Raw genomic sequence first — 57,671 nt, 5'->3', positions numbered from 1 at the left:
CCCCATAGCTGTCCAATATAGGTGCCGAGCGGCACTCCAGTAACCGTGGCTACGGTCAGTCCAGAGAACATAATCGCTATCGCACTAGCCCTGCGGTTCTCGGGAACGAGATCGGCTGCGATCGTAGAGCCAATCGACATAAATACACCGTGCGAGAACGCAGAGATGACGCGGGCTGCCAGTAAAACGCCAACCCCGCTGGCAGTTGCAGCCAAGCTGTTTCCCGCTATAAAAACGACCATAATCCCAAATAATAATGTTTTTCGCGGAATATTAGCGGTTAACGATGTTAATATAGGAGCTCCGAAGGTAACTCCTAATGCATATAAAGTAACGGTTAATGCAGATGTTGCAACAGATATATTTAAGTCTTCAGAGATAAGAGGCAGCAGCCCCACACTGATGAACTCGGTTGTTCCAATCGCAAAGGCGCTAATGGCTAACGCAAGGAGTGCTAACGTACTTCTCTTTTTATCTAATGACATTTGTTTGACCCCTCTCGTGTAGTATTACCGGCCGGCAAATGTTATTATGGTTTATTTAAGTCGGAAAGAACAGTACGTACTTTTCAGTGATATAGGCACCAAAAAGTAATATATGGGTCATTATTTACTGTAAATCAGCTTGGGAGGACTCCATTATGATCAAGAAAAAATATAATATTTCAGTAGAAGCGACATTAGAGGTTATCGGGGGAAAGTGGAAGTGTGTCATCCTGTGTCATTTAACGCATGGCAAAAAACGGACAAGCGATTTAAAGCGTGTAATGCCTGCCATTACACAAAAGATGTTAACGCAGCAGCTGAGAGAATTAGAGCAAGACGGGATCGTTAACCGCAAGAGCTACAACCAGGTTCCTCCCAAAGTAGAATACGAGCTCAGCGGATATGGATGGAGTTTGAAGCCGATATTAGATTCGTTATGCGCTTGGGGGGAGAGCCACATTATTAAAGAATACGGTGATAAGTTTGCTGTGCTGGAAGATAATGTGCTGAATCAAACCTCGAATGAGAAGACAGCTGACGAGTTAGATGCTTTATAAAATAATTTAATGAAGTATCCATTACTGACAAATAGGCTGCCGTCATTGGATGACGGCAGCCTATTGTCAGTATATGAGCAAGCTTCACGCAGATTGGATTGTTTTACAGCTAGTTTCTTTGTTCGTACAGCTTGATGATTTCAATGATGGTATTTACAGCCTGAACCATATTGTCTGCGGAAACATATTCATAGCGGCCATGATAATTTTCCCCGCCTGTGAATATATTGGGTGTCGGCAATCCCATGTAAGACAGCTGCGAGCCGTCCGTTCCGCCCCGAATCGGTTCTATAATCGGCTGAATGCCGAGATTCTCAAGCGCTTGCTTGGCGATATCGACTACTTCTCTGACAGGCTCGATTTTTTCCTTCATGTTGAAGTATTGGTCGTTTATTTCGAGCTCAATCCGTTCTTCCCCGTATTTCGCCCTTAGCTCTTCCACAATGCGAGTAAGCTCTGATTTTCTTTCCTTAAATCGATCACGATCATGATCACGTATCAAATAACGCAGCTCAGCTTGCTCTACGTCGCCTGAAATGGAGGATAGATGGAAGAAGCCTTCATGGCCTTCCGTCTGTTCGGGAGTTTCGTCGGCAGGCAGCATTCCATGAAGCTCCATTGCTATTTTGGCGGCGTTAACCATTTTGCCTTTAGCGGTTCCAGGGTGAACGTTTTTGCCCTTGCACGTTACGCGGGCACCTGCGGCATTAAAGCTTTCGTATTGAAGCTCGCCAAGAGGACCGCCATCCATCGTGTAGGCATATGCAGCATCAAAGGCAGCCACATCAAACTTATGAGGGCCGCGACCGATCTCTTCATCCGGAGTGAAGGCAACTCTAATTCGGCCATGCTTCAGCTCGGGGTGATGAATAAGGTAAGCCATGGCTGTCATGATTTCGGCAATTCCGGCTTTATCATCAGCGCCAAGCAGAGTAGTGCCGTCTGTTGTAATTAAGGTATGGCCTTTGTAGCCGGATAGCTCTGGGAAATCACGCGGAGACAGAATAATACGTTGTGCTTCGTTCAAGACGATGTCTTGTCCGTCATATTGTTCAACGATTTGCGGCTTAACACCTGCTCCGGTAAAGTCGGTCGCTGTGTCGATATGAGCAAGAAAGCCGATCGAAGGAATCTCTTTGTCTGTATTGGCCGGAAGAGTAGCCATGACATAACCATTCGAATCCATCGTTACTTCCTGCATGCCGATGGTTTTCAATTCTTCCACGAGTATGCGGGCCAGCGTCAGCTGTCCCGGTGTGGACGGGCAGGTCTCACTGCTCTCATCGGACTGTGTTTCAACCTGTGCATAAGAGATGAATCTGGACATTAATTCGGTTTTCATTGTCTTTTATCAGCTCCAGTACAATTTGTTATATAGCAAATTATAATACAAATGTGGACGGCAGCAAAATTGTCGAGGCAACCTATCCTATAACGCGAATAAGCAGCGGGTCTCACTGCTGAGACCGCTGCTTATACATTCCGCTATTCTGCTTGTTAAACAAGAATACCGCCGCTTTTGCTATATTTCACAATGCCGTCAGCAGCTCGGTAGGCAAGAGCGCCAACCGTGCCCGTTGGATTGTATCCGCTGTTGTGGGCGAAAGCGGATGCGCCAACTACGAATACGTTCTCCACGTCCCACATTTGCAGGTACGAGTTCACCACTGAAGTATCGGGATCTGCTCCCATGATGGCACCACCCGTGTTATGGGTGGATTGGTATTGGGTAATTTCATACGGTCCTTGTTCGTTGTAGACGACGACTTGGTCCGCTCCCATCTCCTTGAGGATTTCACCACATTTGTCACCCATAAACTTCACCAAGTGCTTGTCTCGTTCTTCGAAATCAAATGTAATCCGCATGAGAGGATCGCCGAACGAGTCCTTGTAGGTTGTGTCCAGATCGAGGAAATGATGCTGGTACGGCATACAAGAGCCTTCTGCCCAAACCATTACGCTGCTGTTGTAATATTTAAGCGAAGCTTGCTTGAACGCTTTGCCCCAGCCAGGTGTATCGGGCGGAACCGTGTTGTTCGCGATTGGCCGATTGCCCGATTGTGAGTAGGCAATGTTTGCTCCATGAATGAAATTGTAATCTTTATGGTCGAAATTATCGCCGTTGAAATCATCGATGGTTACCGCCATAGAGCCAGCTCCGGAATAGAGGTTGAACTGTCTATTCTCAAAAAATCCAACCCCCGCAGCAGCCTCGACTTGGTAAGCATAGTTTTTGCCAACAACACCTTTTCCGGATGCTGGATCATAAGGCTTGCCTATATTGGACGTAAGCAGCAGCCGCACATTATTGAACACATAGCTGGTCAGGACCACGATATCAGCCGGTTGTTCAATTTCCTCACCAGTCGTAAGATCGACATACATGACGCCGGTTGCTTTATTACCTGTATGTAGAACTCGTCTGACATTGGAATGCGTTCGAATCTCGAACTTTCCGGTTTTCTTTGCTACCGGAATGACTGTCACGACGGGATCAGCCTTAGCTCCATATTCACAGCCGAACCGTTCGCAATAGCCGCAGTATTGGCAAGCAGCACGCTCAATTCCATCGGGATTGGTGTAGTCAGTCGACAAATTGGCCGAAGGCATAATATACGGGTGATAGTTCAGCTTTTTCGTTGCATCGACAAATAATTTCATTACTGGCGATGCCTTCATCGGCGGAGTTGGATAGTCACTGGAGCGTTTGCCTCCGAGAGGATTAGCTTCTCCGCTAATGCCAGCCATTTTCTCGAATTTGTCGAAATAAGGCTCTAGCTCGTCGTAGGTAATGCCCCAATCCTGAATGGTCATGCCGGCAGGGATTTTGTTCTTACCATAGCGCTCAATCGTCTTTGATTTAATCTCGAAATCGTAAGGCAAGAAACGGAACGTCATGCCGTTCCAGTGGACGCCTGCACCGCCAAGCCCGTCACCCAGCAAGAAAGAACCGTAGGAGCGCATGGGCAGCGCACGAATTTTCTCACTTGGACGAAATGTGATCGTTTCTTTGGACAGATCCTGAAACAGCTCATAACGACGCGCATACCGCAGTTCGTCATGCACCATATAGTAATCCTCGGTATTGCGCTCCTTGCCGCGCTCAAGACCGACGCAGTTAAGGCCGGCCTTCGTTAATTCAGAGGCGATAATGCCGCCTGCCCAGCCGACACCGACAATGACAACATCAACTTTAGGTAATTTTTTCGCCATCATAATCCCCCATCCTGCATTATTGTGTCATATGCTCCCGCAAGCTCATTGGCGGCAGTTTAACGAAATCTTCCTTCTCGATAATATCCGTATAAGCCATTTGGTTGCCCGGGAAGTTTTTCATTTTCCAGCCTGCCATTTTATCGTTCCCGCCATAGAGTGGATCCGCATATACGCCTTCCATTGTGCTGCTGAACAATATGTTGAAGAACCCGCTTGCTGAGATCGTTGTGAGCTTTACCTCGTCCTTCTCGAAGGCAGTCAATACAGCGTCCTGCTCTTCCGGGGCAAGCTTAGGGAAATTTTTCTGGTATTTCGCGTTGCTGTAATTTTGCATCTCACGCAAGGCGATATCGAAGATTTCCCTTCTCCTTAAATGTCCCTGGTAACCTTGTGTCGACTCACCTGTGAAAAAAGGCCCTTGCATATATTCTCGACCGTTCATGCCCCAATCGCTTGCCAGTTGGTGATCGATGAAATAAGCTACGCCCAGTTCCTGGGCTCCAGGTCCCTGCTCGTCTTTCGGAAATATTCGTTCTGTCGCGGCATCGACTATCATGAACTGCTCTTGGTTAAAGTACATAAGAGCTTGGTTGTAGTTCACGACCGCCGTGTCTTCGGTTTTGGACGGTATCAATTCTTTAGTAGCCGGGCGAATTAGATTTCCTACCACGCCTCCAACAATTAAACCGCCTACTGCATATCCAGTGTTTTTGATAAAATTACGGCGCGAACCTGAGGGCGGTTTCTGTTCGCTGCGGTCTTTTGGATCTAATTTGGAATCACTCATGATCATTAACCTCCTTTATACCTGTTTCATCAGATTTCATTCAAGGGAGTTGCCGCCAATTAGAGCATTCCCTAAAACCTCCATAAATAATTATGATCATTCCAGAAAATAATAAAGGCGGAAGAATTGAATCAAGTGAGGTGTTCGAATTGAGAAAAATGACGTTCAAAGCAGCGATTCCAGTTGTATGCGTAGTATTTCTAATCTCCGCTTGCTCAACTGCTCAATCGGATAGGTCTATGCAAACGAAATCAGTGCAACGGTCAGCGGCACATAAGAGTCACAGTCACATCAATAAAATTTCAGTCATTCCAAGCTATAACGGACCTAAACATGAAACTACGAATCAGTATGGCAGTACGTACAGCGGTATGGGCATGTCGGTATATAGCAGAATCGGCAGTTCAGGTCTAAGTGCCGACGGGGAATCAGGCAATATGGAAGCGGTGCTTAACGTTCAAGGCATTCATGGGGTGAAAGTGCTTATGCTTGGAGATACGGTTGTCGTGGGGGCAGAAAAGGGAGGCGCCTCGGGGATCGATCCATTGCAAAGCAAATTGCTTAGCCCGTACTCTGGCAAATCCGGCGTGAGCAATAAGAATACTAGCGGAAGCACGTCAGTTCGTACGGAGAAGGAAAAGGATCTTTATTTGAATCAAGCAAAGCAGCGTGTTCAGAAGCTGTTAGGCGGACAAGTTCGAGTGCTTACTGTCACCCATCCGGATGCTCTAGCTGCGATGGAAAGACATAAGAGAAAAGGGAATGTTACCATGACATCGGCCAATCGTGCACAAAGTGAGGACATTGCCCTCATTCTTAAACATGCGGAAGGCTCGAAATAATGCAGCATTGGTGGCAATGAGTTTGACTCAAAACAATCGCGGATGAAGGGCACCTAAGCAGGTGCCCTTTTGTTCAGGTTGGTGTTTTATGCGAATGTGAATGCGAATGTGAATGCGAATGCGAATATCATGTCGGTGTGGGTGTTGAACGAATAAGGCAGGTTGGTATTGTTTCTGGCAGACTACATACTTCTTCGTAGGAGAAATAGAGCTAATTTCTAGCTCTATTTCTCCAAAAATAAGCTAATTATATGGAATAGAGCTAGTTTCTAGCTCTATTCCGCTCATCTATCGTTGTATGAGCTTAAATCTTCCATCTTTATGAGAAATAGAGCTAACTTCTAGCTCTATTTCTCCAAAAACAAACTGAATATGTGGAATAGAGCTAGTTTCTAGCTCTATTTCGCTCAGCTATCGTCGCATGAGCTCAGACCTTCTACCTGTATTGGAAATAGAGCCGATTGTTAGATCAATTTCTCCTAAAACAAACTGAGCTTGCACAAAAAGGGCTGCCTCGTAATGTCATAAATGACCTTAGAGACAGCCCTTTCTTATGGCAATTACGATGGTGCATCGGAGTAGAACACTTTGGATTGAAGCACATCCAAAGCACGGTCGATTATTTCTAATTCTTCTTCGGATGCATCTTGTATCCGCTGCTGGAAACGTCCCTCTATGCGTTTAAAGGCCTCGTCCATCAACGCTTGCCCATCTTTGGAAAGTGAAATAAATTGCTTGCGATGATCCTCGGCGTCAGTAGTCTTATCGCATAAATTTTTGTCGCATAGTTTTTTTAGCTCGCGGCTCGTATTTGGCATGGACATATGCTGACATTCACTAATTTCACTAAGAGTAACAGGTTGACTAACGGCTACATACTCCAGAATACGGTATTGAACAGGAGTGATAGAATCCCATTTAATATCTCGTGTCATATCATGTGTAACCTGATGAACAGCAGTGGTAAAGGCCACAAATTTATGGAAAAATGCTTTCTTGTCCATGGAGATCACCTCTTAGTGATACGATAGCAAATTAATTATCATAAAACAATTATCATAAGATAATTATCATTTGACAACATAAAATCTTCGTGTTACGATTTTAGTTATCAAATGATAATTAAAGAGGTGGCGTGATGAAAACGCTAGTTATTTATACCCATCCTAATCATCAGAGCTTAAATTATGCATTTTTGCAAAAGGTCATTCAAGGGATTAGTGAGAATCCTAATGCGGCGGACATAAGAGTAGTGGATTTATATGAAGAGAAATTTAACCCGGTATTGGTTTTTAATGAACAAAAGCGCAGAAGGGATATGCACGCAGATCCCCAGCTTGCGAAATATCGAGAACAAATGACGTGGGCGGATAAAATTGTTTTTGTATACCCGATCTGGTGGGGACGGCCTCCGGCGATGCTTATGGGATTTATAGACCAAATGTTTGCATCAGGCTTTGCCTACAGGGATAATGGAGGACTTCTGCCTGAAGGATTATTAAAGGGGAAATCGGTTGTTTGTATTTCTACGATGAAGGGTCCGACACATTATCCTTTGTTCTGGTTGCATAATGCGCATAAAGTATTGATGAAGAAAGCTTTGTTTAGTTATGTGGGCATCAAAAAAGTAAAGTTTTTCGAATTTGGCCAAATGGAAAGCGCTAAGGGGAGGCACGCTGAGAAATTAGATCAAATCTATCGATATTTCAAAAGGATAGACCGTTAGAATATCCCATATTATACTAATACAAAAAGATTATTAGTTTATGGAGGCATCTATGAAACAAATCAAGGCATTTGGTCCTCAAGATCTCAGAATGGTAACAAGTGAAGTGCCGACATTAGCCGCTGAAGAGGTATTAATCGATATGAAAGCTTGCGGCATCTGCGGTTCTGATAAATGGTTTTGGTTCGTAGATGGACCTCATGATTACGTGGCAGGACATGAGGTCGCCGGCGAGGTCACTGCCGTCGGAGCGGGTGTTAGACATTTGCAGCCTGGTGATCGAGTCGCCGTAAATAATGTGAAGGGCTGCGGCACGTGCACAGTCTGTCTGGCCGGACAATTCGTTCGCTGCCCGAATGGCATTACGCATATGGGATTTGGGTTTTCGGAGAAGATTGCTGTTCCGGAAAGAAACTGCTTGAAGCTGGATAGTACCATAAACTGTGAGGTCGGAAGCCTGATTTTCGATAATTGGGGAACACCTTATTCAGCAATTAGCCGAACCTCAATGAAGAGTGGAGACTATGTTGTTGTTATAGGTTGTGGACCTATCGGGTTGGCGGCGGTCAGACTCGCAAAGCTGCGAGGAGCGATTGTAGCGGCAGTGGACCCGATACCAGCAAGGCTGGAAGCGGCACAAAGACAAGGAGCAGCCTTTGTATCCTCGCCTAATGAAGCGCTGGCTTCGGAGCTGATGCAATTTACAAAGCAGCAGGGCGCTGATATCGTCATAGAATGCTCGGGTAAATCCGATTCCTATAAGCTTGCTTTTAGCCTATTAGCCATTGGGAGCACATTAGTGTCTATTGGTGAAGGAGCAAGGTTTGAGCTTAATTCTAGTGATCTTATTCATAAACATATAACAGTAGTGGCATCTCTGTATTCTACGATGGAGGATGGCGAGCAGGTGCAGCGTTTGATCGTTAATGGCGACATTGATCCTATGGCTTTCGTCACACATAAGTTCAAGCTGGATGATGTTCCAACACAATTCGGTAAAGTAATTGAGTATGACAATGGATTATTGAAATCAATGGTGATCTGCTAGCCAATTCGTTTGAAGACGAAGATGTGTTAAGGCTGTCCACTTAAGGGGCAGCCTTAATCATATTAGGCATAGGCTCATGTGCTGCGGGATAGGTTCTGGCAGCCTTTTGGCGAATACTTTTCCTCTGGTACACATTACTTCGTACGAGTGCAAAGATAATGAGCAGCGTCCCGAAAAATTCATAATAGCTAATTTGGTAGCCTTGCAAAGCCATTAGCAAAAAGGTGGTAATAGGGACGAAATTAATAAACAATATGCCGTTAAGCGGTGATAATAATTTGATGCCTAAATTCCAGCTTAGCAGGGCAGCCAGTCCTGGCAATAAGACCATAAACGACATTTCATATTTAATGGAGAGTATGGTCTGCCATGTCGGAACGGGAAGCACGTGAAAGGCAGAAGCAAGGGCAACGATGATGAAGGAAACAGCACTTCCCAGCAAGCAGGTTAAAGTCGAATAACGAAGGATCGACCAATCCTTAAACTGACTTCCTCCCATGGAATAGACTACCCACCCCACAACCCCCGCAAAAATCAGAAGCAGCGGAAGAAGATGCTGTCCAGCCATTATGAAAAATGCCAATTTTCCGTTCGTGATAACGAGCAAAGCACCAACAAGCGCGATAGCTGCACTCGTGAGCATGTATTTTTTTGGAGCTGTTTTTTTTGTTATCCAGATTACCATAATAGATATCATTGGCATAAGAACTTCCATGATTGAGGCGGCGACTGTACCAGATTCGCCCATGAGCTGTTGACCGAGAAAGACGCACATATTATAGACCGTAAAGGCCATCGTGCCAAAAAACAATAAGGCTTTGCCCCTTCCTTCTAAGCGAAATGAGGCTCTCCCTTCTTTCATCCAAAGCAGCGCGCTGAGAATAACTCCTACGATTAAATAACGGATAAACGAGAAATAGAAAGGATCGATTTGTTGTAATGCAAGATGTGCAACGGGAAACATCGCTCCCCAGGACATACTTGCGATGAGGCACAATATGGAGCCGATAATGATTTGTTTCTTTAACATGTATGCTCTTCTCTCCCCAGCCTGATTCTGACAATGATTTCTTTAAATAATGATAGGTGGTTCGAAGGCTGTAGTAAAATGATTAAAAATAAAGTTTAATATCATTTATAATGATAGTATGGAGATGAACATATACAGATCGGAGAGCAGAGGAGAGGACAAGTTGGAATTTAAGGATTTGAAAATTTTTCAGTCTGTTGCCACTCACGGAAGTGTCAGCAAAGCAGCGCTGGAGCTGAACTATGTTCAATCTAACGTGACTGCCAGAATTAAGCTGCTGGAGAAAGAGCTTCAGACTCCATTATTTTACCGGCACAAGCGAGGAATGGTCCTAAACACGGAAGGCAAACGGTTGCTGGAGCATTCGAGAGAAATTTTGTCGAAGATGGAGGAAATGAAGAGCAGCTTTCAGAATAAATCCCACCCTTCCGGCGTCCTTGAGATCGGTATCGTAGAAACGGTGGTTGCTCTTCCCTTTATTTTATCCTCGTATCATAGCAAGTATCCGAATGTTGAAATTTCATTAAAAGCCGGAGTCACCGATCAATTGCTGCAAGAGGTCATTGATATGAAGCTGGATGGAGCATTCGTTACAGGACCCATCAGGCATCCCTTAATTGAACAGGTGGAAGTTATTCAAGAAAAGCTTGTGCTCGTTACCAAAGGAAATGCCTTCTCGATGGAGGATATCACAACAAAACCTCTCTTGCTGTACAATAAAGGCTGCGGCTACCGCGGGAGATTGGAAAGCTGGATGAAAGTGGAGGGAATTATCCCTAAGCAGATCATGGAGTTTGGAACGTTCGGGACAATTATAGGAAGCGTAGCTGCGGGAATAGGAATTACGATTCTTCCGGAGTCTTCCATCGCCCAGTTGGTAGCGAGCGGCACCGTGTTTGGCCATAGCGTTCCTGAACCTTATCGTGAGATCACGACAATCTTCATACGCCGGAAAGATTCGTATGTAACGAGCACGCTCCAATGTTTTATGGATGAGATTATTGCCCGGACGTACGAATAGTAGCGATTGAAATAACCCTTATCTATCACATTAGTATCCTCTAGGTAACTACAGCACAATATTGTGCCTACTTCCGAAAAGGAAATCAAGCATTTACAATAAGCTTGTATCAAAAATAATGATGGATAAGGGAGCGATAACCACATGGAACTTCAATTAGCACTCGATCTTGTCGATATTCCTGAAGCTAAGCGGGTAGTGGCAGAAGTAGCGGATTATATAGATATCGTTGAAATAGGAACACCGGTTGTTATTAATGAAGGGCTTAAGGCTGTTAAGGAAATCAAGGCTGCCTTCCCGAATTTGCGCGTACTCGCTGATTTGAAAATCATGGATGCTGGCGGATATGAGGTTATGAAGGCTTCCGAATCAGGAGCAGATATTATTACCGTTCTGGGGGTATCTGATGATTCGACCATTAAGGGTGCCGTGGATGAAGCTAAGAAGCATAACAAGAAAATTATGGTGGACATGATCAATGTGAAAGATATTGAAGGAAGAGCGAAAGAGATTGACGCTCTTGGCGTAGACTATATTTGCGTACACTCCGGTTACGACCACCAAGCGGCTGGAAAGAACTCATTTGAAGAGTTGTTGGCAATTAAACGCGTAGTGAAGCATGCCAAAACAGCTATTGCGGGCGGCATTAAGCTGAGCACGCTGCCAGAGGTTATCAAAGCTGAACCGGATCTTGTTATTGTAGGCGGAGGCATCACAAGCCAAGAGGATAAGAAGGCAACGGCAGCGGAAATGAAGAAACTGGTTAGTCAGGCCTAGTATCCGATGGAAACGACGAAATATACAGCTGAAATTGTGAAGGAACTGCAGCGCTCTGTATCCTTAATCTCAGAAGAAGAGACTAAGAAAATGGCGGATATGATTCTAGCGTCCCGTAAGGTCTTCCTTGCGGGAGCCGGAAGATCGGGCTTAGTGGGACGTGCCTTCGCCATGCGCCTTATGCAAATGGGGATTGCGGCTTATGTAGTTGGAGAAACGGTCACTCCTGGTATCGCCAAGGGGGATGTTCTCATCATCGGCTCAGGCTCTGGAGAAACGAAGAGCTTAATTACTATGGCTGAGAAAGCGAAAAGCATAGAAGCATCGCTTATTGCAGTTACGATTGCTCCAGAATCTTCGATTGGTATGCTGGCGGACCACACAGTCAAATTACCGGGATCACCGAAGGATAGAGCGAATGGCAGCTATGCAACCATTCAGCCGATGGCCTCTTTATTCGAACAGACGTTATTGATTTTTTATGATGCTGTTATTCTTTTGATGATGGAGAAACAGGGCTTAGATACGGTTGGGATGTACGGAAACCACGCCAATCTGGAGTAGGCTATTTCGCTCTGGTAAAATTTCAAATCGTTCTCACCACTTGGTGAGGACGGTTTTTCTATTTGTTCGGTTCATAAGGCAGCTATGGTATACTGCGGGAAAGGGGAGATCATAATGGCAAATCAGGTGAAAGAACGAATTAATCTTAAGGAAATTAATTGTCATAAGGAATTAACCCTAGCAGTCATAGGAGGAAAGTGGAAGCTGATTATTTTGTGGCATCTGGGTTTAGAAGGAACAAAACGGTTTGGCGAGCTAAAAAAACTGATCCCCAATATTACGCAAAAAATGCTAACCAATCAGCTTCGTGAGCTGGAAGAGGATCAATTGCTCTTGAGGAAGGTATATCCGGAGGTTCCGCCTAAAGTGGAGTATTCTCTTACCGAGTATGGACAAAGTCTGATGCCGGTATTGCGATCGATGTATGACTGGGGCGAGAATTATGGTAAGCATGTCGTATGGAAGGATTCTAAACCGCTTTGTGAATAAGTACGTCATGATGACCTTGAATATAGCAGGAGAACTGTTGATGGTTGGTGCGCTCGCACTCTCGCTGATTCTACCTGTATTTTGTTCCAAACCGAAACGATGATCGGCATGATCAGAGCTGAGAGGGCATCCCGTGGGGTGCCCTTTTAGTTTGAATTACATGCTTTACGGGATTGATTCGCTTTGCGCAGTAATCATTTGAATATGTTTTTGAAGATGGATGATCTCTTGTTGAATTTTTGAAAAAGCTTGGATTTCGGGGACGTGTTTCATGGATAGCGGATAACGATGCTCAATTGCTGCTGCCATCGTTTCGAAGACAAGCAGCAGCTGGGCAAGGCTTTCATCTGACAGAGTAGGGCGATCAGCGTATTTCTGGCAGGCTTCCAGTAAATATCCTAAATGCTCGATAGAGTCTATAGCTGGATTAAAGCTTTCTAGTGCTATTTTTCGGCTTGGCATTTCTCCAAGTGCCGTTGTGTATACAAGCCTTAAATTGTTTGAATGGGTCTTCATCGCGTTTCGTTCCAGAAACGGTTTGAAATCCAATCCGGTTCTATGCTTCGAAAACAACAAAAAAAGATATTGCTGCTGGCTTCGAATGGTTTGAACCATGAGATCGGAAAGCAAACCTGAAGCCTGTCTCCGACCTATCAATAATGTTCCAATGAGACCAATAACAGAACCTATAACCACATCTGTTATTCTTGCAGTAGTGAAGTAAGCAGCATGTTGTAACGGAGTTGTGCTTTCGGCAAGGAGCAAGGCATTAGGCGTAATAAATAATACGGCAATCGCATAATTCAGAACGATGGCCAGCTCTGTGAGGAAGGTTAATATGACGATAGCTATTACAATAACAATCCCCTCAGGATGAAGGAAAAGAATAATCGTTGCGATCAATATTCCGACGACTGTTCCTAATGAACGCTGAATCGCACGATGGAATGTGGAAATGATGGACGATCCCGACATGACTGCCGCACAGGATAAGGTAATCCAATAGGATCGGTTAAAGTCAAAGGAATAAGCGACAATAGCAGCAATAGAGAGGACTACTCCGTATCGTATAGCTGTAAGCAAAACAAGGGAGCTCCTATTAAAAGAATCATTAAAAATACGCTTCAGAGAAGGTTTTGAGATATTGATTTCATGATCAATCTCTCCTAGCGGTTCCTTAATAAGCTCCTCCACTGCAATATTACGTATAGCTGTTAACAGCTGTGGCGGAACCATCTCGTTCTTATCCAAAACACCTACAAAAATCTCATTCGCACGTTCATACAATAAAATTAGCTGTATATAGGGTTCTGAACTTCTCCAGGCTGCATACCCTGCTGAAAGCGTATCTTCGGTTGATTTGAACGTGGATACAAGTCTCCGCTTAGTCTCATCGGATCTATTCGTCCCCACTGAGTCTATATAGTGAGCAAGATCTTGATACGTTTTTTTTATCGCGATAATTTCTGGTCCATAGGGATTGCGGAGCCAGCCAACCATTCCAATTACCCAAGCCAATCCTCCGCCTAAAGAAACGAGCCCAGCACGAAAGGGAGCTAGCGAGGGATCAATAGCCATTCCAGTAGCCATCGCAAAACCTAACACAAAAAATATCGCTGCTGGCCCTGCAATTCGCAAAGCTCCAAAAATAAATGTAGCGATTGCTCCAATCAAGCCCACTACCAGTGCTGAAGCAATTGGGAAGGGGGCGAGCAACGTTCCTAGACCAACGGATATGGACATGCCAAGAAGAGCGAAGAAAAGCTTCTTTGCTCTCTGGGCATAAGGGATATTGAATACATAAAGGTAAGTGAAGCTGCCGATGCCAGCCATTAATCCGTATTCGAATTTTCCTGCTAGTAGTCCAACGAGGACGGGTATCCCGGAGCATATACCGGCACTAATCGCTTTTGTCCAAGGGAGGGGTCGTTTATTAATCGTAAAAGCATGATCGATCAACATAAGGGCTCCTTATCATCATAAATCAAATTTTCATTCTCATATATTGTCCATTATTATACTCAAATGGTTGCTTTCGCACTCCTTGTAGGGCACGAACTTTACAAAACCACAAGCGGTAGATTCGGGCTTGGGCTATACCTTATGTAGCTGCAGCAGTTGATGCTGGGCTAGTCAGTGGTGTTCTTAACAAAGTGGAATAATGAATACAAGCTTCAGCCCTATAAGAAAGCCTGCAGCCTTCGCCAATTTGGTGAAGTGCTGCAGGCTTTCTGCATATCGGAATCGTTATGATGCTTAGGCAAAATTTCTTGCAATTGTCTGCTTAATGCCTTCTTTGATTTGCTCCAGCTGCCGGAGATCAGTAGACTGAGCATAGATTTTCTCCCGTTCATCCTGCAGTGACTTGGCAAATGCAAGGTGCTCGATCGATTGCTTCATTTGTGCAGCGTAGCGGGCTTTGATGTCGGCGATGCTATCCGAATACAATTCATCGGTTCCGGGCTTGATACAAGAAATGTACATATCCACGATCTCATCATCGGAGCGATCAGGGAAATATTCATGCGGCGCCGTACTGTCAAATATAGCGAAGCCAAGCTCTCTTACGATGACCATATCCAAGCTGTTTGGATCGAAGCCGCAATGATAAATTTCGACATCGAGACCTCGTTCGATTGCAGCTGAAGCTATTTTTTTGAGCATAGTCGATTTACCGGAACCAGCGCGGCCTTTTACGAAATACCTTTTCAAGCCGTCTGTCAGATTCGGAACGAAATCAACTGCACCGAGCGGCGTCGCAGCACCTAGAAACCGGCGGTCAACCCGGCTTGGCTTCTGCAGCCTACTATCGCCATAGAGTGTATGGATATAGGACATAGTCAATTCATCGGCTGCTTTAAAATTCATGTTGTCGATATAGAGTGCTTCCCAATCGTCATGAATGCGCAGTGCTTTAGCGAAACTGGCGTAAGCACGCTCATACGCTTCCGCGATTTGAATAGTTAAGCGATCAATTTCCTGCTTATGCGCGCTTAAATTGTCGGAATAGGAGGCTTCACCCACATTAACGTATTGCAGGGTTGCTCCCGGCAATTGAGGCACAGTGAAACGTGGCCCTGTTCCATCGATGATCCCGAGCTTTATTGCAGGAACAATTAATCCATCGAGCGCATCATTATCGGAGGGGCAGTGGATTAACCAAATATCATAGCCGTCACCGGCCATATCGTCCGCGACAGCTTGAATCAACTGGGATCTCACGGCAATGGGTCCATCTTTCAAAATATAAAGGCGCTCCACTTCTTGCAAAGACGAATCGAATAGGCTGGTAAAACCAAGGGCTGTATTGCCGTTTGCATAGAAGTGTTTGATGATTCCAGTCATAACTGTCACACCTTTCTAGGCTAATGTCATGCTGCATATTCCATCGTATTATTTGGAGATCAAAAAGGTGCTTGCATTTATTTCCACAATATCAATGGTGTTTCAGGGAAAGGGAAGCCTGAATTTGGTACCTTTTCATTTCTTATTAGAGATGATACGCTGAATAGTAACTTAAAAAAAAGCGACTGTGCAGCTCACCAAGAAGGGACAAGCTATGAAAAAACGCATTCTAGATATTATTGTCATTATGATCGGATCCATATTCTTCTCCTTAGCCGTCAATCTGTTCATTATTCCCAGTGAGTTCGGCGAAGGCGGGGTAACAGGGGTAACTATTATTTTCTATTACCTATACCATTGGTCTCCCGGGCTTTTAAGCTTGATCCTCAACTCCCTATTATTAATCGTGGGCTATAAATTTTTGGATAAGACGACGACGGTTTATACGATTATTGCGGTATTGTTTAATTCACTGTTTTTGCACCTTACGGAAAACTGGCATATTGTATCGGATGATTTAATCATTAACGCAATATTCGGCGGTGTATTTGGCGGAGTGGGAATAGGCTTGATTATAAGAGTTGGCGGGACAACAGCAGGGTCAACTATTATGGCCAAAATCATGCATAAATACTTAGACTGGAATGTCAGCTATGCGCTCTTGTTAATTGATTTGGTTGTTGTTTTCGCGTCATCGTTCATTATTGGGATTCAAGGCTTAATGTTCACCATTGTTATGCTCTATATCGCAACCAAAGTGATGGATTTCATTATTGAAGGGGTCAACCCTAAGAAGGCGATTACGATTGTATCCAAGGAGCAGAATAAAATAGCGGAGCAAGTCAATGTGATCATGGACAGAGGCGTCACCGTCATCTATGGACGGGGTTACTATTCAAACTCGCCCAAAGAGCTGCTCTATATCGTCATTAGCAAACAGGAAGTAAGTATGCTTAAGAAAATTGTAAGATCGATAGACAAAGAAGCGTTTATTACCATCCACGATGTAAGGGATGTGTTTGGAGAAGGCTTCGTGGATATTTCGAAATAGTACGGAATGATGTTCGCTTATTGTTCCGAAATTATGCATATAACAGGGTTATTCCTTCAAGCGTCTGAACAACCGGCTTGAAGGGATAACCCTATTTATTTTTTGAATGCACTGTTTATATGGCTGGAAACACGGAATGACTGAAATTGTACATAAACTATACAATATGGTTGGATTATCAGGGATTTCCGGTATTAATGGATCGTTTATAGGAAATAACTTGCTAATTTCTTGTGGTATTTGTATAATTCAATGCAAAAGTTATACAAACTATGTACAATACAATTAGTTGGAAAAAGGGGATCATCTACATGATCGATGCGAAAACGGTACAATACGTGACGACTCAAGTTCTGGGACAAAGAGAGGTGCTCTCTGCACTCGAGCAATCGCTTGCTATGATTGAATTTGATATGAATGAGCGAGTGCTCTGGGCAAATGATCATTTCGCAAGAGCGATAGGCTATCAAGCAGCTGAGCTGCCTGGTATGCAGCATCGACAGTTCTGTAAGAAGGAATTTGTAAACAGCGTAGACTATGTTAACTTCTGGGATGGATTGCGCAGCGGGAAGGCCTTTCAGGATAAAATATTGAGGGTGACGAAAGATGGCCGTTCAGTGTGGCTTGAGGCCACATACATGCCCATTCGAGATGACGAGGGCCGCGTACACGCTTTTCTTAAAGTGGCTACGGATATTAGTGCCCGTGAGCAGGCGACGGCCAAATTGACTGAGGAATTGCTGCAAATGTCAGATGTGCTGCTGGAGCGAGCTAAGGAAGGCATTACCCGAAGCCAAGAAGTGGAATCTGCCATTAAGAGGATAGTGGAAGGATCCAGTGAAAATATGGTTGTTCTCCAGCAGCTTGAGCGTCAGACGGGACTGATTCGCGGCATAGTGAAAACGATTCGAGATGTCGCTTCGCAAACCAATCTCTTAGCTCTCAATGCGGCTATTGAAGCCGCTCATGCGGGAGAGCACGGCCGCGGCTTCAACGTTGTCGCTAGTGAAGTTCGCAAGCTGGCTGGACAGGTACAGGAAGCCACTAAGGAAGTAAACATGTACGTGGAGGGTATTGTCGCCCAAGTGCAGGAGATCGCTAAGGGAACCAAGCATTCACAAGTCGTCATAAGTGATAGCCAGATCCGTATTCAACAGGCGGTGGATGAGTTTATGGGTATCGGCGCAGCCGCACGGCAGCTGGATAAGCAGGCTAAGCAGCTGGGTATTATTTTGCAATAACCAGCTTGCTGCAGTCTGGATTCTCTTTGTAAAGATGAACGCTTATGAGCATTGATTAATAGGAGCCGGCCTCCCGAATAAATAACCCTGGAACAGCTGGAATCCGGAATCGCGAAGCCAAGTGAAATCTGCTTCTTCCTCTACTCCCTCAGCTAGCGGAACTGAATTGATTTGTAGAGCAGCATGAAGCAGCTTTAGGGCGACCTCCTGTTTTTCAGGGCATGAAGAAACTCCCTGTACGAATCCTTTATCCAGCTTCATATAATGAGGCTTTAATTCCTGGAGCAGCTCGATTGTGCTGAAGCCTTCCCCCACATCATCCAGTGCATACTGGAAGCCGCGCTGCTTATAATAGCCCAGAATATTTTTCAAATGCTCCAGATCATCAACCTTCTCGGTCTCCACAACTTCAAATACAAACATGGAAGGCTCGATACGGAGCTGCTGCGCCAACTGGATCGTCGATTGCAAGCAGTGCTGCGGTGAATAGATCGAGGTTGGGATGAAATTAATAAATATTTTTCCTGACAAGCCTGCTGAAGAATGAACAGCCGTCATTCTGCATAAACGATCAAGCGAATATAAGCGATTGCGCAGCTTCGCAGCTTCAAATACTTTCATTGGAGAGAGGAGACTCCCATCCTCCTGAATAAACCGTGCGAGCATCTCATGTGCATATACAGAACCACGCTCATCGACAATCGGCTGAGCATAGCAGATTATGCGCTGCTGCCGAATAATCTCATCTACCCATTGTGAAGATAGAGCTGCTTCCAGCTCGTGCAAGGGCCGCCAAGACTCATCCTGTAATCGGAATGTAAGCTGCTCGACATCCATATGATCTTTGCAGAAATCATCAAAATCCGCAATGCCAGACTCTTTTACGAACAACGTATCATCCGTAGAACTTACAAGCGTGCGTCTGGCATTTAAGAAGGGGATGATTTGCGGGAGAACCTGTAGATTTTGTTTGCCTGCCGCCTTTATTTCATAAATAAGCTCGGAAGTATTGCAATTAGAGCATTGAGTCATGAGGCCACATCCTATTTATGAGAATGAAATGTCTATAGGTTTTACTTTCGACATTTTCGAGGCTTATCCTGTGCGAGGAAATGAAATTATCTGCTTATGCAGCATATCTAATACATAAATACAATAAAAAATGGATTAGAGAACGGTTGAATAATATTGAAATTTTTCCTCCCGCCATGTTCGAATTATTGGAATCTTCTGTTAGAATGGATCTTATAATGGGATGTCAGATGGAATTGAAGCCAATGGGGTGAAGGAATGAATCAGACCATATCTATATTTAGAAGTGACAGCAAGCAGCCCGTTTATCATGCCGTTTACGATCAAGCGCTGATCGAATGGCCGATTCCCTACGAAACTCGATATGTAGAAACGAGCTATGGCGATACCCACATCATTATTTGTGGCGATTCACAATTGCCGCCTCTGCTGCTTATCCATGGTATGACTGCAACTTCTCATATGTGGAGTGTCAATATATCTGAGCTGAGCCGCAGCTTTTATGTACATTGTATTGATGTACCTGGTGATTTCGGTAAGAGTACAGTCCAGCAGCCGTTGTCGAATAAAGAGAGTGCGGCGCGGTGGCTGTCAGAACTTGCAGACGGGCTGCAATTCGACACATTCCATTTAATGGGTCATTCGATGGGCGGGTTTCTGTCATTGAATTTTGCGCTTGTTCACCCGTCACGCGTACGTTCATTGATCCTTTTGGCGCCTGCAGGCTCCTTTGCACCTTTGCATTGGATGTTTTTTCTGAAAGTGTTTCCAGCTGTACTTTTCCCGAAACGTTGGCTTATATTACTTGCGTTCAAATGGTTCATGTCGAAGCATAACCGTCTAAATCTTCTATCAGAATCCTATAAAGAGCTTCTTGTGGCTGGCTATCAATGCTGTGTCCCGCAGCTAAAGGTCGTCCCAAGCGTGTTTTCTAAGGAGGAATTATCCCGTCTCCATGTTCCTACATTATTTCTCGTTGGAGAGGATGAGGTCATTTACCGTTCCATTGAAAAGGCTAAGTCCCACGCTCATCACATACCTAATATAACCATAGTCACTTTATCTAGGGCAGGGCATCTCTTGAGCGTGGAGCAGAAAGAACGAGTTAATGGGCTTGTTATCGATTTCCTAAATCAGCAGGCGGGAAATACGGCTTAGTGTTAAATAATGAAACTATCAGCCGTTTTTCTTGCTGTTTATTGAGAAAAAAAATTAATTTCAATAACTGAAATTAATGCCCTTCCCTTTCGCGCTACGCGCGCTATAACTTCAAAAGTTGAAATTACCTCGAAATCATAACTGTTTTATATGAAGCGAGAAACGAGCGTTGCACTCTAATATGCCGGGTGAATGATGTGAGAAAATTAGCCAATCGACAAATGACAATCCTAAGCTTGCTAATATCCATTGTGATCAATGGATTAGTACCATTCCTTCTATATACGTCGCTCAAACATGTAATGCCAAGCCTTCCTGCTTTAATAATAGCAACGTTAGCGCCTCTCTTAGAAAATATATTCCTTCTATTAAAGCGAAAGACATTTGATATTTTTGGCTTAATGATGCTGGGGAGCATCGTGCTCAGTATAGCATTAGCTTCAATGGGCGGAGATGAGAAGCTGGTGCTCCTTCGCGAATCATTCGTAACCGTGGCTATTGGCTGCTGCTTTATCGTCTCACTCTTCTTGCGGCGTCCGCTCATTTATCATTTGTCGAAACGATTCTTAACCGGGATGAGTGCGGAACAGCTGGAAGAACGATGGGAAGTGCCTTATTTCCGATTTGGATTTCGCTTGATAACATTGGTATGGGGTGTTCTGCTGTTAGCGGAGGCTGCTGTCCGAGTGGTGCTGGTCTATCAGATTTCAGTAGAGCTGTTTCTCGTAATCTCCAGCAGTATGTTATACGGTACGATTGGCTGCGCTGCCATTTGGACGATGGGATACCGGCGGTATGCGAGGAAGAAGTACATACGCATTCATAACAAATAACCCAAACCAAAGATGGCTTGGGCTATTTGCTTTTCAAAGGGTTGAGCCAATGGCTATGAGCAGAATACATTTAGATGAAGGTACGATTAAATTTCTTCATGAGTTGGCCGAACATTTCACGCTCTTCGTCAGACCAATCCTGTAATAACTCAGTTAATTTTTTTCTTCTGAACTCCTTGTTTTCCAACAATTCCTTTGTTCCCAGTTCGGTAACCTGAAGGTAGTACGCTCTTCCATCGAGCGGGTCTGGGACGCGGACAACATACCCTTTCTGCTCCAGAGCTGCTGCTTGTCTGCTGACGGTTGAAATATCCAAATGGAATTCATCCGATAATGCTTTAATGCCGGCGGATTGGAGGTGAGTGATTTGCTGCAGAAGCAGGTAGGCAGACCGATCTAAATTGCCGATCTTTTGATAGGTTGTCATTGAAGTGATAAGGCGTAGCATGAGTGCCATTTCAAATTCAATCGTTTCTAATGCATGTTCATCCATATGGTTACTACCTCACTATTATCGTTATTTTCAAACTCTTTGTTAACATACCAATCATCAAGGTGTATGTACAATATAATCGGCTTAGATTCATTGACAAGCCTATGATTAGTTGTATAATACAATCATATATATAGTTTCATGATACAACTTGTTTGATGAGGATTCAAATATAAGGTAGGAGGATGATTTTGATGAAAGCTCATGAAATCATGATTACCGATGTGTTTAAAGTTACGGAGCAGGACACCATCCGATCCATTCTCAAACAATTTATTGATAACAGAATTAGTGGTCTTCCAGTAGTCAACAATAAAAATGAAATTACGGCATATGTAAGCGACGGAGATATTATGCGTTTTATTGGGAAGCATAAGGATTTTGTCATAGACACGATTTATTATATGGATGTTATTAAAGGCGACGATGATGAATTTGAGGAAAGAGCAAAAAAAATTGTTGATTTAAATGTGATGGAAATTGCTCAAAAAAAGGTGCATAAAGTGAAATGGGACGATGAGGTTGAAGATATTGCAGCTATTTTGGGGAAAAAGCGAATAAAAAAGCTGCCGGTAGAGCGTAACGGGAGATTAGTTGGAATAATTAGCCGCGGCGATGTCATTCGAAACTCGTTTAAAGGCCTATTGTAATTTAAGATTTTGTAGCAGAATGAAATAAGGGAAGCGAATTGGACATGAATGGTTCAGTTTGGCTTCCCTTTTTGTTATGTTCAGGAGGGGGATCAACAGAAGAGTTGGGTTTAATATATTAGGCTTTGCCTGGGCCTTGTTTAGAAATTGTTCAGAACAATAAAATATAATGAATTGAGATAAGTGTCGTAATATTTTAAATTCGATAGCCTCGCTTAGCGGCAGTGATACGTCGAGGATGGTTATTCTGTTGGAGGAGATTAGAAATTAATTGCAAAGAAGCTTTAATTCCCGAAATTTAGAACGCGTCGTTCCGCTGAAGCATGAGCTCGAGCTGTTGCATTCTTATTTGTATATCGAGAAAGAACGCTTCGGTGACAGACTGAAAGTAGTCTGGGACATTCCTGATTGTATATCCGTAGAGGTTCCTCCACTTTCGATTCAGACCATTGTGGAAAATGCAGTTCGGCATGGCGTTATGGCTCGTTCCAGCGGAGTTACCATATGGATTTGGATTGCTGATGAAGCCAACTATACAACCATTACGGTTATGGATAACGGCATGGGCATGAGTGAGGAGAAGCTGAGTCAATTGCTTTATCCTTCATCGAAACAAGTGAAGGGAGCAGGTCTGATTAGTACGGATCGGCGTTTGAAGCAGATATACGGCTACGGGCTTTACATTAGCAGCGAGCTGGGGCAAGGAACGACGGTAACCTTCACAATTCCGAAGACTGCAGTAAAGGGTGCTGAATAATAAGTGATAATGTGGCGGGTGATGAAGACATGAATGCAGCATATCCTTATATTTCCTATATAATTTATAGTATTGGAATCGTATTGTTGTTCGGGGCAGCGATAGGTTTGCGGTCTTTACTCATTGAAAGGTCTATGCTCAGAGAGCTAGCCTATCGTGATACCGTTACAGGATTATTCAATAGAAACGGAATGGATTACTTCTGGTCCCATTTCAAGGGCAAAGAAAATATTGCTGTTTTATGTCTTGATTTAGATCATTTCAAAGAAATAAATGATACTTACGGACACGGGGCAGGTGATCTGCTGCTTCAAGAAGTAAGTCTGAATTTGCGCCAAATCACGAATAAAAATCAACTCGCTTATCGGATTGGGGGAGACGAGTTCTTATTCATTCTGAAAAATTGCGATATGAATAAGGTGGAAATTTTAGCTGGTTTGCTCTTAGACAAAATAAGCCGGCCCAGCTATATCCAAGGGCGTGATATAGCGGTTACAGGCAGCATTGGCATTAGTATTAGCCCAGGTCACACAGCAGATAGAGCTAGAATGCTGAAGGAGGCAGATATAGCGATGTACCAAGCCAAACGGCTCGGGAAAAATCGTTATTGTGTTTATAGGGGAAAAACGGATAGCTAGTAACCATGCTGATACATACAGTCCATTGCTTATGCTTACGACTTGTACATTGTTGAATACCATTTAGCTGTTTATAATAAATGACAATAGTGTATCAGTGGTGGTGGAGGAGGCAGGCATAGGGTGAACATAGTCGTAGCACCAGATTCATTCAAAGGCAGCTTATCAGCTCGTGAAGTAGGGAACGCGATTGAGAGAGGGATCAAACGAGCGATTCCGGATAGCGTTGTCACAATCATTCCGATGGCTGATGGCGGCGAAGGGACGATGGATTGTCTAATCGATGCCACTCAGGGCCGATTCGTAAATGTATCCGTGCAAGACCCATTGGGGCGAACCATCGACTCTGGATTCGGCATCTTAGGCGATGGTACAACCTGCGTTATTGAAATGGCAATGTGTTCGGGCTTGTATCTAATAGAGGCTCATGAACGAAAACCGATGAGAACGACCACCTATGGGGTGGGGCAATTAATAATAGCTGCGCTTGAGCTCGGCTGCCGCCGTTTTATTATGGCTGTGGGAGGTAGTGCAACGAATGACGGTGGAGCTGGAATGCTGCAGGCTTTGGGCGCAGAGCTGCTGGATGAGGAAGGGCGTCAGATCGGCCATGGCGGCGGAAGCCTGAATAAGCTGGTGGAGATTAGGACGGAAGGCCTCGATTCACGTATCGCGGAAAGCCAGTTTATAGTTGCATGCGACGTGGACAATCCGTTCATTGGCCCCAAAGGAGCTTCTGCTGTATTTGGTCCGCAGAAAGGTGCGTCCCCCGATATGGTTGAGCAGCTCGACCGTAATTTGAAGCACTTCGCTAACGTTATAGAGAGGGTGCAGGGCGTTGCCATTCACAATCTACCGGGTACAGGGGCGGCGGGTGGGCTGTCTGGAAGCATTCTTGCATTTTTGGACGGAAAGCTGGAATCTGGTGTATCGATTGTGACCCGGGCCGCGAAGCTTGAGGATGCTGTTCGACATGCTGACCTTGTCATTACGGGAGAAGGGCAGGTGGATTTCCAGACGGTGCATGGCAAAACGCCATACGGAGTCGCACGGGTCGCTTTGGCACACAGTGTGCCTGTCATCGTCTTGGCCGGCTCAGTGGGCAATGGAGTCGACAATTTGTACGAGCATGGCGTAACTGCGGTTGTAAGTATTGTTAATCGTCCTATGACGCTCGAAGAGGCAATGGAACAGACGGCTCCTTTATTAGAAGAGGCGGCTGAACAAATAATGCGTATCGTCACGCAGCCAATCATGAGACATTAAAAAGACAGTCGAAGGGAAAATCCCTTTTCGACTGTCTTTTCTTTCAATCGGGTTTCATGAAGATAAATTCAGATCCTTTTTTCATCATTTGATGTTACAAACTGCGAGCTGAGCCAATCGTGATCACTAGTTTAAGTTTTTGAAAATAACGCGTATATTTCACTATAAACGGCTGAGAAAGCAGCGAACAGTTTCATTTTTAAGGCTGCTGCAGAATGGTTTCCTTGATTTCCGCAGTGTAGCCTTCTGGAATTTTGATTTGCAGCTGCAATCCTTCTGGATAAGCGACGCTAAGCTTCATAGTTTGGTTAACCTCGTCAGCAGTCCAAGAGACGTCTATGCGTCCACCTGCCGGATGCGGCACACTTCCTCGCGCCCATTGCAGTCCGTTAGGGGCAGGCGCTATTTCAACTTTGCTCCAGCCTGGTGCAAGGCTTCTCACTCCGAGCACGTCTCTACCTAGGAAATAGGCAGGCGCGGATGACCAAGCATGGCAGTGGCTGCGGGTGAGCATGTCCGGATTCGCACGGTTTTCTAGGAAATTCGGATACTGCTCCCAGCATGTCGTTGCTCCATGCGCAATCATATTGCCGTAATTTGCCCGTATATCATCGAGCATTAAACCGACCTTGCCGATTTTGCCGAGTGCTTCATAATAAAAGAATGACATGAACGGGCTGCCGATTTGCACGAAATGAGCGGGGGGTGCTATGAGATAACGTTCCATGGCTTCCCCTCTTTTGCCTTGTGCCACACCCGTCAGCGATGCAACGACTTGTGTCTGCATGCTGAGCACGCTAGATCGTCTGCTGTCAGCATGAATACAGTCGATATAAGCTTGTTTCTCATCGTCCCACAAGTGTTCGTTGATGGCTGTATGAAGCTGCTCGGCTGCATGCTCGAACCGGGAGCTGCCGGCCTCATCGCCACTTAATCGTCCCATTGCTGCCGCTATGCGGAGTGTCCGAACGAGGAACATATTCTGATGAGTGACAATACCATCATTAGGCTGATCGATTGGCGACCAATCCAGTAAATTCCATCCTTTGATGTTGAACAGTCCGCTGCCGTCTATCTTCAATAAATAATGATCGAGCGTATAATGAATCTGTTCGTACATTTCTGCTGCGAAATCCTTATCCCCCGTCTGCTCATAATACTCATAGCATGCAATTGCCCAGAAGAAGGTCCAGTTCGGAATAACGCTGCTCCAGCCGCTTGGTACTTGATCTGCGAACAGCGGAGTCTGATGCTTCGAGCCCGGTACAAGCCGCAGGCAGCGTTTGACAATGTCCTGCACGCCATACAGATAAATGCTTACCAGCGCTTCATTACGACTGTCTCCGACCCAGAACGCCTGCTCATAAGCTGGACAATCGACAAAGGTGTCTTCCATGCAAAGCTTCGTCGTATGGCGGCTGATTTCCCAAATGTCGTTGAGGAGCGAGTCTGAGCATTCGAAACGTCCAATCTCTGCTACCGGATAATTGCTTTGGGACATGCTTACGCCGTAAATTCGTACAGGCTCAGCGGCGTTCCTGACGTTAAGTGCCATATAACGGAAACCTCTTCGTATGGGGCTCTCGTAAGATTGTCTGCCTGATTTGCACACATACCGCAGTGTATGGTCCAAACCGTACATATCTTGACGATAATGGTCCGCCATATATTCAAAGCCGTACCAGTCGAGAATGGTGCCTTCCGCTGCTTCCACCTCGAAGGATAGATAGCCTGAGTATTCCTTGCCGAAGTCTACAACAAGCTCTGTATCGTAGCCATCAAAAACGGGTACGATGCCTGCATGAATATTCGGGACAACCGCATTTTGCAATTGCAGCGGTACGGCCAGCTTCATATTTTCTTTTCTCCATACGCACAGGCTGAATACATCTGCTTCTGCTACATATTTCTCATCAATCGGCTGCAGCCACTCCTTATAGCCCGCCAGATCCTCTGGTTTTCTGACTAGTCTCATCAGCTCTTTGTAAAGTGGGTTTTCCCAATCTAACGGGCGGTTCTCCTGATGATCAAGCGGCATAACATGGTCAAATGGACCGATTCTACAAAATGCGGAATGCTCGGATAAAGCCGAGAGTGGAGAAATAAAGGAAAGCTGAACCGGATCATCCGCATATAAGCCCATTTGAAGCTTGCCGGTGTGTACGCCTCCAGAAACGTCAATAAGCAGGAAATTATCTCCCTCGCGCAGCTCAATATCTACATAACGCTCAGGTGCTTCACCGTAGTAACAATCGGCAGCCGCTTCTACTCCATTCAGAGAGAATGAACGCATGCATTCGAAGGAAGTAAGGAATCCGATTGTCGCTTTTCCTTCTTCACTCGCCCGGATTATCGTCGCAATGTATCCCGTGAATTGAAGGGTGTTTGCGTGCTCTTCGCTGCCCGTCACAAGTGCATTACGTACGTCAATCGCGGTAGAAAGGCTGAACGTTCGCACTTTAGCAAGCTCCTCGACACGAACGGGATAGACCGCCTCATTCGTAAGCATGGGAATGTCACGCGGCTTAAGCCCCGTCCAAGGCTCCATGCCTACCTGCCCTAGGACGATGGCGTTATTCCAGCTGGAGTCATCATAGTTTTCAGCCATCCATTCGCCATCCCATGCGGATGCGTCGATATATTCTGAATAACCTTGTTGGCATGACATCCGCGATGCGCGAGGATGCTGCCCGAGGTGGCGTGAAGTCCTCCAGGTTGCGTCTGATTGCGCCGCAATAGTCCCATCTTCATAGGCAAGCTCAATGAGCAGGCCGCCTCTTCCTCTTATATAGTAAAAATTGGACACGCCGAAATGAAGTACCAGCACCGATATTGTATTTTTCTTGCCTGGTCTCAATAAATGCCCGACCTCATAAGTGTCATAAGAGAGCTCGAATGGCCATGATCGCACAGGCCCTCTGCCGAGCTGAGTACCGTTCAGGAACAGTACATAACGAGAATCTGCAGTAATCCGGAGACTGCCGGTGCCAGCGCTTTCCTCCGGCACATCGAAAGACTTTCGGAAGCATCTCCATTCATTCCGAGGGCTGCTTTCTCCATCACCCCAGATCCATTCCGCTTGCCAATCACGATTGATCATCTTCATCTCGCCTGCCTTGTCTATTGGAATTAATTTGTATTATAAAATAAACATCCATTGAATTTATGGGTTGATTGCGACTTTATATAGGTATACGATGACATCATGGATATTCAGCTGCTAATGAAGGATGAGAGAATATGAAGAAACCAAGCCCGAGGCTGGAGAGAGGGGATCAATTTTTTTCCAATGGCCTTTCTCTATATGTTAATCGCGTCTACGAGAGGTTTGATTTGCCGGAGCACGAGCATGACTTCGTTGAGATAAGTTACGTCTGGGAAGGAAGCGGCTTTCACTATATTGAGGATCAAACGATTCGTGTCAGTAAAGGGGATTTATTCTTTATTCCTATCGGCGTGTCACATATTTTCCGGCCATCCGCGCATCATTCCAAAGATCCGCTCATTATCGGAAATTGTATTTTTGATGAGAAAACCTTTCGTTTTCTTACTTCCATCCTGCCAGTAGAGTATGGTTTATACTTCTTCCAACACATTCATGCAGAGACGAATCGTTGGATTCAGATGCGAGAAATATCCGGCGAGTATGGTCGGTTGTTCGAATCCATGCTTATAGAATTTCAGCGGAAGCGTAGGGGATATGAGACGATGCTCTGCGGCCTGCTCCTTCAGCTTCTCATTGAGATGGAGCGTGCATTGAATCGGGAGCAAGCAATCGTACATCCTTCAGCTGATAAAATAGAACAGATTCATCAATACATAAGGGATCATCTGCATGAGAAGCTCACAATTGCTGCAATTGCCGAACATATTGGTCTAGGTAAGAGACAGCTTCAGCGCATTGTGAGCAGTTATACCGGCCAATCTCTGACGGCCCTTATTCAGAAAGAAAGAATTGAACAAAGCGGCAAGCTGTTGTCCGATCCACGACTAGCCTCACTCACCGTTGCGGATATTGCTTCTCGCGTAGGCATTCATGATATGAAACGATTTCACCAGCTGTTTAAGCTGGCAATGGGCGCTACACCAGCCCGCTATCGCCTTGAGAAGGCAGCGCAAATGGCAAAAATAATGACAGAAGCGGAGTAAGCAGCCCTAAGCAAAAGCTATATGCGTCACCGCCTGGCCAGGCATAAACGAAACGAAGCTTGGGCTCCTAGGAGTCCAAGCTTCGTTTCGTTTATGTCTTACTCCTGATGATCAGAAGCATGATTGGCGGATTGATTTTCATTAAAAACCTCTGCTGCTTCCTCTGCAGAAAACTCGGTATCAAATTCACCCTTTTGAGGCATTTTATTCAATTTAGTCGTCTGTACTTCTGCTTTGGACGGTTCGTTAGATTGATTAGACACGAGGACACCTCCTTCTCCAAAAATAACAACAACCATAGACTTCCACATGAGGGCTTATTTCATGCATGACCGTACAGCTTGAGTGGTTCTGTGATCAAATATGATGTATATTGTTATTCAAATGAACAGGAATGACGATCATAAAGGAGTATAAAACGATGTCTCTAGTGAAAAGGAATAAATTGTTTGAAGTGAGCAGAACGCTGTCAAAGGTTGCAAGGGGAGAAGCTTCTGCCGATTTAGTCATTAAGAACGGAACGCTGGTCAATGTGCATTCGGGAGAGCTGCTGGAGCAGATGGATGTGGCTGTCGCTGCTGGAAGAATTGCTTATGTTGGGAATGCGGACCATACCATTGGAGCAGAAACAGTGGTCATCGATGCCGCTGGAAAATATATAACGCCAGGATTTCTAGACGGGCATATGCATGTTGAAAGCACGATGCTTTCCGTTACCGAATTTGCCAAAGCTGCATTAGCCAAAGGAACAACAGGTATTTTTATGGACCCGCATGAAATTGCGAATGTATTCGGCGCAGAAGGCGTAAGGCTGATGCATGAAGAAGGACAGCAGCTGCCGCTTAAAGTGTTTACAACTTTTCCATCCTGCGTACCGGCAACTAACGATCTGGAGGATGCGGGTGCCAGCTTAGAAGTTAAGGATATAAAAGAAGGGCTGCAATGGGAAAATGTGATCGGGCTGGGCGAAGTGATGAATTTCCCCGGAGTCATATTCGGCGATCCCAAAATGTGCGGAGAAATTGAAGAAACGATAAAAGCCGGAAAAGCAGTGACAGGGCACTTTCCCAGCGATGATGATCAGATGCTGCAAGCGTATATCGCATCCGGCGTAACATCTGATCACGAAACGGTAACGAGAGAGCAGGGCCTTCATAAAATAAGAATGGGCATGCATCTTATGATTCGTGAGGGATCAGCTTGGCATGATGTTAAGGAGGTCATAAAGGTCATAACCGAGGATAAGGTCAAGACGGACAATATTTCCCTCGTAACCGATGACGTAAATCCACAAACCTTAGTGGAGCTTGGCCATCTTAACCATGTCGTGCGTCGGGCAATTGAAGAGGGTGTCGATCCTGTAACGGCGATTCAGCTGGCGACAATCAATGTTGCACGCTATTTCAGGTTAGACCAGGACCTCGGCAGCATTGCGCCAGGCAAATGTGCAGATATTTTATTAATCGACGATCTTCAGAAGGCTGAGCCTTCGACTGTTATAACGGATGGACGGGTTATTTTTGAGAATGGACAAATTAGAGCTGCATTTCCGGCCTTTGTCTATCCAGAGCATATACGAAACTCAATGAATGTGAAGCGGGAGCTTACAGCCGAGGACTTTAAGCTGGCTAGCCGCAATAGCAGCGATCAAACGAAAATCAATGTGATCAAAATTATTGAAAACAGCGCCAGAACGGAGAAAATGACGGCTGTTCTCCCTGTGGAACAGGGAATAATCCAGCCGGACGCAGGCCAGGATATTATCCGTCTTGCCTGTATTGATCGGCATCATGGAACAGGTCAGATCTCACTCGCTTTCACACATGGTTTTCAAATAAAGTCAGGCGCAGTAGCATCTACAGTTGCGCATGACAGCCACAATTTGCTTGTCATGGGGATCGATGAGCAGGACATGGCATTTGCAGCCAATGAGCTTGTTAGATTAGGAGGCGGCATGATCGTTGTAGAGAATGGCAAAGTGCTTGCTCAAGTACCTCTGACGATTGCGGGCCTCATGTCGGACAAGCCCTTGCTCGAAGTGGTGGAAGAGGTTGCCCAGCTTGAACACGCTTGGCAGCAAATCGGCTGCTCATTAAACGCGCCTTTTATGACATTTTCCTTAATTGCCTTGCCTGTCATTCCTGAAATTCGAATATCCAATCGAGGTATTGTTGATGTCACGCAGTTCAAGCTGATTGACGTAGAAATAGATTGAATGAAAGAAGAGACTGTACAATAAGCCGAGCGGGTCTGCTGCACCTGCTCGGCTTTTTTTTTAACGATCGCTGCTGCTTGCTTAGTCGGCAGATGATAATGCGCAAGAGAATCCCATCGCCATATGAGCCCAAATTCACCATCTCCTCTGAGAATAGAGCTAATTACTAGCTCTATTTCGCTCAAAGTAACCAAAGTTTGTGGAATAGAGCTAGTTTCTAGCTCTATTTGGATCAGCCTTCGCCATATGAGCCCAAATTCACCAATTCCTCTGAGAATAGAGCTAGCCATGTACGTTAATAAGTTTGGTTTCCACCATATTTCATGAAAGGAGTATACATGATTTTAAATTGACACTTGACATACCGTCAGTCGGTCTGTATATTAAAGATAATAACAAACCGACCGACGGTCTGAAAACGTTGGTGGATCTCAATAGACTCCAGGATATAAGCTGCGAAAGATCGGCGGCAGGAGCAGCCATTCACTAACGTGTTATAGGAAAACAATAAAAGGAGTTGGATGAAAGATGACACAACAGCAATGGGATCTAATTGGTTATGCAGTATGGGCTTTAATTATTTGGGTGACGATTAAGCAATTTCGCCAAACTCGCAAGGACGTTACAGGAAGCGGACTTCGTCTGCTGTTCGGGGATTGGCTTATGTTTCTCGCCCTTCCTTGGATTGCGTATTGCATGGGAAGCCGAGCGACGTTGGAGCAGTTGTTCTGGACACTCGGTTTAGGGGCAATACTAGCGGTACCTTATATGGTTACAACCAAGTTTGAGAAAAGAGCGGATGGCGGTATTCGATTCAAATTCAATCCATTGTTCTACGTATTTTTGCTGGGCTTTCCCTATGCCCGCTATTTGATCCGGGATTATGTTTTTCATAAATATCCGATTCTTACGGAGGCTTACCGACCTGATATCGAATTAATGCTTGCGGAGTACATCTCTGTCTTAATCCTCTACACATTAGTATGGCGGCTTTACATGTATGCAAGCTATAGAAGAGCATTACGCACAAGCAGCCAATCTGCAGCAGTATCACAAACTGGCATGGATCAAGCTTCTTCTATTCATGACTGATTTTGTTTGCATTTGAAAAAACCGACCGTTGGTATATAATAAAGGAGATGAAAAAATGAATACTATTTTTATAGCCATTCTAATTCTCATACTGCTCGTTAATCGGCAGTTGAAGCCAAGGCCAATAAAAGGGAATGTGTTCTTCCTGCCGCTGCTGCTTATCCTGTTCGCCTCTTATCAGGCTTACCAAGCCGGAGTTGAAGGAGGGGAAGGCATTTCGCTGCTGCTTGGTGCAGGGATGGGGCTGGGTGTAGGCTGGCTGCAAGGCCGCTTCACAGCTGTTTATCAAAAAAACGGAATATGGATGACGGTTGGTTCCATCTGGTCCATAGCCATCTGGCTGCTTTCAGTGCCAATTCGATTGATCATCAAATATGGTTTTGTAGAACTGATGCATATTAACGTTCATCTTACTGGTGAATATGCTTTTGCGCCGATCTTGCTATCATTAGGTGCTATTGTTCTGGGAAGGGCTTTGTATTTGATTTCCCGTTACCCGTTACCGCTTCGTGAAGCAGCAGGAACGACGCGTTATGAGCGTCGACGCGCTCGAAAGTCACGAATGCATATCGATTAATAGAGAAGGGGGCAGCAACTTGTCCGATACGACACGAATCAATGCCAGCTTTCAACTTATACTGGATACCGCAGAGAAGCTTATTCAGCAGAAGGGCTGCCGTCAAACAACGCTGCAGGATATTATTGAACACTCTGGTCTCTCGAAGGGAGCCATCTATCACTACGTCTCCGGCAAGGATGAGCTCTTTGGTTTGATTCTAGAATCGAAAGTCGAGCTTATGAATGATCAGTTTGTTAGCGTCGTTTCACAAGCTGCAGCGCGAGATGCGACAGGTCCCATTCGTTTTGCTACCCAAAGCATGTCCAATCAATCCGAGGACCAACAAGTATCTAACGCGATTTTTATTTATTTGCTGGGACAAATCGATAATCCGAAGGTTGCAGCTGTGCTGCAGAAGCTGTACCGCTATGCAGTTAAGACCGCGACGCAGTGGATTGAAACGGGCCAAACAGCAGGAGCCATCCCTCAGACGATTGATGCTGCTAAGATGGCTTCTATGTTTATGGTATTCACATACGGCTTGCGAGTACAAAATATGATAGAAGATTCAACAGAAGGCCGCGTAGAGATGGATGATATTTTCAAAATCGTGTTTCGCACGCTGCAATAGCGAGACCGGGTAGGAAAATAGTTAACCCTCCATTGCATTTGCCAGTGCGACGAGTTTATTAATCGTTTTCCAATTACGCACGGTTGCGGGTACACCCAGCTTATGAAGGTTATTCGACAGCTTGGAATTGCGAGTGCTATGACGGAATAGAAGATACACATCTCGGCCTTTGATCACATAGTCATCACTATCACTTCTATAAGGATCTAGACGGTCAATCCCTTCCTGCGCAGGCTCCTCGAGCAGCATAGAGACATATAGACTCTCAGCGTCAGAGGAGGCCTCCGCTTCGGTAATGGCTTCCTCTGAGAACGGGCAATTCGCGGCAATGGCCCTTAGCTCCTCAATCGTTCTTAATACAATGATAACCGGAAATCCGAAGACCGCCTCGATCTCATGTTCAATCTGCTTGCGCAGCGGCGCTTCCTCCGCATTGGATTGGAATAGAACATTGCCGCTTTGAATATAGGTTTGAACGGGACCAAGGCCCATCGCTTCAAACATGCGCTTCAATTCGGCCATTTTGATTATATTTTTCCCGCCTACATTAATCCCTCGCAGCAGCGCGATATAAATCGTCATTTATTTCCCTACTTTCTTTGGATATTGGTCTAGCAGCTGCCAGTTATTTTCCTAGAAATCCGCCTTCTGATTTGATGACTTGTCCTGTTATCCACTGTGATTCATCACTTGCTAAGAAGCTAATCGCTTTGGCTGCATCCTCCGGCAGTCCGATTCGTCCCATCGGGAACATAGGAAGAAATCCTGCTTTCATGTCATCATCCATCCAACCTGAATCGGTTGGTCCAGGATCGAATCCATTTACCGTAATGTGAAGCGAGGCCAAACCTACTGAGAGGGGCTCGATCAAGCTGATTAACGCACCCTTTGTTGCAATATACGCCAAATTATTCGGATCAGGCCCTTTGGATACCATAAATATAATTCTCCCGGCAGTCCCTTTGGCATGATGCTGTTCAAATCTCTTAGCAAATTCTGTACTGAGCAGAATGGTTCCACGATTGTTTACGTTATAATGTTGATCTAAGGTTTCCATATTCAAATCCCGGAAATTTGTAGGTACACAATACGCAGCATTATTAATCAGGATAGAAGCATGCCCTAATGATTTCTCTACTTGATCCATAATTAGGGAGGGCGTTTCCGGTAGAGCTAAATCGGCTTCCATATGGCTTGCCCTCACGCCTAGAGCTTCTAATTCCTTGCACAGCTGATCCGGCCAACCTTTCTCCCCGCCGTTGCCTTCTGTTTCATCAAATCTACTCCAATGCGTAAAAAAAATATGTGCTCCTAATCTTGCAAGCGAGCGGCATATCGCTGTTCCAATTCCAGTGGATCTGCTAGCTCCTGTAACAATAGCTATTTTATTTTTCAATGAGATCATAATAGTTCCTCCATTTAGACGGTTCATTGCAAAAGCAACTCTACCTCAACGATAACAAATGTTTACAGTAGAAAGCAAAGCTTTATTCAACTGAAACACATTAGTTATTGTTCTAGGCAAGATTGGTTTTACAATGTGGTTTGTGATAGTATTTACTACTATATAGAATGAGGAAGTGAGCTATAAATGATAAACATAACCATCCCTACACCGGACGTTACCATTACGAAACAAACGGCACCTCAGTTAAGCCATATTTACGGTTTTACTGACTTTCATCTGATTTCCAGAGAAAAGGGCGGCATTTTTATGTTTTACAACAAAAGCGGGGAGCTATTGTTCGTAGGCAAAGCAAGGAAGCTGCGTCCAAGAATCAAAAAACATTTCGAGGATACGGTATCTGTTATCAAAATGCACAGAGACGAAGTAACGAAAATTGAGGTTTGTATTGTCGAGGATCCGGTTGACCGTGATATTTACGAAACCTATATCATCAACAAATTCAAAGCGAAATACAATGTAGACAAAGTGTTTAGAGACTGGTAATAGGATGATTGATCAAAAAAAGGTTGTACAGGCTGGAAGAGCCTGTATGGCCTTTTTTTTTGCTGTGCAATTTTGCAGCGGTCTTATTCCTTGCTTCGGATGCTTCCTCATATATAACAGGCATTGACTTCCTGTTGATGGCGGCGTTACGGCTAAATAATAATCATATAAATGATCCTATATAGAACAGAGGTCTATCCCTTGCAGGAGCGAGGGATGGGCCTTTTTTTGTGCCTATTTTTTGCTTCTCTGAAAGTGTAGGAAAGGAATTATTGGGCAGAATAGAACGAGCTAAGCTCTGTACTGAACCTAATGGGAAAAATGAGGTGTTGGCTTGATTCAGTTCAAAAATGTAACGAAAAAATATAAAAACGGAAACCTGGTGTTAAAGGGGATTAATTTGGAAATCAAGGAAGGCGAATTAATTACCCTTATTGGACCGAGTGGCTGCGGCAAAACAACAACGATGAAAATGATCAATCGTTTAGTTGAGCCTACATCCGGTCAAATTTTAGTGGATGGGAAGGATATTTCCAAGATAGATCCTGTGGAGCTAAGGAGAAATATTGGATATGTCATTCAGCAGATTGGACTATTCCCACATATGAATATCAAAAATAATATTGCAGTGGTTCCTAAGCTGAAAAAAATGGAAAAATCCTCGTATGAGAAAAGAATTGAACAATTGATGGAGATGGTCGGATTACATCCTGAGCAATACAGTGAGCGTTACCCTTCCGAATTAAGCGGCGGACAGCAGCAGAGAATTGGAGTTATTCGCGCATTAGCAGCGGAGCCATCCATTATTTTAATGGACGAGCCGTTTAGTGCATTAGATCCGATCAGCCGTGATCAGCTTCAGGACGAATTGATTCGACTGCAGGTTGAGGTGAAGAAAACGATTGTATTTGTATCCCATGATATGGACGAAGCGTTAAAAATCGCTGACCGCATCGTTATAATGAAGGGCGGCGAAATCATTCAATCGGATACGCCAGATCGCATCATTAGGCGGCCTAAAAACGATTTTGTCCGCAATTTTATTGGTGAAAACCGAATGAATGAATCTGAAAACCTGATGGTCGAGGACGTCATGGTCGCGAACCCCGTTACGGTGTTCTTGACGAGAGGCTTAGCTCATGGGGCAAAGCTGATGAAGCAATATCGAGTGAATACGCTGCTTGTCACAGATCAGCATCGCATTCTGAAGGGAATCGTGACGAAAGAAATGCTGGAAGAGCAATACCGGAATGAGGATTTGACTTTGCAGGATATTATGAAAGCCGACATTGTTAGGGTTCAAATCGGCACGAGCGTAGTAGATACTGTGGAAATAATGAAGCAGCATGGTTTGAACAGCGTGGCCGTTGTGCAGGGTAATGGGCAATTAGCGGGACTTGTCACCAATTCAAGTTTAATTGACGCTCTACTTAAACAGATGTAATCCGGAGGTTAGCCATGAGTTTCTGGGATGTTATCAAGAACAGACAAGAGGATATAATCCAAGCCACATTAGAGCATATTCAAATCTCGTTTATCGCTTTAATCATAGCCATTGTCATCTCTATACCGACCGGGCTAATCCTTACGCGGTTTCCAAGATTGGCGTCCCCTATTATAGGGGTAGCTTCCTTATTTCAAACGATTCCAAGCTTGGCGCTATTAGGATTTATGATTCCTCTCGTAGGTATCGGAATGGTTCCGGCTATTGTTGCCTTAACCGTATATGCGCTGCTGCCGATTATGAGGAACACGTATACAGGTATTATGAATGTTGAGAAGTCGATAAAGGAAGCCGGCGTGGGAATGGGCATGACGAGCTGGCAGGTTATGACCAAGATTGAGCTGCCTCTGGCCTTGAATGTCATTATGGCCGGTATTCGTACCGCAACCGTTATGATTATCGGTGTAGCTACACTAGCCTCGCTTGTCGGAGCGGGAGGCCTGGGCGATTTAATATTCAGAGGAATTTCAACCGTTAATACAGAATTGATTCTAGCGGGTACGATCCCGGCAGCGCTGCTTGCTCTCTTATTTGATTTCATTCTCGAGAGAATGGAGAAGGCTGTAACGCCGAAAGGAGTCAAGAAAAGAGGCAAGGAAAGATCCAAAGTATTCAAAAGAATCGAGCTCACTTTAATAGCTGTACTCATAATAGGGCTGATTGTCGGGGTTGTTGCGATGCGAGGGGGCCAAGGCGGAGCAGATTCCATTGTAGTCGGAGGCAAAAACTACACTGAACAAGATATTTTGGTTCATATGCTGGCTTCCTTAATAGAGGACAAAACCGAATTGAAGGTGATCCGAAAGCCGTTTCTAGGCGGCTCGCAGGTGACCCATAATGCATTGGTTAGCGGAGATATTGATCTATTTCCGGAGTATACCGGTACGGGCTGGACCTCAGTGTTGAAGGAAAAGCCTATCGCAGGTGATCCTGAGGTAACCTATGAAAAGGTAAAGGCTGCGTATGAGGAAAAATTCCAAGTGACTTGGCTAAAGCCGTTTGGATTTAATAATACGTATACGCTCGCAATGAAAAGGGATCATGCGGAGAAATTAGGGATTGAAACCTTCTCGGACTTGGCCTTGAAATCCTCTAGTTTAGTGCTGGGAGCGACTCATGAATTTTTGGAGCGTCCGGATGGATATTTGGGACTGAAATCCGTATATGGAATGAACTTCAAGGAAGCGAAGGGGCTCGACGCCGGGTTGACATACAGCGCTGTGAAAGAAGGGACAACAGACGTCAATGATGCATTTGCTACGGATGGACGCATTCAAGCGTTTAATTTGAAGGTGATTATGGACGACAAAAAGTTTTTTCCTCCTTATTATGCGGCGCCCATTGTTCGTATGGATACACTCGAGAAGCATCCCGAGCTTCAGGAAGTTCTTAATTTATTAGCTGGAAAGATCGATGATGGAACCATGTCTGCACTGAATGGCAAAGTTGATCTGGACGGTAAGCAGGCCCGTGTGGTCGCAGAGGAATGGTTGAAGGAGCAGGGATTGATCAAGTAACACATAAGCTGATTTTCGAGGTCTATACTGGATTTATCCAGTATAGACACATATTTATGCCAATCTCGCCTTGCTTTAATAAATAAAATTTGGGACAATCATAAGCATATGGCTAGCTTCGGCTGCTTAAGCGGAATAGGAAGGCATTTCATAGCTTTGAAAAGAGGGTAACGCATGAATAAGGAATCCATTTATGGATTAACGTTTGATCAACTGACAGCATGGCTTCTTGAGCATGGTCATAGAAAGTTTAGAGCATCACAGGTTTGGGATTGGCTTTATAAGAAACGGGTATCGCATTTCTCTGAAATGATTGATGTGAACAGTGAGTGTATTCAATTGTTGGAAGAGCATTTCATCATTCATACCATGAGCGAACACCTGCGGCAGGAATCAGAGGATGGAACGATTAAGTTTTTGTTCACCTTAAAGGACGGCAATCTGATTGAAACGGTTTTAATGCGTCATAAATTCGGCTTGTCTGTTTGTGTGACTACCCAAGTGGGCTGTAATATTGGCTGCAGCTTTTGTGCGAGCGGTTTGTTAGCCAAGAGCCGTGATTTATCCAGCGGAGAAATCGTCGAGCAGATTATGAAGGTTCAGCATCATCTCGATAAAGCACAGCAGGATGAGAGAGTGAGCCACGTTGTTGTAATGGGAATTGGTGAACCATTCGACAACTATAATAATATGGTAGATTTCATACTCGTTATTAAAGATCAGAAGGGCTTAGATATTGCTGCGAGACATATTACCGTATCAACTAGCGGTCTTGCGGGCAAAATTTATGAGTTCGCGGATAGCGATCTGAAGGTCAATCTAGCGGTTTCTTTGCACGCGCCTAATAATGAGCTTCGGACGCGCATTATGAAAATTAATCGTGCGATTCCGATCGAAAAACTTATGCAAGCTATCGATTATTATTTGGAGAAAACGAATCGAAGAATTACGGTGGAGTATATTCTTCTTAAGGATGTAAACGATCAGAAGGAGCATGCTCTTGAGCTTGCTGAACTGATAAGCGATAGACGTCAGCTCGCTAATGTCAATTTAATTCCGTATAATCCAGTTGATGAGCATAGCCAATATCAAAGAAGCGATCGGGAGACGGTCCGGGCGTTCTATGACACGTTGAAGAAGCAAGGGATCAGCTGCAGTGTTCGTCTGGAACACGGAACAGATATTGATGCCGCTTGCGGTCAGCTCAGAAGCAAACAGCTTAAGGCCTAATTCAAATTACGTATCCATTTCGGTGGGTACGTTTTTTTTATTGGCTTTTGATAAAAGCTAGAGGATAAGCTTCCGTACTTGTTTCAATCTGTTCGAGTTAGCGGTAGTCATGTATAGACAAAATACGGGGAGAGAAACAAGCCATGAGATATAAAATCAGATACATACTGCTGGCTCTGCTCATTTTCGTCATTTTCTATAGTTGTGTTGCTGTGTATCACACCAAAAAACCGCTGCCGGATGGAATATCCATGGAAGGGCCCATTCATTATGTAACCGATAAGGATATTCGTTTTCTATCCGATTTGACTTACAAAGGCCAAGGGCAAGGTGAGCAGCTCATGGAACAGACGATTTTTGAACACGTGTTTCAAGCGATTAAGGAAGCCAAGCAATTTATTGTAATAGACATGTTTCTGTATAACGGCTTTTACAAGAAGGGCCAGTCCTTCCCACCGCTGAGCAGCACCTTAACAGAAGCGCTAATAGCTAAGAAGAGGGAGTATCCGGAGCTGTCAATTGTAGTCATAACAGATGACATTAACACATCGTACGGCTCACATCCTTCTCCCGATCTTGTACGATTGCGGGCATCGGGAATTGAAACGCTAGTCACTGATGTTGATCCCCTGCGGGATTCGAATCCACTCTACTCAGCCGGTTGGCGAATTTTCGCGAAGTGGTTCGGACAGTCCGGCAAAGGCTGGCTGACGAACCTGTTAGCAAATTCAGCACCGGATATGACGATGCGCTCCTATTTGAAGGCGCTGAATGCGAAAGCGAATCATCGGAAGGTTGTCGTGACGGATCAAACGATGCTCGTGTTCAGTGGCAATGCTCACGATGCCAGCTTTTATCATTCTAACAGTGGGTTTCAGGTAAACGGAAATATTATTCGCGACGCACTTGAGAGCGAGCAGGCGGCCATAGACTTATCGGAAGCTTTGACGCTGCCCGAGTATAGCCGAGCCGAACAAGAACGCGGAGACATCGAGGTACGTCTTCTGACAGAGGGCAAGATTATGAAGCATGTACTGAAGAATCTGTCCGATACGGAAGCGGGCGATACGATATGGATGGGGATGTTTTACTTGGCTGACCGCGAGGTTATTGCAAAGCTGCTGGAAGCATCAACCCGCGGCGTGCATATCCAGCTTATTCTTGATCCGAACGAGAATGCTTTCGGCAATAAGAAATTTGGGATACCCAATCGACCCGTTGCTTCTGAGCTGTTGAAGAAATCGGATAATCGTATTAACATTCGTTGGTATAATATAGGACAAGAGGAATATCATACGAAGCTGATGCTCATTCAACACAAAAAGCGTGCAATTATTCACAATGGTTCAACAAATTTTACGACTCGCAACCTGGATGATCTGAATCTAGAAACAAATCTATGGGTTAACGCGCCTGAAGAAAGCAAGGTCGCTAAGGATGTCCAGCAGTACTTTGATCGGCTATGGGGAAATAAAGATGCTGTATTTACACTTGGTTACGATGCCTATCGCGATAAGACCATATTTTTGAAGAGAATTTTATATAGGCTGCAAAGCTGGCTGGACTTCACGACCTTCTAGTTTTAAAGGTTGTAGTTATTAAATTTTCCTCTTGAAACCGCCCGGGAGAGCGTGTAGTATAAACAAAGTAAAACTTTATACGACTCGTATATGAATGGGAATATGGCCCATTCGTTTCTACCGGACGACCACATTAATCGACCGACTATGAGTGAAATCGCATATAGGTCATCTTTTCTTTTATTTGTGTTTTTTATGAAGGAAAAGACCAATAGGGCAGGCTTCACTTGAGTAAACGGACTCATGGGGTCTGTTCTTTTTTATCATTTTGCCAGAAGGAGTGATTAAATCAGATGAATGTACTTCAAGAACGTATACGCCAAGAGGGATTAATCCTCTCTGATACGGTGCTCAAGGTCGATTCCTTTCTCAATCATCAGGTGGATACCGAGCTCGCACTCCAAATTGGGCAAGAGTTTGCACGTTTATTTGCTAATCAGTCAATTACGAAGGTACTCACAATCGAAGCCAGCGGCATTCAATTTGCAATGGCAACGGGAATCGCACTGAAAGTTCCTTTTATTTATGCTAAGAAAAAGAAGGCCGTCACTCTATCAGAGAAGGTGTATAGCGCACCTGTTCATTCGTTCACGCGGCAGGAAACCTATCAGATCAGCGTTTCACAGAAATACTTAGGACCAAATGACAAAGTACTTATTGTAGATGATTTCTTGGCTACAGGCGCTGCTTTGGTTGGTTTAGTCGATATTGTGAAGGAAGCGGGAGCTGAACTGGTTGGCGTCGGCTGCGTGATTGAAAAAAGCTTCCAAGAGGGCCGCGGACTGCTTGAGAATAAAGGCGTGCAGGTTCATTCCTTAGCTCGAATTGCTTCGATGTCGCCAGGACAGGTTGATTTCATAGAAGACGAAAGCTTAATTCAACCCGTGTAGAAGGAATCGTTTCCGAGTTTTTAGCGGGAACGATTTTTTTTATTCCCATCTCTCTCTTTTCGCTTATTTTGCGGATATAGGGTAGAATAAAGCAAAGAAAGCAAATGGGAGTTGGGCAAATGGCAAACGATGAAGTGATTTTAACCAAAGAGGGCTTGGCGCAATTACAGGCTGAATTGGATGATTTGAAATATGTGAAGCGCAAGGAACTGGCTGCTCGTATCAAGTTAGCGATAAGCTACGGCGATTTGAAGGAAAACAGCGAATACCATTCCGCCAAAAATGATCAATCCTTTATGGAAACAAGAATTCTCATTCTGGATAAGATGCTGAAGAAAGCTCGTGTTATTGAAGAAGATAGTTTAGACTTATCGAAAGCGAGCATTGGTTTAACCGTCATCTTAAACGATATTGAATTTTCCGAGAAGATTGAATATAAGATCGTTGGAACCGAAGAGGCGGATGTAGCCGAGAACAAAATTTCCTATGAAAGCCCGCTGGGCAAAGAGCTTTTGGGCAAGGGAGTAGGCAGCATCATTAGTGTAAATGCCCCAATGGGCGTCATCAAATATGAGCTGCTTGAGATAAGAGCTAATTAAAAATTTCATTCGTAAGAAGCACAAACGAACTTGTTCATACAAGATCGTTTGTGCTTTTTTTTGTTTCATTAATGGAGTCTGCTGTTTAAGAATAGCGTAGGGAGGAGCGGCTTAGAACGGTCGCTCCAGATTGACGTATTATTTTCCCTGCATTACAAAACCTATACGTACGGTCTGCTCATTCCGGATTAAAGATCCGAACGAATATGGATAAAAAATAGAAAATGAGGAATTTATATGACATCGGATCAAATATCGCAATTTGAGAAAAAAATGATCATTCGGAATATTGTAGAGACGGATATTGAGAAAATCATTGAGCTTCAGCTCGTATGCTTTCCGAATATGGACCCGTGGAAAAAGAGTCAGATGCAGAGCCATATTCGCATCTTCCCTGAGGGCCAAATATGTGTCGAGCTGGATGGAGAAATTATTGGCTCCTGCTCAAGCTTAATCGTTAATTTCGATGATTATATGGATCAACATACCTATTCAGAAATTACGGATAAAGGGTTTATCCGCAATCATAATCCACGAGGCGAGAGCTTGTACGGCATGGAGGTTATGGTGCATCCCGAATATCGGAGAATGAAGATCGGCAGACGATTGTATGAAGCGAGGAAGCGTCTTGCCGAGCAATTGAATCTCAAAAGCATCATTGTAGGGGGACGCATTCCCGGCTACCACAACTATAGCGATAAGATGTCGCCGAGGGAGTATGCAGAAGAGGTGCTGCAGCAAAATATTTATGACCCGGTGCTTACCTTCCAAATGATGAATGGCTTTACGCTTAAGCGTATTATTACGAATTATTTGCCGGATGATGACGCTTCGATGCACTATGCAGCTTTGCTGGAATGGAACAATATCGACTATAAGCCGAGCAATAGTAAAACACATTATAAGCTGAGCTTCCCTATTCGTATTTGTGTTGTCCAATATATGATGAAGAAAATTGATTGCTTCGAGGAATTTGCTACGCAGTGCGAGCATTATGTCGATGTTGCTGCTGATTATAAGTCGGATTTCGTGGTTTTTCCCGAGAATGTAACCATGCAGCTGCTATCCTTCCTGGATGAGCGCTCGCCAAGCTCCGCCGTTCGTAAGCTTTCGACATTTACGACGCAGTATGTGGAGCTGTTTACAGAGCTGGCGGTTAAATATAATGTCAATATTATCGGAGGCTCTCATTTTATTGAACATAATAATCGGATCTATAACGTAGGGCATTTATTCCGGCGTGATGGAACGATAGAGCAGCAGTACAAGCTTCACATTTCGCCGAATGAACGGATATGGTGGGGGATTAACGGCGGCTCAAGATTGGAAGTATTTGATACCGACTGCGGCAAAATATCGATCCAGCTCAGCAGCGATATTGAATATCCGGAAATCTCACGTATTGTGGCGGAGGAAGGCGCTCAAATTATATTTGTGCCCTTCTGTGCGGAGGATCGGCAAACGTTCCTTCGAGTAAAGTATTGCGCTCAAGCCAGAGCGATAGAGAACCAAGTATATACCGTTACCTCAGGCACAGTGGGCAATCTCACACATGTCGACAATGTGGATATCCAATATGCGCAGTCTGGCGTATATACGCCAACGGGCTTCTCTTTCCCGCGTGACGGCATTGCGGAGGAATGCAGTGAAAATACGGAAACGGTCATAATGGCCGAGGTTGATATGGAAACGTTAATGCGGCATCGCAAGTCCAAAGAGGTATTAACATTCCGGGATCGTCGAACGGATATTTATTCGTTGCAAATTCGTTCGTAGCAAAGGAGCTAGCCATGAGGACGTTGAACATTGCTACGATGCAGTATGGACTGTCAGATGTCCAAACGGAGAACCAATTTTGGGATCGACTCAGCTTGATGATCAAAGATGCAGTCGATCGGGGCGCGAAGCTCCTTCTTTTCCCCGAATATTTGACCGCGCATTTGCTAAGCTTCAAGCCAGCAATGACTCATTATGCAGCTTGTCATTATTTAGACAGCTTTACGGATGCGTACAGGCATTTTTTTCAGCAAAGCAGCTGTGAATACGGCGTTGCTATTGTTGGCGGCACACATATTACCCAGGAAAAGGGCGGGTTTGTAAATAAAGCTTCGCTATTTTTTCCGGATGGGCGAATAGAAGAACAGAACAAGCTGCATTTGACGCCGGAAGAGCGTGACCGCTGGTCATTAATAGAAGGGGATAGGCTCAACATAGTGGATACGAAGTGGGGACGAATAGCGATTGCTGTTTGTTATGATATTGAGTTTCCAGAGCTTGCCCGAGTGGCAGCAGAGCGCGGAGCAACGATGATATTATGTCCATCTTATACGGATACCGTCTTCGGCTATCATCGTGTACGCCTTTGCAGTCAGGCTAGAGCGATTGAAAACCAGCTGTTTGTTGTATTAAGCGGCATAGTGGGATCGCTTCCCGAGAAACGCCCGCAGATCGATTATGGCTATTGTCAGGCAGGTGTGTTTACGCCATGCGACTTGCCGTTTACCGAAAAGGGTATTGCTGCGATCGGTGAAGAGAATCAGCATGGCATGGTCATGGCGAATATCGATTTCGCCCATCTGCAAGAAAATCGTCAGCACGGGGTAGTTGCGCCATTTTACGATCGTAGGCCTGATTTGTACGATAAGGCACCAGATTAATCTAAAACACTTCATATTCGACGAGTTAGTTTCAACTTTTGAAGTTATAACGTGCGAAAGTGGACAGTAGATAAAAATAATATCAGGATTTGAAATTAATTCGTTGAATCATATCGGCTGATCCGTATCCGGATCGGCTTTTTTCACTTTCAATGCAATTTCTGACAAATTTTTATGAGAAAAGATTAATTGGTCATAGGTCTTAAGCGCGTTGTAAGCTAATACTTTGTATGGCAAAGTATTACTACGGGAAGTTTGAATTGAAGTTAACCTTTTGAAGCGATTTATCCCTCAAACCTTTTATAGGAGGAAAGTGCAAATGGATTATCATTTCTTTGTAGGCAACGATAACGGAAACAGTGAGCATGATCTAATTATTGACGGTAAATTAATTCAACAGCCGAATGTTAATTGTACGGTGGACGAGCTTCCATGGAGTGAAGAGCAGACGCCGGAAAGCTTTATGAAAAACTTGCAGGATCAGTTAGTCGTAACGATCGATTCACCTGCGACAAGACCTGGCATGTATTATGTGGGCAAGTTCGCGCTGGAGAGCGGCGAGATTCTCGATAATTTGCAGATTGGTATCGATTTGAAGAGCGATATGGATCTGCCGGTCATTAATACACTCGCTCAGATCGCCGCTATGGCTGTTCAGAAGGCTTATGAGGAAGAGAAGAAAATACCAGACCACATCGACATAGAGGTGGATATGGCGACGGCTCTGCCCGTTACACAGCATACGGATGAAACATCCGCTAAATTCGAGAAACGCTTCACGACTGGTTCTCATCATGTGACCGTTCATCTTGGCATTAAGCGAGTGGCTGTGAAGATTGTATTTCCTTTCGCCAAAGTAGTACCGGAAGCGACACCTGTTATCTTCACCCTTCAGAAGGATGCTGAAGGCAGCTGGAGAGATGGCGAAATATTTGAAGATTTTCTACAGTCCTATGACATCGACAAGAAATTCAACGGCAGCTATTTCAAAGACAAACGAATTCTTCATGTCGATATTGGTGACGGTTCAACTGAATATCCAATCACGGAAGGCAATAAATTTTTGCGTCAATTCGTGCACGGCAGCCATCATGGAGCCGGTTATGCGATTGAAGAGGCGCTGGACGAATTTAACCGCCTTATCCATCTGCCTGACAGCCCAAGACAATTTTTCAGCGATGTCATAAAAAACCCGAAGCACAAATACCATGCGCGCGCGCTCAAAACGTTGAAAAGACCGCTTGAGAGCCAAGTTCGGCAAATTGTGCAGCATGTCAAAAAACAGCTTACTAAGGCGCGTAATGAAATTGATTTGATCTGCGTATATGGCGGCGGAAGCATTCTCATGCGTTCGGTTCTATACCCAGCGATAAAGGAATTATGTGCTGAACGGGAAATGCAGCTGCTGTATATTCCTGCGAATTATGCAGTGAAATTGAATGCCATGGGACTAGATGCTTTTGTACGGGGCAAGATTTATGAGGCGCTCAAGAACAAAGCGGTTCAGCCTGTTTAAGCAGATTTGGATGCAATTATAGCAATTTTGGTAGGTGACCTGTATGAAAAAAACAAAACAGCCTGGTGAAAATATTAGCTTAAAAACGAAGAAATCGGAAGACCCTCTTGTGATGCAGTGGCTGAATGCCCAAACGAACTTGATGGATTCACTTCGATATTTAATGGAAAAAGAGATTGTTCAGAATGGCGTGCGGAATTTGCAGGCCTATGTTCCTGCTGAAAGAAGCGTACTTCAAGGCTCTTCGACATGGTCTCAGGAAATCGATCGTCAGTCGTTTCCAACAGCAATTGAACAAACGGCTGCAGGTATAGAAACGGAAGAAAAAGTAAATTTCGAACCTGTGATTCCTGTTTCTGAGCCTGCTGCGGAAGAGGAAATTGATGATGATGATATCGAGGCTTGGAGTTAAAAAAAGGGAAAATATCGGTTTTGTATTACTTGGTAATATGGGGTAATACCTAGTGATACTCAGTGACATATTTACGGGTAATACTTGATATTATTTAGTGTTACTTGGTAGCATAACCTCGATAAACCCATATAAATAAAGGGATTGGCCGTTTCCGAGAAGAGATAAATCTTCTTAGGTAACGGCCAATTTTATGCGAATATAAGAGATAACGACCATTTTTGGCCATTTTGAATGTACTTCTCGAAATTGATTAGGCGATAATCCATAGTTATTTTGAACAGCGTGAAGAAGTATGTAGTGTTCAGGATGCCTACTTTTTCACTAATTACAGCGATCGAATCGTTGATGCTTATAAGTAATTTTTTGGCATCTTCTAGACGTATGTTTAGCCATTCAAAGAATGGTAAGCAGCGCAGAAATAAAAGAAGAAGGAGGGGCTGGCTGCCCCTCCTTCTTTGCTATATTTTCTATATTAGTATGCTAGTGCAAACATACCGTGGATATGTGAAAGGTAGCGAATGTTACTTGCTTCCTTCATAAGTGATGCAGGCAGGCCTTTCAGTTGTGTAGAATGGCCGCCGATTGTACCGACGCCGTCTTTGCGACCAAGGCTTCCCAGTGTACCGGAGAAAACTGGTGAGAAGTTAAGCATAGCGCCGCCTTTAATTTGAACCGCTAGGTTGTAGCCTACCGTTTCACCCATTTGCCAAGCAAGCTGAGCTGTTGGCGGGTAAGGACGTTCGCTGCCTTCTGGGAATACAACTGCGCAGTCGCCTGCTAGGAATACATCAGCATGCGAAGTCGATTGTAGTGTAGACGTAACCGTTGAACGGCCGCGATCTTCAGCAAGGCCGCTGCTTCCGACAACTGGATTTCCTTTTACGCCGCCAGTCCAAATAATTGTGCTGGATTCGATCGTCCGTCCATCTTTAAGCGATACGGAGTTTTTGGTAGCTTCTGTAATCGCTACGCTTGTAATGAAGTTAACGCCGCGTTTCTCAAGACTTGTTACAGCGCGATCAATAAGTACTTTAGGGAAGATTGGCAGAACGGCAGGGCCGGCTTCTACGCAATAGAGTGTAATATCATTGAAGTCGATGCCTTTGCTGCGACAAACCTCAGGAAGTTTATCTGCAAATTCACCAACAAGCTCAACGCCAGTCAAGCCGCCGCCGCCCACAACAATCGTTGCGTCTGCTTTGTTACCGGATTGTTTGTAAGCGTCCAGACGAGCCTCAACATGCGTACGAATGCGATTAGCATCAGCAACAGATTTGAGAACAAGGCTGTTTTCTTCAAGTCCAGGAATACCAAAGTAGTTCGTTTCGCTGCCAAGAGCAACAACTAGGGAATCATACTTTTGTACCTGTCCGCTGGCAAGAACGACTTGCTTTTCGTTAGGTTTAATTTCTTGTACAGTATCTACAATAATATTAACTTGTTTGTCGCTAAGCAGCTTGCTAAGAGGCAATGCAACAGCTTGCTCAGCAATCGTACCACCTGCAAGGCGGTGAAGCTCAGTAATAATTTGGTGCGTTGGGAAACGATTGACGATTGTAATATTCGCTTCTGCTGCAGATAGGTGCTTCCGTGCTGTTAGAGCAGTAAGAAGACCACCATAACCGCCACCGAGAATTAAAATTTGTTTCGACATGTTCATCCTCCATTCGATCTATAGGTATTTCTTATTATGCGTTTCCGTTTTTCCGTTCAGACAGAACGCTCAAGAATGCTTGTGCAAAGCGAAGCGTTTTTTGAACTTCCGGGTCTTTCAGCATTTTCAGCATAGCAAACAGGCCGACAGTAGAACCTGAAGCTTCTTGCGAACGCTCACCGGCTTCAATTGCAGCTGCTGCAATACCTTTTGCTTTGTCTTGAACTGGTTTGACGAATTCACCAATACCTTGAGCGAAATCGTTGATTAACACTTTGTCTGTAGCAATGTTTTGTGCGAAATCATAAGCCTTAGTCATAAGCGTAACCATCTCAGCAAGCCTAGGAAGGTTATCCACCAATACAGTAAGAGACTGTTGAACCTCCGGCTTCATTAACTGATCAAGTACATCTAACGACTGCTTTTCTTCGGCGAGGCTTGCTGCAACCTCTTGTCCAGTAGAAATTTGTGACATAAGAGAATGTCCTCCTTTACGTAAATTTGAGAGTAAGTTGTAGTCTCGATTCGTTCAGTCGCTAACGGAATGATAGCAAGCCCTTCAAAGATTGTTACACTTTTCACATAGTTTCCGAAACGTGTGTCTGTGCTGGCAATTCAGCCAAATCCTGATAAAGGCGCAGAATGAAGTAATAGCGAGCTGGAGCTAATCGGATTTAAACCCATTACCTCTATTCTACATCGTTTGAGGCAAAAGTTAAAAAGAAATTTATAACTTTTTGCAAAAAAAGTGGTTTCGGCTCGGAAAACGTCCCATTTGTGATTAGTTTCGTCGAAATCAAAATAATTTATTATATATCAAATTTCTTTTTATTGGTAAAATGATCAGAAACAAGTATCTGCAGGTGCAGGTGAAATTAGGGGAATGAATCTATATGAAGATAAAAACGCAAGTTTACCCTATTATTGACGGATTAAAGGAAAGTGAGCGAACGCTGCTTCTGCCTTATTTGAAGGAATATGAGTTCACCGCAGGCACAGTTATCCTTCGTCAAGGAGAAGTGAGAGAGACCTTTCATATTCTGCTGTCGGGAACCGTATCCGTTTATTTGGAAAATGAGTTGAGAGTACGTATAGCTACGCTCCGAAGGGGCGATTTTATTGGCGAAATGTCCTGCTTCACCGGAGACACCGTCAGTGCGACGGTAGAGGCGGTGGATGACGTGTCAACTGTATCCATGTCACGAGAAGGGATACAGCTTATGATGGATGGCAGTCCCGCATTTCGCAACCATATGATTGAGGCCATGGTTAAGCGCATTCAGAACTCGAACGAGAGAGTAATGGAAGAGCATGTTAAGAGCCATGTCATTATTAATCAGCTTGAACAGGAAGGAAAGCAGCGTTACGGCAAGCTCATAGGCGGAAGTAAGAAGATGATGGAGCTTCGTTATGAAATCGAACGTTTATCCGAGCATGTAGAGCCATTATGCATCGTAGGCGAGAATGGAGTGGGGAAAGCTCATGCAGCAGCAGCTATTCATTATCATTCCAGAATGGAGAGCTTACCGCTTCTGAATATTGACAGCGCGGATTTTAATTTGAATATGTGGGACATGAAGGTTAGAGCTGCTGCCGGAGGAACGATTGTCTTAAGACAGGCGGAACGCTTGCCTGCTCATATTATTAATGAGATCTTACAATCCAGCAGGGAAACGCGCGTCATTCTTACAGCTGAGTCATTGCCAATGATGAATGCGCAGCAATTGCATATTGCTCCGCTGCGGGAGCGAAGCGAGGATACAGCAGAGCTTGTCCATTATTTTCTTGAGCAGGCAGGAGCCGAAAGTCCGCAGGATGTGATCTCGCAGGAAGCGCTTCGGATGCTGAGTTTATTTCCGTTCCTAACAGGCAATGTGGCAGAGCTTATGCGTGTCGTACGCGAGGCTTATATCATAAGCAATGGAAGAATCATTCGTAATAACCATATTCGCTTCGGCAGGCACCGGGCACCGGGCTCTAGGCCGACAATCGGTCTTGCGCTCGGCAGCGGTAGCATTCGGGGCGCAGCGCATGTTGGTGTGCTCAAAGCGCTGGAGAAGGAGGGAATTCCGATTGACATGATCGCTGGGACAAGCGTAGGGGCATTTATCGGCGCTCTCTATGCTTCAGGCCAGCCCATATCGGAATTTGAACGCGTATTGCCTACCCTGCGATGGCGACAGCTATTCCGTCTGAACTTGTCGCAAATAGCTATTGCAAACAATAATCCAATGGAACGGTTTATGGAAAACTATATCGGACAGAAATATTTCGAGGATTTGAACATTCCATTTGCAGCAGTGGCATCAGATGCGAATACAGGAGAAGCACATATTCTGCGAACAGGCCTAGTATCTCAAGCCATTCGGGCAACAACAGCTGTACCGGGTCTAATTAAGCCTGTCAATATTGGGGGACGTACATTAGTTAATGGTACAGTCGTGCACCCTGTTCCAGTGGCACTAGTCAAAAGCATGGGGGCGGATATTGCTATTGCTGTTGATGTGAGCGCACCGACATTCACCAAAACTCCCGGCAAAAATTTTGTTTGCTCCATCCTCAAAACGATGGATATGATGAGTGAGAGAATGATTCAAGAGGAATTACAGGTGGCAGATGTGATTATTAGCCCACAGTTAGGGATTAGCCGCTATCATTTCAAGGATTCGTCTATTTTTATCGAAGAAGGCGAGCGGGTCGCCAGAGAAGCGATGGCAGAAATCAAAGATAAGATCCATCCAAGCACATACCGTTCATACAGAAGAAGCTATTCTCCGATCCTGTGAGATTAGCTTCTTCTTTTGCGCTCAGTATGTGCACTATCTCTAGGATTCAATATAAGAAGAAAATATTTTGTTGACATGTTCTTAATAACGAATTAAACTCTTCCTGTACACCACCGTTTTCCAACATATCAACCGTGTTTTCGTTCTTTCTCTGTTCGCTATAAAGAGTTTTTGGATATTATTATAAATGAATGAGCCATAGGAGGCACTATGAAATTAATATCCATTCTTATCCCAGCATTTAATGAGGAAGAAGTATTATATCAGCTTTATGAGCGACTTAATAAGGTCATTGAGCAAATTCCATATTATCGCTTTGAAATGGTTTTTGTAAATGATGGCAGTAAGGACAATACCCTATTCATCATGAAGTCTCTTAGGGAAAACGACAATAGAGTCAACTATATCGATTTATCCCGTAATTTCGGGAAAGAGGTTGCTATGATTGCCGGGCTGGATTATGTCAAAGGAGACGCAGTTGTCATTATTGATGCCGATCTTCAAGACCCGCCTGAGCTTATTTCGCAAATGATTCAGGGCTGGGAAGAAGGGTACGATGATATCTACGCAAAGAGAAAGAGCAGATCAGGAGAATCTTGGATCAAAAAAAGTACAGCGAGTATTTTTTATCGTGTATTAAAAGGTTTAACGAGAATCCCTATTCAAGAAAATACAGGGGATTTTCGTTTATTGGATCGAAGATGCATCGAGGCTTTAAAAACGTTACGCGAGACACAAAGATATACCAAAGGCATGTTTAGTTGGATTGGTTTTCATAAACAAGAAATCATGTTTGATCGCGATGCAAGAGCAGCCGGATCTACCAAATGGAACTATCTCAAGCTATTTAATTTAGCGATTGAAGGTATTACCTCATTTACAACAGCTCCTCTGAGACTTTCTGCATTATCAGGAAGCATAATTTCTATTATCGCTTTTCTTTATATAGGATGGATTGTAATCAAAACATTGCTGTTTGGAGAAGATGTGGCGGGCTATGCTTCTTTGATGACAGTAGTCCTATTCTTGGGCGGAATACAGCTTCTTTCATTAGGCATTATAGGTGAATACTTGGGAAGAGTGTTTAATGAGACCAAACAGAGACCTTTGTATTTTGTAGTTGAGTATAACGGGGAGAAAAGCTCATTTAGGGAGAACATGAAAGAAAAACTGCCTATCCTATAAGGAAGGCTTTTCGTGAGAAATAAAGTTGAGAATTGCAGTGAAATAGAGTCGAAAATAATAATTGGATGGTAATGAATGATGAGTATAAAATCAAGCACAATACTGTTATTAATCGGAATTTTTATTTATATGCTTGTCATTAATCTCTTATCGCCTATGTTTGCCGATGATTACAATTATTCATTCATGTGGGATAAGTCTAAGCGAATTGAGAATATTGTGGATGTGTTAAGATCGCAGTATATCCATTATTTTGAATGGGGCGGAAGATCGGTATCCCATACCATTGGTCAAATTTTACTCATGACAAATAATGGGGTGAGTTCAACTTTAAACGCTATTGTTTTTACTTTTTTTATTTATCTTCTATATAGGCACTCACAAGGAATTCAACTTAAGTATCAATCCGTCACCATTTTGCTATTAATTTTTTTCTTTTGCTGGACTAGCTTTCCTTCCTTTGGTGAAACCAATGTCTGGTTAATTGGTTCTGTTAATTATTTGTGGACCTCTGTTTTTATCCTTTTATTTCTTCTTCCTTTTAGAAATAAGCTGCTTGGAAGTGAAGTTAAGGATAGCTTCGTAAGCCGCGTCTCGATGCTGGTTCTAGGTGTTCTGGCAGGCTGGAGCAATGAGAATACTGCACTATCTACGCTTATAATTTTATCTATATTCATTATCTACTTTTATGTCAAGAAACGGCTCGATATTTGGATGATAACAGGATCAGGCGGCTCATTGATCGGGTTCCTTTTTCTTATCTTGGCGCCTGGCAATTTGGTGAGAGCCAATCAACAAGGAAAAGCTGATGATTATTCCTTTGCCTTGTACCATATTAAAATACCAGCCATGATGACTTTGAAAATCATGCTATATCAAACCCCTTTATGGATCGCATTATTCCTATTTGTAGGCATCATATTCATGCATATCAAGAAAGCAGCGCCCGGTTTTACATTTATGGTGTTTATGAAAGAGAACAGAACAGATGTCGTCTACTCAATTCTGTTCATTTGGATAAGTATCCTCAATAATATAATAATGTTTGTATCACCCTACTTCCCGTTCAGAGCAGGCTTTGGATCAAGCATGTTCTTAATGATCGGAGTAGTAAGCCTGTTGAGAATCAATGCCGTTAGGAATGCATTTATAAACAAAAAAATGATCTACTCGGCAGCACTGAGCTTATTATTAGTCGTTTCAATGAGCGCAGTTTTCATTAAATATGCGCAACTCAAACATGAGAATCAGTCACGGATTGCATTCATAGAGGAGAATTTGAAGAAAGGGAACGATACTCTTACCGTTTCAGCCTTCTCAATCGATTACAATAATCCATTAGAAAGCTATTTAAGCCATGTCTTCGTGTCAGATATCGGAAAAGACTCCACTAGATGGCCTAATAATGTTTATTCTCAGTATTATGGATTAAAATCCATTAATCTTGAATAGCTGTAATCGGAGCATGCTGATCTCTTATTCCAAGAGGTCGGCTTTTTTATGTTGAATAAAATTAGAAGCATTGTTGACTCTCACGCAGCGTCATCCTTTATAGTAGGAATCAAGGGGGGCTGCTAGCGATGAAAGTAAAGGAAGTATCCGATTTAGTAGGGATCAGCGTGCGCACGCTGCATCATTACGATGAGATCGGTCTGTTAAAGCCGGAGAAGCTGTCCGAGGCAGGCTATCGTATTTATTCGGAGCGCAACTTGGAACTGCTGCAGCAGATTTTGTTTTTCCGAGAGCTGGGCTTCCCTCTGAATAAGATTAAAGCGATTATCAGTAGTCCATCCTTCAACACAGAAGAAGCGCTTCTCCTGCACCGAAAGATGCTGCTCGACAAACGTCAGCATTTGGATCAAATGATTAGGACGATTGACCGAACGATTAAGCATGCGAGAGGAGAAATACAAATGACAAATGAACAAAAATTTGAAGGCTTCGATTTCAACAGCAATCCTTATGAGCAAGAGGCTCGAGAGCGCTGGGGCAATGAGGCGGTAGAAGAATCGAAGGCCAAGATGGGCCGTATGTCGAAGCAGGAGCAAGAGGACATGACCAAAGGCATGAATGCGATTTACACCAAGCTAGCCTCTTTGCGCAGTGAACGTCCAGACTCGGATGAAGCGCAAGCAGCCATTCATGAATGGTTCGTATTCCTGAATGGAATGGGCAGCTATTCCCTGGAAGCGTTCAAGGGCTTAGGAGGAATGTATGTTGCAGACGAGCGTTTCACGAAAAATATCGATAAATTCGGAGAAGGCTTAGCCTTGTTTATGCGAGATACGATGGCTTTTTATGCTGAAAAGAATGAAGAAGCTTAGGATTAGTAATTTCTAATACAGCCTGATTTGAATCGCCTCTTCCGAACCTTTATTATGGTATAGACTAATCGGAAGGGAGAATATCATGATGACAACTGAAACACTGCCAAGTTACACTCGTAATTTCACTATTTCTACAGAGGTTTTCCATAAGCCAGGCTTGGATATTTATTCGCAAATGATTTATATCGTGCTAAGCTCCTGTACCGCGGATTCCGCAGCCATTACATTAAGCGAGATTGCAGAAAAAGGCCGAATGACGGAGAAACAGACCGTTAAAGCGATGCAATTATTAGTTGATGAACAGCTGATCCCACATAAATTGTTCCGCAAAATGATCGGTGAATTCCAGGATGATCGCCTTTCTTGGGCAGCCAAAGGACTTCTCACTTATTGCAAGGAGCATACGAATATTACGATTCCCGAGCTGCTCTCACTCTCTGACCAGTCGGGAGAAGATGAGCACAGTATTCGCAAGGCGCTGCTCGAGCTTGAGCGGAACGGATATTTGGAGGAGTTCCCTGAGCTTAGCAAAATTGCGAATTAACAGGTTAATGATTAACAGTATCGAGCTGAAATAACAAATAGCAGGAGGAATGACTCGACCCGAGTTCATAACTCCTGCTATTTTTTGATTATTCGGCAGTCTTTAATCAAGGCTCAGCCTCTCAAGCAAGGCATCTCCGTTTGAACTCACTCTAATATAAGCGTAACGGGCATTTTGTTCGGTTTCTATCCCCGTGCCTTCGGCCACAAAGAATGTCTCGATCCCGTAATAGATGTTATGTGAGCCGCTTACGGTTCCTTTTATAATGATTTCCTTATCCGCCAGCTTATCGCCGTGCTTATATAAACGATCAAACACATAGACTCCGCTCGCATCAGGCCGAAGCACGACCTTGATTCGGCTTAAGCCTGGGCGTGATTCCAACTCAGCTATGACCGCTTGCGGCGGTGTAGAAATGCTGTAACGCAGTGTGACATAGTCTCCTTGTAACAGGGATCTCGGATCAAGCGGCGCGATTTCAAGCTTGACGGATGTACCATTTGAGATCAGTATCTCATTCGCAGCTGCATGATACCCTATATAGCCAAGCTGCAGAAGGATGACGATAGCAATCATAATTGGGCTTTTCCGAAGCAGGATATGGTTGGCTTTAGCCTCTTCCGGTGCGCGGGCATGAGTCCGGTATGCGAAAATATAAGTAATGGCAATCGCTATTACGCCAAGCAAGGCAAGGGTTATAGATTTGTGCAGAAGCGTCCAAAATAAATCATAATATTTCAGTCCAATAAATACGAACCAGAACACTAAGCTCATTGCTGCTTCCGGCACTTTACCGCGTCGCACGAAGAAGAAGGCCAACCAGGTTACGACGATGAAGTTCAAGATGTTAAACAATTCGTATGAATAAGGAAATATGTCGGTCATAATGGTAAGCCAGAACATGAAGAGCAAGGTGAACAATAGTCCACATTCTCTAATATGCTGCTTCAACGGTCCCTCACGCAGCAGGAAATGGCATTCATATATAATCGCATTCATCAACGCCAGAATGAGGACAATGATGGAATTCGATTGATGGACAGAATCAAAGAGCTGAAGCAAAATAATCGAGACATTCAGATTAATCAGCGAATAAGTGAATATATGCTGAGCCCGTCCATTCAGGCTGAACCAGCCTGCTATCGTCACGATTAAGAAAAGAAGTGAAAGAATAGACGAATGCATCCAAACAATGGAAACCATTCCTGCTGCGTAGCCGATTGTAAGCACGGTATATCGGATAGTCGCATTGATGCGAGGGAGCAGGATGACAGGAATGATGAATAGCAGTGCAATCGCGAACAGCATATGCTGCGGCTTGATGTCTGTGCCTTCAGAGGCAAGAAGCACTAGTCCTATAAGAGAGATACTGCCAATGAATACGCCAAGTATTGTGACAATTCGGGATACGATTCTGCCCGCAAGCATACTTTTATGCGCTTCATTATGCTCATCGGCTTTACGCTCTCCATCATCAGAGGAGCTGCTTCCAAGTTTATTTAAATAACGGAAGAACCATATGTTTCCTGTCAATAATAAAGCGACAAATACGAGTCCATATATAAAGAAAGCGGTAGAGGCGTATTTAGACAAGAGCTCTACAAATTTAAATATGGAGAAAGCGGATACGGCAAGCGCATTAAGCGTAAGCATCAACTTGTTCA

Annotated in this window: 54 protein-coding genes and 1 riboswitch (2 of these 55 only partly in view); of the genes, 37 read left to right on the top strand and 17 right to left on the bottom strand. The window is 44.3% G+C overall.

Going from position 1 to position 57,671, the window contains the following annotated elements; genetic code table 11:
• A protein-coding gene (locus CEF13_RS27820) for an MFS transporter (protein WP_102715977.1) crosses the window boundary here: on the bottom strand, positions 1–485 show its 5' end (the start). Its footprint begins 721 nt before the window's first position; only the first 485 of its 1,206 coding nucleotides appear in the window; the start codon lies at positions 483–485; its stop codon lies beyond the left edge, outside the window.
• Positions 486–640: 155 nt separating this feature from the next.
• On the opposite strand from CEF13_RS27820, the gene CEF13_RS27815 reads away from it, so the two are divergent.
• Positions 641–1,042 carry a winged helix-turn-helix transcriptional regulator gene (locus CEF13_RS27815; RefSeq protein WP_102715975.1) on the top strand — a complete coding sequence of 134 codons (402 nt, stop codon included), beginning with the start codon at positions 641–643 and terminating at the stop codon, positions 1,040–1,042.
• Positions 1,043–1,151: 109 nt separating this feature from the next.
• Here the strand turns inward: CEF13_RS27815 and pepT are convergent, their stop codons facing one another.
• The 3 genes from pepT to CEF13_RS27800 all read right to left on the bottom strand — a co-directional run bounded on the left by pepT (position 1,152) and on the right by CEF13_RS27800 (position 5,045).
• Positions 1,152–2,384, bottom strand: a complete 1,233-nt coding sequence (pepT, locus tag CEF13_RS27810; protein WP_102715972.1) for a peptidase T — start codon at positions 2,382–2,384, stop codon at positions 1,152–1,154.
• A 155-nt stretch (positions 2,385–2,539) separates the two neighbouring features.
• Complete coding sequence (locus CEF13_RS27805) at positions 2,540–4,255, bottom strand: GMC family oxidoreductase (RefSeq protein ID WP_102716596.1); 1,716 nt, start codon at positions 4,253–4,255, stop codon at positions 2,540–2,542.
• 19 nt (positions 4,256–4,274) lie between these two features.
• A complete protein-coding gene (locus tag CEF13_RS27800) occupies positions 4,275–5,045 on the bottom strand; it encodes a gluconate 2-dehydrogenase subunit 3 family protein (protein ID WP_102715970.1) in 771 nt (256 codons plus the stop codon).
• Between the two features lie 149 nt (positions 5,046–5,194).
• Here CEF13_RS27800 and CEF13_RS27795 point away from each other — a divergent pair, with 149 nt between their 5' ends.
• Positions 5,195–5,887: a hypothetical protein gene (locus CEF13_RS27795; RefSeq protein WP_146022766.1), complete on the top strand. Its 693-nt coding sequence runs from the start codon at positions 5,195–5,197 to the stop codon at positions 5,885–5,887.
• 560 nt (positions 5,888–6,447) lie between these two features.
• On the opposite strand, the gene CEF13_RS27790 is transcribed toward CEF13_RS27795, so the two are convergent.
• A complete protein-coding gene (locus CEF13_RS27790; protein ID WP_102715965.1) occupies positions 6,448–6,891 on the bottom strand; it encodes a MarR family winged helix-turn-helix transcriptional regulator in 444 nt (147 codons plus the stop codon).
• A 134-nt stretch (positions 6,892–7,025) separates the two neighbouring features.
• On the opposite strand from CEF13_RS27790, the gene CEF13_RS27785 reads away from it, so the two are divergent.
• Together CEF13_RS27785 and CEF13_RS27780 are read left to right on the top strand one after the other, a co-directional pair.
• Positions 7,026–7,613 carry an NAD(P)H-dependent oxidoreductase gene (locus CEF13_RS27785; RefSeq protein ID WP_102715963.1) on the top strand — a complete coding sequence of 196 codons (588 nt, stop codon included), beginning with the start codon at positions 7,026–7,028 and terminating at the stop codon, positions 7,611–7,613.
• A gap of 52 nt (positions 7,614–7,665) precedes the next feature.
• On the top strand, positions 7,666–8,661 hold the full coding sequence (locus CEF13_RS27780) for a zinc-dependent alcohol dehydrogenase (RefSeq protein ID WP_166742927.1): 996 nt from the start codon (positions 7,666–7,668) through the stop codon (positions 8,659–8,661).
• A gap of 40 nt (positions 8,662–8,701) precedes the next feature.
• On the opposite strand, the gene CEF13_RS27775 is transcribed toward CEF13_RS27780, so the two are convergent.
• The gene (locus CEF13_RS27775) at positions 8,702–9,691 is read right to left on the bottom strand and encodes a DMT family transporter (protein WP_102715959.1); all 990 of its coding nucleotides are present in this window, start codon (positions 9,689–9,691) and stop codon (positions 8,702–8,704) included.
• A gap of 163 nt (positions 9,692–9,854) precedes the next feature.
• Here CEF13_RS27775 and CEF13_RS27770 point away from each other — a divergent pair, with 163 nt between their 5' ends.
• The 4 genes from CEF13_RS27770 (at position 9,855) to CEF13_RS27755 (ending at position 12,542) form a co-directional block, all read left to right on the top strand.
• On the top strand, positions 9,855–10,712 hold the full coding sequence (locus tag CEF13_RS27770; protein WP_102715957.1) for a LysR family transcriptional regulator: 858 nt from the start codon (positions 9,855–9,857) through the stop codon (positions 10,710–10,712).
• A 144-nt stretch (positions 10,713–10,856) separates the two neighbouring features.
• Positions 10,857–11,489 (top strand): 3-hexulose-6-phosphate synthase, encoded by a 633-nt coding sequence (hxlA, locus tag CEF13_RS27765; protein ID WP_102715955.1) that lies wholly within the window; start codon positions 10,857–10,859, stop codon positions 11,487–11,489.
• A gap of 6 nt (positions 11,490–11,495) precedes the next feature.
• Complete coding sequence (gene hxlB, locus CEF13_RS27760; RefSeq protein WP_102715952.1) at positions 11,496–12,053, top strand: 6-phospho-3-hexuloisomerase; 558 nt, start codon at positions 11,496–11,498, stop codon at positions 12,051–12,053.
• Positions 12,054–12,167: 114 nt separating this feature from the next.
• Entirely contained in the window at positions 12,168–12,542 is a 375-nt protein-coding gene (locus CEF13_RS27755) for a winged helix-turn-helix transcriptional regulator (RefSeq protein ID WP_102715950.1), read from the top strand.
• Positions 12,543–12,707: 165 nt separating this feature from the next.
• On the opposite strand, the gene CEF13_RS27750 is transcribed toward CEF13_RS27755, so the two are convergent.
• Together CEF13_RS27750 and CEF13_RS27745 are read right to left on the bottom strand one after the other, a co-directional pair.
• Positions 12,708–14,504: an FUSC family protein gene (locus tag CEF13_RS27750; RefSeq protein WP_102715948.1), complete on the bottom strand. Its 1,797-nt coding sequence runs from the start codon at positions 14,502–14,504 to the stop codon at positions 12,708–12,710.
• 294 nt (positions 14,505–14,798) lie between these two features.
• Positions 14,799–15,887 (bottom strand): PRK06851 family protein, encoded by a 1,089-nt coding sequence (locus CEF13_RS27745; RefSeq protein ID WP_102715946.1) that lies wholly within the window; start codon positions 15,885–15,887, stop codon positions 14,799–14,801.
• Between the two features lie 214 nt (positions 15,888–16,101).
• Between CEF13_RS27745 and CEF13_RS27740 the strand changes: the two genes are divergently transcribed.
• The gene (locus CEF13_RS27740; RefSeq protein ID WP_102715944.1) at positions 16,102–16,938 is read left to right on the top strand and encodes a YitT family protein; all 837 of its coding nucleotides are present in this window, start codon (positions 16,102–16,104) and stop codon (positions 16,936–16,938) included.
• 311 nt (positions 16,939–17,249) lie between these two features.
• Positions 17,250–18,179, top strand: coding sequence for a methyl-accepting chemotaxis protein (locus CEF13_RS27735; protein ID WP_102715942.1), 930 nt, complete (start codon positions 17,250–17,252; stop codon positions 18,177–18,179).
• Between the two features lie 42 nt (positions 18,180–18,221).
• Here the strand turns inward: CEF13_RS27735 and CEF13_RS27730 are convergent, their stop codons facing one another.
• A complete protein-coding gene (locus tag CEF13_RS27730; RefSeq protein ID WP_102715940.1) occupies positions 18,222–19,211 on the bottom strand; it encodes an EAL domain-containing protein in 990 nt (329 codons plus the stop codon).
• 258 nt (positions 19,212–19,469) lie between these two features.
• Here CEF13_RS27730 and CEF13_RS27725 point away from each other — a divergent pair, with 258 nt between their 5' ends.
• Both CEF13_RS27725 and CEF13_RS27720 read left to right on the top strand, forming a co-directional pair.
• Complete coding sequence (locus CEF13_RS27725; RefSeq protein WP_102715938.1) at positions 19,470–20,369, top strand: alpha/beta fold hydrolase; 900 nt, start codon at positions 19,470–19,472, stop codon at positions 20,367–20,369.
• Between the two features lie 197 nt (positions 20,370–20,566).
• The gene (locus tag CEF13_RS27720) at positions 20,567–21,202 is read left to right on the top strand and encodes a VC0807 family protein (protein ID WP_102715935.1); all 636 of its coding nucleotides are present in this window, start codon (positions 20,567–20,569) and stop codon (positions 21,200–21,202) included.
• 70 nt (positions 21,203–21,272) lie between these two features.
• Here CEF13_RS27720 and CEF13_RS27715 read toward each other — a convergent pair whose 3' ends face one another.
• A complete protein-coding gene (locus CEF13_RS27715; protein ID WP_102715933.1) occupies positions 21,273–21,695 on the bottom strand; it encodes a MarR family winged helix-turn-helix transcriptional regulator in 423 nt (140 codons plus the stop codon).
• Between the two features lie 194 nt (positions 21,696–21,889).
• Between CEF13_RS27715 and CEF13_RS27710 the strand changes: the two genes are divergently transcribed.
• The 4 genes from CEF13_RS27710 to CEF13_RS27695 all read left to right on the top strand — a co-directional run bounded on the left by CEF13_RS27710 (position 21,890) and on the right by CEF13_RS27695 (position 25,006).
• Positions 21,890–22,345 (top strand): CBS domain-containing protein, encoded by a 456-nt coding sequence (locus tag CEF13_RS27710; protein WP_102715931.1) that lies wholly within the window; start codon positions 21,890–21,892, stop codon positions 22,343–22,345.
• A gap of 271 nt (positions 22,346–22,616) precedes the next feature.
• Positions 22,617–23,102 (top strand): sensor histidine kinase, encoded by a 486-nt coding sequence (locus tag CEF13_RS27705; RefSeq protein WP_102715929.1) that lies wholly within the window; start codon positions 22,617–22,619, stop codon positions 23,100–23,102.
• A 29-nt stretch (positions 23,103–23,131) separates the two neighbouring features.
• Entirely contained in the window at positions 23,132–23,740 is a 609-nt protein-coding gene (locus CEF13_RS27700; protein ID WP_102715927.1) for a GGDEF domain-containing protein, read from the top strand.
• Between the two features lie 123 nt (positions 23,741–23,863).
• Entirely contained in the window at positions 23,864–25,006 is a 1,143-nt protein-coding gene (locus tag CEF13_RS27695) for a glycerate kinase (RefSeq protein WP_102715925.1), read from the top strand.
• A 199-nt stretch (positions 25,007–25,205) separates the two neighbouring features.
• Here CEF13_RS27695 and CEF13_RS27690 read toward each other — a convergent pair whose 3' ends face one another.
• On the bottom strand, positions 25,206–28,106 hold the full coding sequence (locus CEF13_RS27690; RefSeq protein ID WP_243864797.1) for a family 78 glycoside hydrolase catalytic domain: 2,901 nt from the start codon (positions 28,104–28,106) through the stop codon (positions 25,206–25,208).
• Positions 28,107–28,246: 140 nt separating this feature from the next.
• On the opposite strand from CEF13_RS27690, the gene CEF13_RS27685 reads away from it, so the two are divergent.
• Positions 28,247–29,155 carry a helix-turn-helix domain-containing protein gene (locus CEF13_RS27685; RefSeq protein WP_102715921.1) on the top strand — a complete coding sequence of 303 codons (909 nt, stop codon included), beginning with the start codon at positions 28,247–28,249 and terminating at the stop codon, positions 29,153–29,155.
• A gap of 98 nt (positions 29,156–29,253) precedes the next feature.
• On the opposite strand, the gene CEF13_RS27680 is transcribed toward CEF13_RS27685, so the two are convergent.
• Entirely contained in the window at positions 29,254–29,454 is a 201-nt protein-coding gene (locus CEF13_RS27680; RefSeq protein WP_102715920.1) for a hypothetical protein, read from the bottom strand.
• Positions 29,455–29,576: 122 nt separating this feature from the next.
• On the opposite strand from CEF13_RS27680, the gene ade reads away from it, so the two are divergent.
• The 4 genes from ade to CEF13_RS27660 all read left to right on the top strand — a co-directional run bounded on the left by ade (position 29,577) and on the right by CEF13_RS27660 (position 33,652).
• Positions 29,577–31,370 carry an adenine deaminase gene (ade, locus tag CEF13_RS27675; RefSeq protein WP_102715918.1) on the top strand — a complete coding sequence of 598 codons (1,794 nt, stop codon included), beginning with the start codon at positions 29,577–29,579 and terminating at the stop codon, positions 31,368–31,370.
• Between the two features lie 528 nt (positions 31,371–31,898).
• On the top strand, positions 31,899–32,462 hold the full coding sequence (locus CEF13_RS27670; protein WP_102715916.1) for a CcdC protein domain-containing protein: 564 nt from the start codon (positions 31,899–31,901) through the stop codon (positions 32,460–32,462).
• Positions 32,463–32,517: 55 nt separating this feature from the next.
• Positions 32,518–33,039, top strand: coding sequence for a hypothetical protein (locus tag CEF13_RS27665; protein WP_102715914.1), 522 nt, complete (start codon positions 32,518–32,520; stop codon positions 33,037–33,039).
• A gap of 19 nt (positions 33,040–33,058) precedes the next feature.
• The gene (locus CEF13_RS27660; protein WP_166742926.1) at positions 33,059–33,652 is read left to right on the top strand and encodes a TetR/AcrR family transcriptional regulator; all 594 of its coding nucleotides are present in this window, start codon (positions 33,059–33,061) and stop codon (positions 33,650–33,652) included.
• A 21-nt stretch (positions 33,653–33,673) separates the two neighbouring features.
• On the opposite strand, the gene CEF13_RS27655 is transcribed toward CEF13_RS27660, so the two are convergent.
• Positions 33,674–34,234: a DUF1697 domain-containing protein gene (locus CEF13_RS27655; protein WP_102715910.1), complete on the bottom strand. Its 561-nt coding sequence runs from the start codon at positions 34,232–34,234 to the stop codon at positions 33,674–33,676.
• 43 nt (positions 34,235–34,277) lie between these two features.
• A complete protein-coding gene (locus CEF13_RS27650; protein WP_102715908.1) occupies positions 34,278–35,057 on the bottom strand; it encodes an SDR family oxidoreductase in 780 nt (259 codons plus the stop codon).
• Positions 35,058–35,243: 186 nt separating this feature from the next.
• Between CEF13_RS27650 and CEF13_RS27645 the strand changes: the two genes are divergently transcribed.
• From CEF13_RS27645 to CEF13_RS27595, 11 genes are all read left to right on the top strand, one after another.
• Positions 35,244–35,603, top strand: coding sequence for a nucleotide excision repair endonuclease (locus CEF13_RS27645; protein ID WP_102715906.1), 360 nt, complete (start codon positions 35,244–35,246; stop codon positions 35,601–35,603).
• 334 nt (positions 35,604–35,937) lie between these two features.
• Entirely contained in the window at positions 35,938–37,047 is a 1,110-nt protein-coding gene (locus CEF13_RS27640; protein WP_102715904.1) for an ABC transporter ATP-binding protein, read from the top strand.
• A 14-nt stretch (positions 37,048–37,061) separates the two neighbouring features.
• Positions 37,062–38,624, top strand: a complete 1,563-nt coding sequence (locus CEF13_RS27635; protein WP_102715902.1) for a glycine betaine ABC transporter substrate-binding protein — start codon at positions 37,062–37,064, stop codon at positions 38,622–38,624.
• A gap of 174 nt (positions 38,625–38,798) precedes the next feature.
• Positions 38,799–39,854, top strand: a complete 1,056-nt coding sequence (rlmN, locus tag CEF13_RS27630; RefSeq protein ID WP_102715900.1) for a dual-specificity RNA methyltransferase RlmN — start codon at positions 38,799–38,801, stop codon at positions 39,852–39,854.
• 143 nt (positions 39,855–39,997) lie between these two features.
• Entirely contained in the window at positions 39,998–41,434 is a 1,437-nt protein-coding gene (locus CEF13_RS27625; protein ID WP_102715898.1) for a phospholipase D family protein, read from the top strand.
• Positions 41,435–41,498: 64 nt separating this feature from the next.
• Positions 41,499–41,602, top strand: a riboswitch (purine riboswitch).
• A gap of 125 nt (positions 41,603–41,727) precedes the next feature.
• Positions 41,728–42,324: a xanthine phosphoribosyltransferase gene (locus tag CEF13_RS27620; protein ID WP_102715896.1), complete on the top strand. Its 597-nt coding sequence runs from the start codon at positions 41,728–41,730 to the stop codon at positions 42,322–42,324.
• A gap of 119 nt (positions 42,325–42,443) precedes the next feature.
• Positions 42,444–42,923 (top strand): transcription elongation factor GreA, encoded by a 480-nt coding sequence (gene greA / locus CEF13_RS27615; RefSeq protein ID WP_102715894.1) that lies wholly within the window; start codon positions 42,444–42,446, stop codon positions 42,921–42,923.
• A 237-nt stretch (positions 42,924–43,160) separates the two neighbouring features.
• The gene (locus tag CEF13_RS27610) at positions 43,161–44,699 is read left to right on the top strand and encodes a bifunctional GNAT family N-acetyltransferase/carbon-nitrogen hydrolase family protein (RefSeq protein ID WP_102715892.1); all 1,539 of its coding nucleotides are present in this window, start codon (positions 43,161–43,163) and stop codon (positions 44,697–44,699) included.
• Positions 44,700–44,713: 14 nt separating this feature from the next.
• Complete coding sequence (locus CEF13_RS27605; RefSeq protein ID WP_102715890.1) at positions 44,714–45,580, top strand: carbon-nitrogen hydrolase family protein; 867 nt, start codon at positions 44,714–44,716, stop codon at positions 45,578–45,580.
• A gap of 319 nt (positions 45,581–45,899) precedes the next feature.
• Positions 45,900–47,096 carry a ParM/StbA family protein gene (locus tag CEF13_RS27600; protein WP_102715888.1) on the top strand — a complete coding sequence of 399 codons (1,197 nt, stop codon included), beginning with the start codon at positions 45,900–45,902 and terminating at the stop codon, positions 47,094–47,096.
• Positions 47,097–47,139: 43 nt separating this feature from the next.
• Positions 47,140–47,508: a hypothetical protein gene (locus CEF13_RS27595; protein WP_102715886.1), complete on the top strand. Its 369-nt coding sequence runs from the start codon at positions 47,140–47,142 to the stop codon at positions 47,506–47,508.
• A 475-nt stretch (positions 47,509–47,983) separates the two neighbouring features.
• On the opposite strand, the gene CEF13_RS27590 is transcribed toward CEF13_RS27595, so the two are convergent.
• Positions 47,984–49,165 carry an NAD(P)/FAD-dependent oxidoreductase gene (locus CEF13_RS27590; protein ID WP_102715884.1) on the bottom strand — a complete coding sequence of 394 codons (1,182 nt, stop codon included), beginning with the start codon at positions 49,163–49,165 and terminating at the stop codon, positions 47,984–47,986.
• 34 nt (positions 49,166–49,199) lie between these two features.
• Positions 49,200–49,640: a helical membrane plugin domain-containing protein gene (locus CEF13_RS27585; RefSeq protein ID WP_102715882.1), complete on the bottom strand. Its 441-nt coding sequence runs from the start codon at positions 49,638–49,640 to the stop codon at positions 49,200–49,202.
• Between the two features lie 418 nt (positions 49,641–50,058).
• On the opposite strand from CEF13_RS27585, the gene CEF13_RS27580 reads away from it, so the two are divergent.
• From CEF13_RS27580 to CEF13_RS27560, 5 genes are all read left to right on the top strand, one after another.
• Positions 50,059–51,951, top strand: a complete 1,893-nt coding sequence (locus CEF13_RS27580) for a patatin-like phospholipase family protein (RefSeq protein WP_102715880.1) — start codon at positions 50,059–50,061, stop codon at positions 51,949–51,951.
• A gap of 210 nt (positions 51,952–52,161) precedes the next feature.
• The gene (locus CEF13_RS27575; RefSeq protein WP_102715878.1) at positions 52,162–53,136 is read left to right on the top strand and encodes a glycosyltransferase family 2 protein; all 975 of its coding nucleotides are present in this window, start codon (positions 52,162–52,164) and stop codon (positions 53,134–53,136) included.
• A 75-nt stretch (positions 53,137–53,211) separates the two neighbouring features.
• Entirely contained in the window at positions 53,212–54,588 is a 1,377-nt protein-coding gene (locus tag CEF13_RS27570) for a DUF3329 domain-containing protein (RefSeq protein WP_102715876.1), read from the top strand.
• 128 nt (positions 54,589–54,716) lie between these two features.
• Positions 54,717–55,460 (top strand): MerR family transcriptional regulator, encoded by a 744-nt coding sequence (locus CEF13_RS27565; RefSeq protein WP_102715874.1) that lies wholly within the window; start codon positions 54,717–54,719, stop codon positions 55,458–55,460.
• An 85-nt stretch (positions 55,461–55,545) separates the two neighbouring features.
• Complete coding sequence (locus tag CEF13_RS27560) at positions 55,546–56,007, top strand: hypothetical protein (protein ID WP_170067043.1); 462 nt, start codon at positions 55,546–55,548, stop codon at positions 56,005–56,007.
• A gap of 102 nt (positions 56,008–56,109) precedes the next feature.
• On the opposite strand, the gene CEF13_RS27555 is transcribed toward CEF13_RS27560, so the two are convergent.
• Positions 56,110–57,671 carry the 3' portion of a GDYXXLXY domain-containing protein gene (locus tag CEF13_RS27555; RefSeq protein WP_208414739.1) on the bottom strand. The gene runs 679 nt beyond the window's last position, so 1,562 of the gene's 2,241 nt are visible here — the last part of the coding sequence; the start codon falls outside the window, past its right edge; it ends in the stop codon at positions 56,110–56,112.

This window comes from Paenibacillus castaneae (assembly GCF_002884445.1).
GTDB classification, from domain to species: domain Bacteria; phylum Bacillota; class Bacilli; order Paenibacillales; family Paenibacillaceae; genus Pristimantibacillus; species Pristimantibacillus castaneae.
Note: the sequence above shows the minus strand (reverse complement) of the source record. Positions and strands in the feature narration are given on the sequence as shown.

What these genes read in the sequence shown, in the direction of transcription:
- CEF13_RS27575 (WP_102715878.1), top strand. Translation starts at nt 52,162, where the DNA reads ATGAAATTAATATCCATTCTTATCCCAGCATTTAATGAGGAAGAAGTA.
- CEF13_RS27785 (WP_102715963.1), top strand. Translation starts at nt 7,026, where the DNA reads ATGAAAACGCTAGTTATTTATACCCATCCTAATCATCAGAGCTTAAAT.
- CEF13_RS27560 (WP_170067043.1), top strand. Translation starts at nt 55,546, where the DNA reads ATGATGACAACTGAAACACTGCCAAGTTACACTCGTAATTTCACTATT.
- CEF13_RS27580 (WP_102715880.1), top strand. Translation starts at nt 50,059, where the DNA reads ATGAAGATAAAAACGCAAGTTTACCCTATTATTGACGGATTAAAGGAA.
- CEF13_RS27700 (WP_102715927.1), top strand. Translation starts at nt 23,132, where the DNA reads ATGAATGCAGCATATCCTTATATTTCCTATATAATTTATAGTATTGGA.
- rlmN (WP_102715900.1), top strand. Translation starts at nt 38,799, where the DNA reads ATGAATAAGGAATCCATTTATGGATTAACGTTTGATCAACTGACAGCA.
- CEF13_RS27815 (WP_102715975.1), top strand. Translation starts at nt 641, where the DNA reads ATGATCAAGAAAAAATATAATATTTCAGTAGAAGCGACATTAGAGGTT.
- CEF13_RS27595 (WP_102715886.1), top strand. Translation starts at nt 47,140, where the DNA reads ATGAAAAAAACAAAACAGCCTGGTGAAAATATTAGCTTAAAAACGAAG.
- CEF13_RS27745 (WP_102715946.1), bottom strand. Translation starts at nt 15,887, where the DNA reads ATGACTGGAATCATCAAACACTTCTATGCAAACGGCAATACAGCCCTT.
- CEF13_RS27590 (WP_102715884.1), bottom strand. Translation starts at nt 49,165, where the DNA reads ATGTCGAAACAAATTTTAATTCTCGGTGGCGGTTATGGTGGTCTTCTT.
- CEF13_RS27710 (WP_102715931.1), top strand. Translation starts at nt 21,890, where the DNA reads ATGAAAGCTCATGAAATCATGATTACCGATGTGTTTAAAGTTACGGAG.
- CEF13_RS27725 (WP_102715938.1), top strand. Translation starts at nt 19,470, where the DNA reads ATGAATCAGACCATATCTATATTTAGAAGTGACAGCAAGCAGCCCGTT.
- greA (WP_102715894.1), top strand. Translation starts at nt 42,444, where the DNA reads ATGGCAAACGATGAAGTGATTTTAACCAAAGAGGGCTTGGCGCAATTA.
- CEF13_RS27650 (WP_102715908.1), bottom strand. Translation starts at nt 35,057, where the DNA reads ATGATCTCATTGAAAAATAAAATAGCTATTGTTACAGGAGCTAGCAGA.
- pepT (WP_102715972.1), bottom strand. Translation starts at nt 2,384, where the DNA reads ATGAAAACCGAATTAATGTCCAGATTCATCTCTTATGCACAGGTTGAA.
- CEF13_RS27730 (WP_102715940.1), bottom strand. Translation starts at nt 19,211, where the DNA reads ATGACTCAATGCTCTAATTGCAATACTTCCGAGCTTATTTATGAAATA.
- CEF13_RS27565 (WP_102715874.1), top strand. Translation starts at nt 54,717, where the DNA reads ATGAAAGTAAAGGAAGTATCCGATTTAGTAGGGATCAGCGTGCGCACG.
- CEF13_RS27750 (WP_102715948.1), bottom strand. Translation starts at nt 14,504, where the DNA reads ATGTTGATCGATCATGCTTTTACGATTAATAAACGACCCCTCCCTTGG.
- CEF13_RS27685 (WP_102715921.1), top strand. Translation starts at nt 28,247, where the DNA reads ATGAAGAAACCAAGCCCGAGGCTGGAGAGAGGGGATCAATTTTTTTCC.
- CEF13_RS27775 (WP_102715959.1), bottom strand. Translation starts at nt 9,691, where the DNA reads ATGTTAAAGAAACAAATCATTATCGGCTCCATATTGTGCCTCATCGCA.
- CEF13_RS27625 (WP_102715898.1), top strand. Translation starts at nt 39,998, where the DNA reads ATGAGATATAAAATCAGATACATACTGCTGGCTCTGCTCATTTTCGTC.
- CEF13_RS27805 (WP_102716596.1), bottom strand. Translation starts at nt 4,255, where the DNA reads ATGGCGAAAAAATTACCTAAAGTTGATGTTGTCATTGTCGGTGTCGGC.
- CEF13_RS27635 (WP_102715902.1), top strand. Translation starts at nt 37,062, where the DNA reads ATGAGTTTCTGGGATGTTATCAAGAACAGACAAGAGGATATAATCCAA.
- CEF13_RS27715 (WP_102715933.1), bottom strand. Translation starts at nt 21,695, where the DNA reads ATGGATGAACATGCATTAGAAACGATTGAATTTGAAATGGCACTCATG.
- CEF13_RS27610 (WP_102715892.1), top strand. Translation starts at nt 43,161, where the DNA reads ATGACATCGGATCAAATATCGCAATTTGAGAAAAAAATGATCATTCGG.
- CEF13_RS27680 (WP_102715920.1), bottom strand. Translation starts at nt 29,454, where the DNA reads ATGGTTGTTGTTATTTTTGGAGAAGGAGGTGTCCTCGTGTCTAATCAA.
- ade (WP_102715918.1), top strand. Translation starts at nt 29,577, where the DNA reads ATGTCTCTAGTGAAAAGGAATAAATTGTTTGAAGTGAGCAGAACGCTG.
- CEF13_RS27670 (WP_102715916.1), top strand. Translation starts at nt 31,899, where the DNA reads ATGACACAACAGCAATGGGATCTAATTGGTTATGCAGTATGGGCTTTA.
- CEF13_RS27600 (WP_102715888.1), top strand. Translation starts at nt 45,900, where the DNA reads ATGGATTATCATTTCTTTGTAGGCAACGATAACGGAAACAGTGAGCAT.
- CEF13_RS27645 (WP_102715906.1), top strand. Translation starts at nt 35,244, where the DNA reads ATGATAAACATAACCATCCCTACACCGGACGTTACCATTACGAAACAA.
- CEF13_RS27690 (WP_243864797.1), bottom strand. Translation starts at nt 28,106, where the DNA reads ATGATCAATCGTGATTGGCAAGCGGAATGGATCTGGGGTGATGGAGAA.
- CEF13_RS27740 (WP_102715944.1), top strand. Translation starts at nt 16,102, where the DNA reads ATGAAAAAACGCATTCTAGATATTATTGTCATTATGATCGGATCCATA.
- CEF13_RS27790 (WP_102715965.1), bottom strand. Translation starts at nt 6,891, where the DNA reads ATGGACAAGAAAGCATTTTTCCATAAATTTGTGGCCTTTACCACTGCT.
- CEF13_RS27800 (WP_102715970.1), bottom strand. Translation starts at nt 5,045, where the DNA reads ATGAGTGATTCCAAATTAGATCCAAAAGACCGCAGCGAACAGAAACCG.
- CEF13_RS27655 (WP_102715910.1), bottom strand. Translation starts at nt 34,234, where the DNA reads ATGACGATTTATATCGCGCTGCTGCGAGGGATTAATGTAGGCGGGAAA.
- CEF13_RS27780 (WP_166742927.1), top strand. Translation starts at nt 7,666, where the DNA reads ATGAAACAAATCAAGGCATTTGGTCCTCAAGATCTCAGAATGGTAACA.
- hxlA (WP_102715955.1), top strand. Translation starts at nt 10,857, where the DNA reads ATGGAACTTCAATTAGCACTCGATCTTGTCGATATTCCTGAAGCTAAG.
- CEF13_RS27605 (WP_102715890.1), top strand. Translation starts at nt 44,714, where the DNA reads ATGAGGACGTTGAACATTGCTACGATGCAGTATGGACTGTCAGATGTC.
- hxlB (WP_102715952.1), top strand. Translation starts at nt 11,496, where the DNA reads ATGGAAACGACGAAATATACAGCTGAAATTGTGAAGGAACTGCAGCGC.
- CEF13_RS27570 (WP_102715876.1), top strand. Translation starts at nt 53,212, where the DNA reads ATGATGAGTATAAAATCAAGCACAATACTGTTATTAATCGGAATTTTT.
- CEF13_RS27585 (WP_102715882.1), bottom strand. Translation starts at nt 49,640, where the DNA reads ATGTCACAAATTTCTACTGGACAAGAGGTTGCAGCAAGCCTCGCCGAA.
- CEF13_RS27620 (WP_102715896.1), top strand. Translation starts at nt 41,728, where the DNA reads ATGAATGTACTTCAAGAACGTATACGCCAAGAGGGATTAATCCTCTCT.
- CEF13_RS27665 (WP_102715914.1), top strand. Translation starts at nt 32,518, where the DNA reads ATGAATACTATTTTTATAGCCATTCTAATTCTCATACTGCTCGTTAAT.
- CEF13_RS27735 (WP_102715942.1), top strand. Translation starts at nt 17,250, where the DNA reads ATGATCGATGCGAAAACGGTACAATACGTGACGACTCAAGTTCTGGGA.
- CEF13_RS27755 (WP_102715950.1), top strand. Translation starts at nt 12,168, where the DNA reads ATGGCAAATCAGGTGAAAGAACGAATTAATCTTAAGGAAATTAATTGT.